Raw genomic sequence first — 45,768 nt, forward strand, 5'->3', positions numbered from 1 at the left:
GCCAATGGTGGAACGCACAGGAATCATGCTCGCTCGCGCTGTGGCCTCAATGTGCGCAACGCTTGATGTCACCACGGTCTTCCTCTCTGGCAACGTGATCGACGTACTCGGCGACCGGATGCTCGAAGCGTTCCACCGCGAACTGGCTGTCCGGTCCCGACTGAAGTCGTTGCAGGGCCTCAAGATTATTGAGCCGCACGAACGGATCTGGCCGCTGGTGGCGGCTGCCTCGCTCGCGCTGAATTGACCGTCGGGCTGATTTCAGCAGAACCGTTTGAGAACCGTTTGAGAACCGTTTGAGAACCGTTTGCAGCACAAATCAGCAAGGCGAGTTGTCGCCCGGCTACCGCGCGGTAACCGCCACCGATTAACATGGCCAACATGGACCCGACTTACACCGCAGACGCCGAGGCCTACCGAGAAAAGGTCCAGGCCTTCCTTGCCGAGAAGCTCCCCTCCAACTGGGAGGGCATCGGCCGCCTCGAAGGTGAGACGCTCGCAACATTCGTCGGCGAATGGCGTAACACGCTGTACGAGGCGAACTATCTCGCACCTGGCTGGCCGAAGGAGTTCGGTGGTGCCGGTCTGTCCTCGACAGAGCAGGTCATCCTGGCCGAAGAGTTTGCCAAGGCAGGCGTGCCGACCGGCGGTCCGAACGACGCGTTCAGCATCCAGATGCTCGGCAACACCATTCTCGTGTGGGGTACGGACGAACAGAAGGCGCACTACCTCCCGCGTCTCCTCAAGGGCGACGACACCTGGTGTCAGGGCTACTCCGAGCCGGACGCCGGTTCCGACCTTGGCAACGTCGGCCTTCGTGCCGAACTCGATGGTGACGAGTGGATCCTCAATGGTCAGAAAATCTGGACCTCCGCCGGTCATCTCGCTGACCACATCTTCACGCTCGCCCGGACCGACCCCGATTCGCCGAAGCACAAGGGCATCTCGTTCCTGCTCGTTCCGATGGACCAGCCGGGTATCGAAGTCCGTCCGATCAAAATGATCTCGGGCGACAGCGAGTTCAACGAGGTCTTCTACACCGACGCACGTGTCCCGAAGGACAACGTGATCGGCGGCGTCAACAACGGTTGGGCAGTGGCCATGTCACTGCTCGGCTACGAACGTGGCGAAGCAGCAGCAACCGGCCCGATCCGCTTCAAAGGCGAGTTCGCCCGCCTGCTCAAGATGGCCCAGGATCGCGGCGTCGCCAACGACCCGGTTATCCGTCAGAAGCTCGCATGGTGCTACTCGAAGGTGCAGATCATGGGCTTCCTCGGCCAGCGGGTACTCACGCAGTTCCTCGCCGGTCACCATCCTGGCCCTGACGCCGCAATCGGCAAGCTCCAGTGGAGCGAGTACCACAGGGTCGTCACCGAACTCGCCATGGACATCTTGGGCGCCGACGCCCTGCATTGGGAAGGCCGCAAGCCGCCGTCCTCGTTCGGCTCCGACGATTCCGGTGCGCTGAATGACCCGTCGTCGTGGATCGGCACATTCCTCAACGCCCGCGCCGGCACCATCTACGCCGGTTCGTCGCAGATTCAGCGCAACATCATCGGTGAAATGATCTTGGGTCTCCCCAAAGAGCCCAGGCCACCAGTCCCGGCGAAGTGATCCGCGCGGCGCTGTCGGTCGTCCGACATCCGGGACTCTGGCCGACAGCGCTTCGTCAGGCGCGAAGAACTGCGCCACCTGGCTGGTGGAGACGCAAGCCGTTCTTGCCCGTGCCATCCGGGGAGTACCTTGAATTCCGGCTGATCACCCAGTATGGCGATGCCACGCATCGACCTGAGCCGGGCGATGTGGTGAAATACCTGCAATGGTGTCGTCAATGGGATCGTCCGCAATGAACGCCAGAGCGTTCATCCAGCGAACAAATCCTGCGTTCACCGAAGGGCCCTTTCGTTAGGTTCCTCGGATGCACAGCGCTCTTGTTCTCAATGCCAGCTATGAGCCGCTGTCCGTCGTGTCGTCACGGCGCGCCACATGCCTCGTGCTTGCTGACAAGGCCGAAATGCTCGAAGACGATGGCATCGTCCTGCGCTCCGAGTCGTTCGAGATCGCTCAGCCGTCGGTCATCCGCTTGCGCTACATGGTGAAGGTGCCGTACGTCAGGCGATCGTCGATGTCACGCCGCGGAATTTTTGCCCGCGACGAGCACCGTTGCCAGTACTGCGGTGGCCACGCTGACTCGATCGACCACGTCTTTCCTCGCTCCAGAGGTGGCCCGCACACCTGGGAGAACGTCGCAGCGGCGTGCACCCCATGTAACCGCACCAAACGCGATCGTACACCGGAAGAGGCAGGGATGGCCCTCGTTCGACCCTGTCGGGTGCCCCGCTCGACGTCCTGGATCGTCGTGTCGGTGAGCTCAATGCCCGACACGTGGCGGCCGTACCTGTCGATGGCTTCCTGAGCGGCATACTCACTCCATGTTCGAGCGGCTCGACTTCCACGAGTCGGCAGCTTGCTTCCACGCCCGTTCCATTCCCGAGCACGCGACCGCCCAGATCTGGGTGAACCATGTCGCTGGCGCAGCACTGGTGCTCGGCTCGACTCAGCGTGACCTGTCGATAATCGACGCGCAGGAATGCAAACGGCGAGGCATCGACATCGTGCGACGACGGAGCGGCGGTGGTGCGGTCCTCCTGACGCCGTCCGAGGTCACCTGGTTTGACGTGATCATCCCCAGCGGCGCGCCTGGCTGGGCACAGGATGTCCACGCACCAATGGTCTGGTTGGGGGAGCGGTTTGCTGCAGCCTGCCGAGCGGCAGGCGTGGCGCAAGCACTGACCGTCAATGACAACTCGATGATTCGCACAGAATGGTCGACCTTGGTCTGCTTCGATGGCATCGGTCCTGGTGAAGTACTCCTCGACGGTCACAAGCTCCTCGGTATCAGCCAACGCCGTACTCGGGCCGCCCTGCGCCTGCAATGCTGCTGGTATCACGAGGTCGATTCGGCTGCTCTCGTGGGTTTGTTCCCGTCGCTCGACGGCATCGACCCGTCGGCGCTGTCACCGATTGCGTCGCTGCCGACGCGATTCTCGGCCGACATCTTGCAACATCTCTGTTCTTCCTGAGCGCGTCATTCGGGCTTGGCTTCGGGCTCGATCCTGCCAACTACCTCTCTGGAGCGCTCCAAGCAGGACTTCGTCCTGCGTCGCTGTCAGTTGCTGTGCTGCCAGCGCGTTGTTTGCTGGGGTCACCCGGCTGCGGTTCGAGTGCACGGCTGCACCAGGTCCGGGTGTCTGGGCGCGCGACTTTGGCTTGAGTGGTGAGCTCCGGGCCGGGTGAGCCGGCGGAAGTCTCATCGCCTGATCGAGCCGTGCACATGAGGGACTGACGGGTGACCCAGTCTCACCCATGAAAAGGAGGTAAATGGGGAGAGATAGTTGACTAAGGGGGCAATTGGGGTAAGAATGGGGATTGCTGGGGAAATCTCCCTCGTTCGCCAGCGTGAACAGGCCCATTCCGGGGGAGAGCAGCAGGAACGAGACGCAGCCGGTGTTTGTCGGGATGCAGGAGCGACAGCTCGACGAGCGGGGACGTGTGGCACTGCCACCGACCTTTCGGCATCTACTCGGCGATCTCTGCTACTTGTTCTCCGGCGAAGACGGCTGCGTCAGCATTCGCAGCGTCGAGGCCTTCAACGACGAAGCCACCGACCTGATAGCGCGCGTCAAGCGTGGTGAAGCCAGCCGTGACCGCCAGCGTGCATTCGCCGCATCGGCGAGTGAGGCATCGATCGACAAGCAGGGTCGCGTGACGATTTCGCCCGAATTGCGCAGCTATGCGGGCATCGCGCCGCAGTCGGCGGTCATCGTCCTCGGCAACCTCCACCACATTGAAATCTGGGAACCCGCCGCGTATGGCGTGCATTGCACCAACGGCACCGACGAACTGACCGGCGACACGGTCGCTACCGGAGCAAAGCAATGAGCGCAGCCGAAGTTTTCAACCATCAGCCGGTGATGCTTGCCGAGATCACGAAGCTGTTTGCCGACGTTCCGGCAGGCACCCTCGTCGACGCGACGCTCGGGGGCGGCGGCCACGCCGAAGCAATCCTGAACGCCCACCCGCACCTCGACATCCTTGGCATCGACCAGGACGCCGACGCCCTCACCGCAGCGATGGCTCGACTTGACGCACAGCGCCACCGCATTCGCACGAGCCACCGCCGGTTCAACGAATTTTCCGAAGCACTCGCAGACCACGAAATAGCTGGGATCAGTGGTGCGCTGTTCGACCTCGGCGTGTCGTCGCCGCAGCTCGATCGCGGCGATCGTGGCTTCTCGTACCGCCACGACGGCCCACTCGACATGCGGATGAATGCCGACCAGCAGTGGTCGGCATCAGACGTGGTCAACGGGTACGGCGAGTACGAACTCGGCACGGTCATCAAGAAATATGGCGACGAGCGATTCTTCAAGCGAATCTCGCGAGCGATCGTCGCCGCACGCCCGATTACCACCACCGCCGAACTGGCCGAAATAGTCACGAGCTCGATCCCGGCTCCGGCCCGTCGCACCGGTGGCCACCCAGCCAAGCGCACGTTCCAGGCGATCCGGATCGAAGTCAACGGCGAACTCGATGTACTTCCTGACGCACTCGACCAGGCTGTCGAACACACCGTGCCTGGCGGCCGCATCGCCGTGTTGTCCTACCATTCTGGCGAAGACCGCATCGTGAAGGAACGCTTCGCATTTGCTGCTGGTGCCTGCGACTGCCCACATGATCTGCCGTGTGTTTGCGGCGCAATTCAGACGGTCCGCCTCGTGCGCGGCGTGCCGAAGCGAGCGACGGACGAAGAGCGCTCGACAAACCGTCGAGCAGCATCGGCCCGCCTCCGCGTCGTTGAGCGCATTGAGGCCGTCCGCAAGTCGGATGGTCTTCCCGTCGGTTCAGACGCACCGAGCGGGCTTGGATACTGATGGCTGCTCCGCTCCGTAGGCAAACGGCAGTTACCCGGATTTCCGCCGGCGCCGCACAGTCGAAGAAGCCCGCCTTGACGCTGGCCGCAAGCCGTGGTCGACGCTGGCCTGCCGTCCTTGGTGGCTTCGTTCTCCTGGTCGTGCTCGCTGGCATGCTCGGTGCTGCGGTGTTTCATACGCAGCTCGCCGAACGTCAGCTGAAGATCGGCCAGCTCGAGCGATCCGTCAATGACGAACGCGAACGCTTCGACGAACTCCGGTACCGCCGCGCTGAACTGCGCTCGCCTGTGCGGCTGGCGGGCGCTGCGGGTGATCTCGGCATGGTCCGTGGCGACGCTGGCACGTTTGTCGAGCTCGACAGCTGGGCGACGGCGCGCCAACTCGCAGTAGCCGGGGTGATTGACATCACCTCACGGCAAGTCATCATCGATACCGATCCACTCGAACAGTTCAGTGACGTCAAACGCGTCTCCGCGGGCCAGCCCTAGGAGACCACGATGGCAACTCGTTCGCACTCACCTCGCACGTCCGACCGAAAGCCAGGCCGCAACACCGTCGCGGCTCCGCAACAGCGCACAGCGGGCCGTTCCGCACGCATGACTACCCAGCGTTCGACGCCCAGCAAGAGCTCGGTCGCCAGCAAGAGTTCGAGTCGAACAGCGAACTCGGCAAAGGCGCACCGCGCTGAACCGCAGCGGCGGTCCTCGTCGCAGACTCCGGTGCGCGGTACCGCGACGTCGAGCCGCGCCACTGCTGGCACAGATCGCCGTTTGCCCGTCGCCCCGGCAAAGCGCAGGGCGACCCAATCCAACCAGCGCTCCGCATCGCGTGACGTCGAACGGAACCGCCGCAAGGTCTCAGCCCCGTCGCCCGAGAAACGAGCAAGGCAGCGCGGAGTTGCCTCGCCCCTGCGCCGTCTGCGCATCACCCTCGTGGCCATCGCTGTGGTACTGCTCGCCATCGTCGGGCGCGTTGCCTACCTCCAGACCAAGGAAGCCGACTCACTCCAATCCGCTGGCGCCGACCAGTGGACGCGCTCGTACTCGCTTCCGGCACAGCGCGGCACGATGTTTGATCGGCACGGCAACGAACTGGCGATGTCGGTGCCCGCTGCATCCATCTCGATCAACCCGAAACTGCTCGTCGACGGTGCCGTCGTTGTTCAGGAACTCGACACGCTGCTTGATCTCAGCGATGAGAAGGTCGCATCGCTGCTGAGCGAAGTCGAGAGCAAGGATCGCGGCTTCGTCTACGTCGCACGCCAGGTTGACGCCAACGCCGGTGACTTCATCCGCGCACTTGGCCACGCTGGCGTCAACGTCGACGACGAATCACGCCGAGAGATGCCGGGTGGCGACACTGGGCGCAGCGTGCTCGGTCGGACCAACATTGACGGTATTGGGATTGCGGGTCTTGAGCAGCAGTACAACGATGTCATGACCGGCACAGGTGGCTCGATGACCCGCGAAGTTGATACGAAGCAACAGACAATCGCCGGTTCCGAATCGATCACACAGGCGCCAGTCGCCGGCAACGACCTCGTGTTGACCATCGATCGTTCAATCCAGTTTGCTACCGAGCAGGTGCTCCTGGAACAGCTCGAACGCATTGAGGCCAAGGGCGGCACCGTCATTGCCCTCGAAACGAAGACTGGCGAAATCCTCGGTCTCGCTTCGGTTCGTCGGGATGACCAAACCGGTGAGTACGGCGTGACCAATGGCAACTTTGCCGCCGTCGATGCCTACGAGCCGGGCTCTGTGGCCAAGGTCATCACGATTGCCGGCGCACTTGATGCCGGCGCCGTCACTCCGGAGACGGCCTTCACCGTGCCGTGGCGTAAGAAGTACGCCGACGACATTCTCAAGGATTCCCACGAGCACCCCGACGAGCTGCTGACCGTCTCGGACATTCTGACTGAGTCGTCGAACATTGGCACGATCATGGTGCAGCAGGAACTTGGTCGGTACGAGCACTACGACTACATGACCGCCTTCGGTCTTGGTTCCAAAACGGCACTTGATTTCCCCGGCGAATCACCCGGCCTCCTCAAGGACGTCGACGAACTGTGGGGTTCTGAACGAGTGACGGTTGCGTACGGCCAGGGCATGTCGAGCACCTCACTCCAGCTCGTCTCTGCGATCAACGTCATCGCCAACGGCGGCGTCTATGTTGCACCGAAGCTGGTCAAGGCGACTGTCGGCCCGGATGGTCAGCAGACGCCAATGCCTGCATCCGCAACGCACCGCGTCGTGTCCAAACAGGCAGCTGCAGAGACGACGGCAATGATGCAGCGCGTTGTCTGCGAAGGCACCGCCAAGATGGCCCAAGTCGACAACCTGCCCGTTGCCGGCAAGACCGGTACAGCGTTCAAGGCTGCTGATAATGGCACCTACTACAACGAAGACGGCGACCGGATCTATTACGCGAGCTTCGTTGGGTTCTTCCCGGCGGACGACCCACAGATCACCATTTTGGTCTCGGTGGACGAGCCGCCGGCCGGCACACGCGACCGCTTCGGTGGAACGGCCGCCGCGCCGGTGTTCGCAGCCCTCGTTCCGACACTGCTGCATGAGTGGAATATCCAGCCGTCACCCGGCAGCAAGGGATGCCCCGAGTGACAGTCCCGCACACGGTTGGCTCGCTCGCCGCGGTGCTTGTCGACATGTTTGGTGGTGCGATCGCAGAGGTCCATGGCGACGGCTCGACGCAGATCTCCACCGTCACGCACGACTCTCGTGCAGTTGACAGCGGATCGCTTTTCGCGTGCCTGCGCGGTGAACGCGTCGACGGACACGACTTCGCTGCAGCGGCAGTTGAGGCAGGCGCAGCAGCGCTACTCGTCGACCGCCGGCTTGAAGCGGCAATCGTTGGCGGGGTCGCACAACTGATCGTCGATGACACTCGCCTCCGGCTCGGACCGATCGCCGCATCGCTCATGGGTGACCCGAGTGGCCGAATGACGACCGTTGGTATCACCGGGACCAATGGCAAGACGACGACGAGCCTGATGCTCGAAGCGATCTTCCTGGCACACGGCCAACGAGTCGGCGTGATCGGCACGCTCAACGGCCCGCGCACCACCCCTGAGGCACCCGAACTCCAGCAGCGCCTCGCCGAGTTCCTTGCGGACGACTGTTCGGCAGCGGTGCTCGAAGTTTCGTCTCATGCGCTCACGCTGCATCGTGTCGACGGAACGCACTTTGATGCCGTCGTATTCACCAACTTCGGACATGACCACCTCGACCTCCACGGAACTCCCGAGGACTATTTCCGAGCCAAGGCATCGCTGTTCGACGTTCGCTTTGCACCGCTGGCAGTGATCAACATCGACGACACGCATGGCCGGCTGCTGACCGATGTGATCGTCGGTAATGACGGGCCGTCGATGCGAGTCGTCACCTACTCGGTTACTGAACTCGTCGACGTCGAGGTCACCCCGACGTCACTGAGCTACGAGTGGAGCGGACGTCGGATTCATGTCGGAATCGGCGGAGCGTTCAACGTCTCTAATTCGCTGGCCGCCGTTGTCACGGCAACTGAACTCGGTATTCCGCTTGACGCCATCGTCAGTGGACTCGCTCGTCTCAACGCCATCCCCGGGCGCTTCGAAACAGTCGCCTGGCCTGCTGGCGTCGACGGCGGATTCTCTGTCATCGTCGACTACGCCCACACCCCGGATGGGCTGACAGAAGTGATTGCTGCGGCCCGCGCAGTGGTCGACGGATCAGCATCCGTCATCGTCGTGTTCGGCTGCGGCGGCGACCGCGATCGCGGCAAGCGTGCGGAAATGGGCGCCGCCGCCGCCGCCGGCGCCGATCGGGTGATCGTCACCTCAGACAACCCGAGGTCTGAGCAGCCGATGCAGATTATCGATGACGTCGTGGCCGGGGTGCCGAGCAACTATCGTGATCGAGTCACGTTGAACCCCGACCGACACACGGCCATCGGAGATGCCTTGGACGTGGCGCAAAGTGGCGACATCGTCGTCATTGCAGGCAAGGGCCACGAAAAGACTCAGGACCTCGGCGACACGGTCGTCGAGTTCGACGACCGGGCAGTCGCTCTGTCGTTCATGGAAAGTAGTTCCCGATGATCGCTCTCATGATTGCCACGGCGGTCTCCACGTTGGTGTCGCTCTTCGGCACCCGTTACCTCATCGGTTTCTTCCGGACTCGTGGCCAGGGTCAGCCGATCCTCGGCAAGGAAGATCGTGGCCCCGAACACCACATGATCAAGCAGGGCACCCCGACGATGGGCGGCATCGCCATCATCGGTGCTGCATTCATTGGATGGGTCGCAGCCCACATCCGCGACCTCGCGTTCTCCAACCAGACCATGATCGTGTGGGTCGGCGTGCTGCTCCTCGCGGTGATGGGCTTCCTCGACGACTACATCAAGGTCCGCAAGGGTCACAACCGGGGCATCTTTTGGAAGCAAAAAAACTACATCACGATGCTCATGAGCTTCGCGATGGCTTGGGTCCTTGTGGTCGGCACGGGCATCTCTCAGACGATTTCGGTCACCCGTCCGGAAATCGGCATCGAGGTTCCCACCGTGGTGTGGGTGCTGTGGGCCGGCATTATTATCTGGGCGACAACGAACGCCGTCAACGTCACCGATGGCCTCGACGGGCTCGCTGCAGGCTCGGCCCTGATGGGCTTTGGCGCCTTCGCGCTGATCGGTTACTGGCTGTTCCGTAATCCTGACGTCTACGACATGGCCGTCAACCCGCTCGACATGGGCGTCTTCGCAGCTGCGTTCGCAGGCGGCTGCCTCGGCTTCCTCTGGTGGAATGCTGCACCAGCGAAGATCTTCATGGGCGACGTCGGTGCCTTGGCCATCGGTTCTGCACTCGCGTTCCTCGCCTTGACGACAAACACCCACCTCCTGATCATCTTGATCTGCGGCATCAATGTCATGGAGGCCGGTTCGGTTGCCATTCAGATGGGTGTCTTCAAGGCATCCGGACGGACCAAGCGCTTGTTCCGCATGTCGCCGATCCACCACCACTTCGAACTACTCGGCTGGCCTGAGACCACCGTGATCATCCGTTTCTGGTTGATTTCCGGCATCTCGATCGCTACCGCAGTCGCCATCTTTATCGCCGACTTCACCAAGGTGGCGGGCGGCTTGTGACAGCACTCGTCTATGGCCTCGCAGTCGCCGGTGAGTCGACCGTCCGCGCACTGCTGCGACACGGCGTCGCGGTCAAGGTCGCCGACGACACGATCACCGATGCCCGGCGAGCGCTGGCGGTCGAACTCGGTGTCGACCTCGCCGATGCCGCACAGACCTCTCCCGATCAACTGCTCGATGGGTGCACCCTGCTGTGCCCGGCACCGGGTGTCCCTGAACGCCACCCGATCATCACTGCGGCGCAACGCCTCGGCCTCGACATCGTGTCGGAAATTGAGCTGGCCTACCGGTGGGAACAAGAACGCCCCGGCGGCCCGCGTCCGATGCTCGCTGTCACTGGTACGGATGGCAAGACCTCGACCACCAAGCTCACCGTCGGGATGCTCGAAGCCGCAGGTGTGCGCTCGGTCGACGCTGGCAACACCGACACGCCGCTGGTTGACGCCATCGACGCACGCAACGATGACGGCACCGAGATGTACGACGCATTCGTGGTCGAATGCTCGAGCTTCCGGCTTGCTTTCACGCCAACGTTTCGCGCCGAGGCGGCCGTCTGGCTGAACGTGCATCCGGACCATCTCAATTGGCACACGTCGATGGCGTCCTATGAGGCAGCCAAGGCCCAGGTGTTCGCGAACCAGTATCCCGACGACGTCGTCATTGGTCTCGCGACAGACGCTGCCGTCATGGGCCACCTCGCGAGAGCGCCGGGCCGCACGTTGAGTTTTGGGCTGACGGCAGGGGAGTACCGGTCGGAAAACGGCCTCCTCATCGGGCCGTCGGGAACGATCGCTTCGATCGCGTCGCTGCGCCGAACACTGCCGCACGACATCACCAACGCACTCGCAGCATCGGCGCTCGTTCTCGAGACCGGGCTCGCGGACAGCGATGCAATCGAACGAGCGCTCGGGACTTTCGTCGGCCCACCGCATCGTCTCGAACGGCTCGGGAGCCACAACGGCGCCGACTGGTTCAACGATTCGAAGGCGACCACGCCGCACGCTGCATCGGCGGCAATCCGCTCGTTTGAGAACATCGTCCTGATCGCTGGCGGCGCCGACAAGGGTGTCGATCTGTCGTCGATGGCGGACGAAGCCTGGCGCTGCAACGGTGTGCTCGCCATTGGCGCGACGGCATCAACGATCGCCAACGATTTTTCCAGTGTCGGCAGAGTTGAATCGGTCGGCACGCTCGAGCGTGCTGTCGAAAAGGCTGCCGCGTGGGCGAGGCCGGGCGACACTGTTCTCCTGTCACCGGGGTGCGCCAGCCTTGATCAGTTCACCAATTTCGAAGCGCGCGGCGAGGCGTTCCGCACGCTCTTTACTCAACTCGCCGAACAGCAATTGCAGGGAGTCTCAGCATGACATCCACACTCACTGTCGCTGACCGTCGTCGTGCCACGCTCGACCGGCGTGCGGCCGATGCACCAGCCGGCCGGAGCGCACCGGCGAGCGGTCCGCCTCGACGCACGGCTCCGACTCGCACGCCTGCGGCGCGATCCACCCCGACACGCAAGCCTGCCGCTCGCGCTGCCACGAGCAAGTCGATGGGCGCTCGTGCCCACGGCGTCGTCGGTGAGCGGCCGAGATCGCTTCGTCCAGTTCGAGCCGCGGCTGAACCCAGCAAGGACCTCGGTCCGATCGCTCAGTTCGGTCTGTCGGTGCGCGCTGCTGCTGGCCCCAAGCGGAAACTCGGCCCGCCGCCGGGCACCTTCTACGTGATTGCCAGCGTGGTTCTCGTGTTCGTCGTTTTCGGCCTCGTCATGGTGCTCTCGGCCTCGGCAGTCACGCAGGCCAACGTCGGCAACTCACCGTACGCAGTGTTCTCGAAGCAGGCGATGTGGGCGGGTGTCGGCCTCGTCGGCATGATCTTTGCGACGCAGGTTCCGTACACGGTCTGGAAGCCGCTGACCATCCCGCTGCTCGGACTCGGTACTGCGGCTATGGCCGTGCCGTTCGTCCCGGGTCTTGGCACGCCGGTCAACGGAGCGCGCTCTTGGGTCCAGTTCGCCGGCTTTTCAGTCCAGCCGTCCGAGTTCCTCAAGCTGGTCGTCGTCATCGCTGCAGCAAGCCTGCTCACGGCTCGGGCCCGCGACCTCGGCGATCGCCGCAAGACCCTCTACCCCATCGCGGCGCTTGCTGGATCGGCCGCGTTGATGAGCCTCGCCCAGGGCGACCTCGGATCCGCCATCGTGCTCGGGGTGATCGTGTTGAGTGTGGCGTGGATCGCTGGCGTGCCGATGAAGCCGCTTGCTGGCCTCACGCTGACGGCCATCGTTGCAGCGATCGGATTCGTCGTGTCCGACTCTCGTCGGCTCAGCCGTTTCACCGCGTTCATGGACATCGAAGGGCACAAGGAATTCGAGTCGTACCAGGTGTACCAAGGGCTGGTCAGCATCGCCAACGGTGGCCTCACCGGCTCCGGCATCGGCGGCAGCCGGACCAAGCTCGGCTACCTCCCGTACGCCCACAGCGACTTCATCTTCTCGATCATTGCTGACGAGCTCGGAATGATCGGCACCGCCGCAGTCATCGGCGGCTTTATTGTTCTCGTGGCCTTCGGCATCCAAGCCGCCCTCGCTGCACCCGACCGATTCGGCATGCTGCTAGCTGGCGGTATCTCGGCGTGGTTCGGAGTGCAGGCGATCATCAACCTTGGCGGCGTGACGGGCGTGATGCCAGTGACCGGCCTCACCCTGCCGTTCTTTTCGGCTGGCGGCAGTTCGCTGTTCGTCAGCATGTTCGCGGCCGGGTTGCTGCTGAGCGTCGCTCGACGAGCGACCCGATCCTGACATGGGCCCGTTCGCCGTCGTCACCGGCGGAGGGACTGCTGGCCATGTGCTGCCGGCTCTCGCCGTCGCTGAAGCGCTGGTCGATCGCGGGCGGAGCGCCGACGAAATCCTGTACGTCGGATGTGAACGAGGGATGGAGACCCGGCTGCTGCCGAACACACCGTTCCCCGCTGTTTTCTACGACGTCGTCGGCTTTCAACGCAGCCTGACTCGTCGAAACATCGCGTTCATTCCGAAGATGATCACGGCAACACGGCAGGCGATCAAGAAGTTCCGCCAGGATCGACCCGCCGTGGTCGTCTCGGTTGGCGGCTACGCCAGCATGCCGTCTGTATTTGCCGCGCGACGGTTGAAGATTCCTGTTGTTGTCGTGTCCTACGACCGTACGCCCGGGCGGGCCAGCCAACTGTCTGCCAAACGGGCCGTGGCGTGCGCTGTGGCGTTCGAGAACTCCCCGCTGCCGCGCGCTGAAGTGACGGGCGCACCTATCCGCCAGGCGATCTTCGATGTTGATCGCACGGCGGGACGTGCAGCGGCACGTGAACGACTCGGCGTGAGACCCAGTCGGTTCCTCGTCGCTGTCATGGGGGGCTCGCAAGGATCGGGCGTCCTCAACGGGGTCATCGCGAAGTACCTCGCCGACCACGCAGACGACAGCGGGTTAGCTGTCCGGCAGGTCGCCGGAGAACGATTCATTGACACAATCGATCAGACTGGATCTGGCGATGCTGATGCAACCGGTGTTCAGCACCAGTTGATCGGGTACGAGCAAGACATGCCATCCGTCTACGAGGCAGCCGATCTGCTGATCGGCCGCGGAGGAGCGAGCACCGTGCACGAGGTGGCCGTCACCGGCACGCCGGCGATTCTCATCCCGTGGCCGAACGCAGCCGACGACCACCAGACCGACAATGTGGGTTGGCTGACCGACGCGGGCGCCGCAGTACTCATGCCCGAATCGGATCTCGGCCGCCTCGGCGACGAGATTGAGCGCCTTCGCATCGACGGCGCCGCACGGAAAGAATTGAGTGATGCGGCTTCGGCCCGTGGTGACGTTCATCGATCTGGCGCATTGGCAGCGTTGATCGAGCGCGTGGCTCTAACATCTCCTGCATCGTGAACTCGACCGACAATCCGTTCGACCAGACTCCATCGTCGGCCGCTCCGGCGATGCGGGCACCGGTTGCGCCGCTCGATCTGTCGATCCCGCATCGGCTGCACGTCGTCGGTATCGGTGGACCCGGCATGAGCGCAATCGGCATTGCCCTGGCCGAAATGGGTCACGACGTTTCGGGCAGCGACCTCCGCGAACATCCGGTTCTCGAGCGCGTCCGTGCGGCACGTGCGGCCGTGTATGTCGGTCACGACCGCGCGTACGTCCATGGCGTCGACGCCGTCACAGCGTCGACCGCGATTCCGTTCCACAACATCGAACTCGACGAAGCCAGGAAAACTGGTGTCACAGTGCTTCGTCGCGCCGGGATGCTTGCGTCGATCTGCGCTCGTGCAAAGTCGTTGGCTGTGGCAGGTACACACGGCAAGACCACGACGACCTCAATGCTGATGCTGATTTTGGCGCAGGCGAGACTCCGACCGAGCTTCATCGTCGGCGGCGATGTCACAGACGTCGGGACCGGTGCGCATTGGTCGGGCGGTGAATGGCTCGTCGTCGAAGCCGACGAGAGCGACGGGACCCATCTCGAACTGCCTCTGCACGGTTCAATCATCACCAACATCGAGGTCGACCACCTCGACCACTACGGCACCTTTGAGGCCATCGTCGACAGCTTCGATACGTACCTCGGTCAGATCGTTGGGCCCAAGGTCCTGAGTGCTGACGATCCAGTCACCCGCCGACTCTCAGCCGTGCACGGTGGCGTCACGTTCGGACTCAGCGACGATGCCGACGTGCGTGCAGTTGATGTGCTTGCAACCAATGGATCGTTCACGTTTGGTGTCGAGCGGCGCCAAGTCGGCAACATGGTCCGGCTCGGTGAGGTCAGCCTGCCGATGCGCGGCGTGTATAACGTCAGGAACGCACTTGCAGCCACGGCGATGGCGCTCGAAATTGGCGTGGGCTTCGCAGACATTGCCGAGGCTTTGGCCAAATTCGGCGGGGTCGCTCGGCGATTCGATGTTCGCGGTGTCGATGGTGGAGCGACTTTTGTCGATGACTACGCCCACCTGCCGACCGAGATCGACTCGGTGCTGACTGGGGCACGCGACAGCGGCGACGGGTGGGATCGCATTATCGCGGTGTTTCAACCAAATCGGTTCAACCGCATCTCTGAGATCTGGCGTGACTACGCCGATGCATTTGGCCAGGCCGACATCGTGGTGCTTACCGACATCTACGCATCTGGTACGACACCGATTCCGGGCGTCACCGGCAAGCTCATTGTCAACGCCGTGACCGAGGCCAACCCCGGCAAACGTGTCGTTTGGCTTCCAAACCGGAGCGATCTAGTCGACTACGTTGCACGAGAAGCCAGAAGCGGCGATGTCGTGATTTCGATGGGCTGCGGCGACATCGCGTCGTTCCCGTCTGAGGTACTCGATGTCCGCCGCAGTTGAACGGGCGCTCAGCGAACTTGGAGACCTCGCCGAGCGGGATGTCGCGATCGGTCCATTGACCACCTACCGCGTCGGTGGTGCGGCAGACATCTTCGTCAGGCTCCGATCGCGGGCTGACCTGGTTCCGCTGGCCAGGGCCGTAGCGGCGTCAGGCCTCCCGGTGCTCGTTATTGGGCGCGGTTCGAACCTGCTCGTTGCCGACTCCGGATTCCATGGAATTGCCGTGTCGGCATCCGCCATGACGGATTCGATCCACATTGATGAGTCGTCGGCCACAGTCACGGCTGGAAGCAACGTCTTGCTCCCGGTGTTGGCTCGGCGCACAGCGGCCGCCGGACTCATGGGGTTCGAGTGGGCAGTTGGCGTACCCGGCTCAGTCGGTGGCGCTGTGCGGATGAATGCTGGCGGTCACGGCTCTGACATGGCGGCGGCGCTTGTCTCTGTGACGATTGCCGACATCTCGAATATCCAGCGCGACCTGACCGACGATGGAGAAGCTGGCATCGTTCGGTCTGTGAGTGCAGACGCCTTGGGGCTCCGATTCCGAGGGAGCAGCCTGGTTTCCACCGAACTTGTTCTCGACGCGACGCTGCAGTTGGCGCACGGCGACCGGGCAACGGCTGAGGCCGAACTGAGCGAGATCGTGCAATGGCGTCGGGCCAACCAGCCCGGCGGACAGAACGCAGGGTCGGTCTTCGTCAACCCGGTTCCGGGCGAAGTCACCTGTGGTGCACTGATCGAGAGCGCAGGCCTGCGCGGGCTGCGTCGGGGCACTGCAACGGTGTCCGAAAAGCACGCCAACTTCATCCAGGCAGACGAAAACGGCACGGCGGGCGATGTCCGCGACCTGATGCGCCACGTTCGTACCGAGGTCGAACGGTCCACCGGCTATCGGCTGCGGAGCGAGATCCGTCTGATCGGTTTTGATGATGATTTCTGAGTCGGGCACCCGCACCTGATGTTGAGACGGAAGAAACATGCCGGCGAGCCACAGCGGGCCCGCGGTCGCGTCAGGCCCGATGATTCGGTGCTCGACGAACTCTCGCGAGCATTCGACGTCGATTCAGACGATGATAACGCCGAACTGATTGACGACGATGACACGGCCGGGTCGGATGCGGCGCAGTCATCTCCGGTGACCCCGGCCTCGGAGGTACTCCGGGCCCTGTCTGACTCGCCCAGTCGCGACATCAGCAACGATGTCACTACCTCCGCTGAGGTCGATCCGCTCGACGCAGCAATCGAATTGTCGATCGTTACCTCGGAAGGCCCGCTGCCCTTGGCTGATGCGGGACCGACGAGGCCGCCACCAGAGCGTCGAACGATCAAGATTGGCGACGGCTTCGATGGCACAGAGCTCGACTCCTTGTCGGTCCACGAAGCTCGCGGTCGCCCGGTCAACCTCGATCCCGACCCGTTGAGCTCATCAATGTCGGCACCGACTCCGGCAAGAGCATCGGGAACTCACTCCGGATCGGCCACTGCCGCTCGCTCAACCATCGCGATCGGTGGGGCCGATTTCCTCCCCGACGCCGTCTATCTCGACGGTGGCGACCTCGGCAACGCATCCGAAGGGACTGTCTTCATCGACGACGACGGCATCGGCGACGCAATCGCACCCAAGGACGCCACCATGCCGGGAATAGAACAGCGTCTCAGACAGCGTCGGATCACCGTCCATCGTGCGATGGGGTTGCGTCGGCTGAAGTGGGTTGTCGCTGGAATTGTCGCAGCGCTCGTCGCGCTCGCCGCGTTGACAGTTCTCGGATCAGGCCTGTTTGCTATCGACGACGTGTCGGTTGGCGGCAACGTCTACACCGACAAGAATCGCCTCGATGCAGTGATCGACGAGCTCAAAGGTACACCCGTCCTCCTTGCCGACACCGAGGCCGCCGAACGCGCGCTCGAGGCCATCCCCTGGGTGGAAACTGCCCGAGTCAGGGCGAAATGGCCGAGCTCTGCCACGATTGAGATCCGTGAACGTACGCCGGTGGCCACGATGCGCGGCGCCGACGGTCGATTCCGAGTACTCGACGATGAAGGCCGTGTGCTTGACGTGATCGAGGGCCAACCGGTGGCGTTTATTTTGCTCGGTACACCGAATACTCGCGACCTTGCAGCCGGCGAGTTCGCGCCGATCGGACCGGCGTCTGCAGCCTCACTCGTCACCAAGCTCACACCGACGATTCGGCCCCGGGTCCAGGCAATCGACGTGACCGACGACGGCGCCGATCTGGTCATCTTCCTCGCGCCGGACGAGGAGGCCCTCCAGACCACGCCCATTCGGGTACGATTCGGCTCGGCCCTCGGCGACAGCGATCAGATCGAAAAGCTCGTTCGGCTCGAAAGTCAACTCGACGACCTGCCGGCTGGGGTGGTGACGGAGATCAATGTGGCGACCAACGAGGTCACCGTACTGTGACCGTCCCCGCTCGAACAGCGAGAATCTGGCAGAATAAATCCCGACGACGCCTGGGCACTCGATCAGCACGGTCAGTACCGAGCCGGACACATGGAAATGACACAATGATGAACGACATGATTCTCCTGACGAAGCAACTTAAAGGGATCCGCTGATGGCTGGTGCTCCACAGAACTATCTCGCCGTGATCAAGGTGATCGGTGTCGGTGGCGGCGGTGTTAATGCTGTCAACCGCATGATCGATGCCGGGCTGAAGGGCGTTGAGTTCATCGCCGTCAACACCGACGCTCAGGCGCTCTTGATGAGTGACGCTGATGTCAAGCTTGACATCGGTCGGGATCTGACTCGTGGGCTCGGAGCCGGCAGCGACCCCGAAGTGGGCCGCGAGGCCGCTGAAGCGCACAAGGAAGAAATCCAAGAAATGGTGAAGGGCGCCGACATAGTGTTCATCACCGCCGGCGAAGGTGGCGGCACGGGTACGGGTGCAGCACCCGTCATTGCCGAGCTTGCCCGCGAAGCAGGTGCACTCACCATTGGTGTCGTCACCCGTCCGTTCTCGTTTGAGGGGCGCAAGCGTGCGGTGCAAGCTGACAACGGTGTGGGTCGCCTGAAAGAGAAGGTTGACACGCTGATCGTTATCCCGAACGATCGCCTGCTCACCGTTGCCAACGACAAGACCAGCGTGCTCAACGCATTCAAAATGGCCGACGAAGTGCTTCTGCAGGGTGTGTCGGGGATCACCAGCCTGATCACGACGCCAGGCTTGATCAACACTGACTTTGCGGACGTCAAGATGATCCTGTCCAACGCCGGGTCCGCCCTCATGGGCATCGGCACGGCCAGCGGTGACGAGCGTGCCGTATCGGCAGCCAAGGCTGCGATTTCGAGCCCGCTGCTGGAATCCGCAATCGATGGCGCACGTGGAGTGTTGCTCAACATCACTGGCCCGTCGAGCATGGGTCTGTTCGAGATGAATGCGGCCGCCGAGATCATCCACGGCGTTGCGCACCAAGACGCCAACATCATCTTCGGTACGGTTATCGACGACGAGATGGGCGATGAAGTTCGCGTCACCGTTATTGCTGCGGGCTTTGATCGTGTCGAGAATTTCTCGTCGGGTTCGGTGGCCACGCCGTCGAACAGCGCGAGCGGCGATCTCGGGTTGCGCGCCTCGCCGACTCGAATCACCGAACTCTTTGCTGAGAGCACAGCGGATGATCCGCTCGACGACGACGACTTCGACGTCCCCTCATTCCTGAAGTAGCCCGTAGCCGCCATGGCGGTTGATCTGCTTGATCGCGTCGAAGGTTTGTTCCGGCTTCCCGCCCATTGCGGCCACCGTGATTGGTGGCTGCACAGCCTGCACGCAGTGGTGGCCTGGGTCGAATCCCATGACAGAGTGACGTCGTGAGTTCCTTCACCGCCGCTGACGTCGAGAACCGCCTCGCAGGAGTGCGTGCGCGAATCGACGCAGTCGAGCGGACATGGAGGCACTCCGTCGAGGTGATGGCGGTGACCAAAGGGTTCTCCGATGCAGCAGTCACCGCGGCTGCGGGAGCAGGTTGCCGCTCGATCGGCGAGAACTATGCCCAAGATCTGCTGTCCAAGCAAGATGTCATCGAAGCCACCGGTGTCGACGTGCACTTCATCGGTCGCTTACAGTCCAACAAAGTTCGTCAGCTTGCCCACCTCGTCACGGTGTGGGCCACGATCGATCGAGCATCGCTCATCGACGAGGTGGCTCAGCGAATTCCGGGCGGAAAGATCCTGCTGCAGGTGAATGCAGCGGGGGAGGAGCGCAAAGGTGGATGTCTGCCAGCCGACGTGCCGATACTGCTCGAGCATGCCCGTGCAAAAGGCCTCGACGTTCGAGGGTTGATGACCGTCGGGCCGACCGGAGGCTCGCCGGAGGAAACTCGCTCGACATTCCTGACGGTTCGTGGGCTCGTCGATGTCCACGGCCTGGAAGTGTGTTCGATGGGGATGTCGGGCGACCTCGACATTGCGATCGAATGCGGTTCGACCGAGATCCGAGTCGGGAGCGCACTCTTTGGAGAGCGCCCTGCGCGATGATCTCGAAATCCATCTCACGGTGTCCGCGTTTCAACGGGGTGTGTGAGCTACAGTCCCAGCGAGCAGGAGGATTGCATGCCCATCTGGAAACGGACCATGGACTACCTGGGTCTCGGTCCCGACGACACATACGACGATTACGACGATTACGACGAGCCGGAGGCGCCGCCGCGACAACGCGGTGCGCGTGAACCCGACCCACGTGGTCAGCGCCAGCGCGGCTCGGACGCCGAGCCGTTCGTCGATGCTGCGGCGTCACGCCCGAGCTTCCCATCACGTGATTTTGACGCATCAGCAGCGGCTCGTCGCCCGCGTGTCGAGAGAGCCGCTTCTCGCGATCATTCTGGCGTTCAGATCCGCCCGAATAGCCAACCGCAACCGCCCCAGCAGCCAGCGCTGCGCAGTGTTCCTGGAGGGTCCATGGAACCACATACGGTCCGCCCGCGTCGTTTTGACCAAGCTCAAGAAGTCGCCGACAAGTTTAAAGATGGCCAACCGGTCATCATGAACCTCGAGGGGACGGATCGTGGCGTCGCTCGCCGCCTGATCGACTTCGCCAGTGGCATCTGTTACGCCATGGACGGATCGATGGAAAAGGTGGCCACGGGCGTCTACTTACTTAAGCCGCCCCAGCAGCGGTACGACGAATACGACGATTGAGTGCTGTCGCCCTCATGGGGCGCAGCGTCTGAGGAGGACGTTTCATGGACATGAATCCGCAACGCGTCAGAACCGCACAGTTCACAACTGTCAAACGCGGGCTTGACCCCGACCAGGTGCAGGCATTCCTTGCCGCAGTCGCTGACGAACTCGAACGGGCGCAAAACCAGTCGACCGCGATGGAAGCGAGGGCGCGTGCCGCCGTGGCCCGCTTGCAAGAGATCTCCAGCGATGCTGCGTCGCAGTCCGATGCCAGTGCCGAGATTGCACGGCCGACAATCAGTGAAGGATCTACCGCGACTTCCGCCGCGACTTCCGCGGCTGAGCCATCGATCGACGTCACTGTTGACCAGTCCGAGATGATCAGCCGCACCTTGCTGCTCGCGCAGCGCACTGCTGACACTGCTGTTGCCGAGGCACGCGTTGAAGCACAGCGCCTCCGTGACGAAGCCGAAGCCGAAGTTGCCGGCGCTGTTGAGTCCAGTCGTGCCGAGGCGCAGGAGTTGCTGGCTGGGGCTCGCGCTGAAGCTCGTAAGGCTGGCGAACACGAAAAGAGTGAACTTGCTGGCGAGGTCAACTCGCTGATGGCGCGTCGTGACTTCCTTGAGTCCGACGTCGATCACATGGAACAGTTCCTGGTGGCTCAGCGCAGCCGCCTACGCGACGCTGCGAATGAGATCATGGACCTCACCGAGCGAGTTCCCAGTGGCCTCGGCGAGTCACGCCGTCCGCTGCTCTCGGCGGCGACCGAGGGCATCCTCGAAGCAGGGGCGGGAGCCGCTGACGACGACTCGGCCGCAGCAATGGCTTCCGAGCAGCAGGTGAGCGCGACCGACGATCCAACGATGGCGCTCGGCAACCAGGGCGACGCAGGCTCCGGCCCGATCATGAAGTTTGGCTTCGACAACGGCTTCGACAACGACCGCGACAACGACCGCGACGACGACCACGAGAACGACTGAGCCTTCCGGCGGCCCCGAAACAGGCAGCGGCCAGGGCGGAGCGGGTCGATAGAGTCTCGGGGTGTCCTACCCAGAAGTCGACCCCCAACCGAACTTCCCGCAGCTTGAGGAAAAGATTCTTCAAGGCTGGGAGGTCGACAACACGTTTCAGGCGTCAATTGATCAGCGTGATGCTGGAACGAACGGCGACAACGAGTTCGTCTTCTACGACGGCCCGCCCTTCGCGAACGGTACGCCGCACTACGGCCACCTCCTGACGGGATACGTCAAGGACGCCATCCCGCGCTACCAGACGATGCGCGGTCAGCGTGTCGAGCGACGCTTCGGCTGGGACTGTCACGGACTGCCCGCTGAGGTCAAGGCCGAACAAGAACTCGGTATCTCCGGTCACCCCGAAATCGCAGCGTTCGGCATCGACAAGTTCAACGAGGCGTGCCGCTCGAGTGTCCTGCAGTACACCGATCAGTGGCGCAGTTACGTCGGTCGCCAGGCCCGCTGGGTTGACTTCGAGAACGACTACAAGACTCTCGACCTCTCGTACATGGAGAGCGTCATGTGGGCGTTCAAGACGCTCCACGACAAGGGCTTGATCTACGAGGGCTTCCGAGTGCTGGCCTACTGCTGGCGATGCGAGACACCGCTGTCCAACACCGAAACGCGCATGGACGACACGTACAAGGACCGCCAGGACCCCTCTGTCACTGTTGCCTTCACGCTCGATAGCGGCGAGAAATTGGTCGCTTGGACCACCACACCGTGGACGCTGCCGTCGAACCTGGCGCTTGCCGTCGGCCCCGACATTGACTACGCGGTGCTCGAACAAGACGGCCAGCGATACATCATCGCCGACGCACTGGTCGCCAACCACGAGGCCGAATTTGGTGCAGCCGAGCGCGTCGACACGCTCAAGGGCAGCGACCTCATCGGCCGCCGCTACACACCAATCTTCGACTACTTCACCGATACCGAAGTGCACGGCACGCAGAACGCCTGGCAGGTGCTGGGGGCCGACTTCGTCTCGACCGAAGATGGTACCGGCATCGTGCACATGGCGCCGGGCTTCGGCGAGGACGACCAGATTGCCTGCATCGAGGCAGGCATCCCCACGCTGTGTCCAATGGATGAGCACGGCTGCTACACGGCCGAGATCACCGACCATGTAGGCACGCATGTGTTCGACGCCAACAAGCAGATCATCGTTGACCTGAAGGCTCGCGGGTCGCTCGCCGACGGCGGTGTCCTTGTGCGCCACGCCACATACGACCACTCGTACCCGCACTGCTGGCGCTGTGCAGAGCCGCTCGTTTACCGCGCCATCTCGTCGTGGTTCGTTGAGGTCACTGCAGTCCGTGACCGCATGGTCGAACTGAACCAGGACATCACCTGGCAGCCGGCCCACATTAAGGAAGGCAGCTTCGGCAAGTGGATCGAGAACGCTCGTGACTGGGCGATCAGCCGTAACCGATTCTGGGGTTCGCCGATCCCGGTGTGGAAGTCCGACAACCCAGATTTCCCACGACTCGACGTGTACGGGTCGCTGGCTCAACTGGAAGCTGACTTTGCTGATTGTCTTGAGGGAGGGGCCGTGACCGACCTCCACCGACCACAGGTCGACGACCTCGTGCGCCCAAATCCCGACGACCCGTCGGGCAAATCGATGATGCGCCGGGTGCCTGAGGTGCTCGACTGCTGGTTTGAGTCGGGGTCGATGCCGTTTGCTCAGGTGCACTACCCCTTTGAGAACCAGGATTGGTTCGAGAACCACTATCCAGGTGACTTCATCGTTGAGTACATCGGCCAGACTCGCGGCTGGTTCTACACACTGCACGTGCTGGCAACGGCTCTGTTCGACCGGCCCGCATTCTCGAACTGTGTCAGTCACGGGATCGTGCTCGGTGACGACGGCGCGAAGATGTCGAAGTCACTGAACAACTATCCCGACCCCATGGAGATGTTTGATACGCACGGCGCCGACGCCATGCGCTGGCACTTGCTCAGCTCGGCAATCCTGCGCGGTGGCGATGGCATGGTCACGGAGAACGGGATGCGCGAAACGGTGCGTCACGTGCTCCTGCCGCTCTGGAACTCCTGGTACTTCCTGACCCTGTACGCCAACGCCGCCGACTACCAGGGCCACATCAGGACCGACTCGACCAACGTGCTCGACCAGTATGTGTTGGCCAAGACGCGCGACCTGGTTGTCGACACCACGGCGTCGCTCGATGCCTACGACCTGTTCGCTGCGTGTCAGCACGTGCGGGACTATCTCGACGTCCTGACCAATTGGTATATCCGCCGCAGCCGGAGCCGCTTTTGGGAGGGCGACCACGACGCAATCGACACGATGCACACGGTGTTGTCGATCCTCGTCCGTGTGACGGCCCCAATGCTGCCATTCATCTCGGAGGCCATCCACGCTGGCATGAGCGACGGATCAGGCGACGCAGCCCGCTCGGTTCACCTGCACGACTGGCCGTCTGCCGACGAACTCCCGGCCAATGACGAGTTGGTTGCCTCGATGGACCTCGTACGCGACGTCTGCTCGTCAACGCTTTCGGTTCGCAAGGCAAACAAGCGTCGCGTTCGTCTTCCGCTTAATTCTTTGACCGTGGCGACTCCTGATGCTGCCCGACTCGCCGACTTCACCGCACTCATCTCCGACGAGGTGAACGTGCGCAACGTCGTGTTGACCGACGACGTCGCATCCGTTGCTACCGAGCAGTAGCAGCTTGTCCCCAAGGCGCTCGGACCGCGACTCGGCAAAAACGTCCAAAATGTCATCAGGGCTCATAAATCGGGTGACTGGTCGAGCACGGACGGGCCAGAGGGTCTGCTCGTAGTGGTCGGTGGCGTTGAGTTGATGGAGGGGGAGTACACCCTCGCCCTTGTCGCAAGTGACGATCTCGGTGAAGGGCAGGCGAGCACTGGCTTGAGTAAGTCGGCCGGAGTGATCGCCCTCGACATCGAGGTGACCGACGAACTCGAAATTGAAGGCCGGGCCCGTGACCTCGTGCGCCTGGTGCAGCAGGCTCGCCGCGACGCAGACCTCAAGGTGTCGGACAGGATCGACCTCACAATCGTCGCACCGCAGATGTGGCTCGACGCCGTATCACAACACGAAACACTGATCAGCCGTGAGACGCTTGCTACATCGGTGACCACACACCTGAGCGTCGACGAAAAGAGTGACCCCTCGATCACGGTGACGCGCGCAACTGAACGCTGAGAGTTAGTGATCTCGCGACGTCGTGATGATCGTCGCAATCGCACGCCTGATCAGGTATATTCGGCGCTCAATAACGCCACAAGGAGCGCTCATGGCCGCACCGAAATCGTCGAAATCCGCCAAGAAGTCTGTTGCCACCAAGTCGGCAGCGAAAAAGGCAGTGGAAAAGCCCACTGCCGCAAAGACGGCTGCCAAAAAGGCAGTGGCGAAGAAGACGGTCGTCAAGAAGGCGGTCGTCAAAAAAGCAGTGGCGAAGAAGGCGGTCGTCAAGAAGGCGGTCGTCAAAAAGGCGGTCGTCAAAAAGGCGGTCGTGAAGGAGACAGTGGCGAAGAAGACAGTGGCCAAGAAGACAGTGGCCAAGGAGACAGTGGCGAAGAAGACAGTGGCGAAGAAGACAGTGGCGAAGCAGGCAGCAGTGGAGAAGACCGCAGTGAAGAAGGCAGCAGTGAAGAAAACCGCATCGAAGAAGTCGGCGGCAAAGAAGATTGTCGACCCCGCGAACCCGAGGCCAATCCAGGTTGTGCCCCCGAAGCTCGCTCCGAGGATCAAAGAGAAGAAGGCGTCGTTCTCGTCGCTGCTCTCGAACGATGTCCCTGATGTCGTTGAGGTACCGAAGCCGCGTGGCACAAGCAAAGACGGCATTGCGTACACGAAGGATTTCGATGTCAAGTTCCTCAAAACGCAGAAGGGCGAGCTACTTGCCCGGCGTGCTGGCGAGCTGACTCGGGCGACCCGCCTCGAAGAAGAAGCGATCTCGCTGATCGAAGACGGCGAAATGGGCGATGTCCAGTTCGACGACGAAGGTGGCGAAGGCGACACGATGGTCGTCCAGCGCGATCTCGATCGTCTGCTGTCAGGGCAGGCTCGCCAGACCATCGGCGACATCGACGAGGCGTTGGCCCGTATCGAAGTTGGCACCTACGGCTACTCGGTCGTGTCAGGCAAGCCGATCCCACGTGAGCGGCTTGAGGCGATCCCCGAAACCACCGTGCTCGCGGTCGAGAAGGTCAGCGGCGCTGGCTTCCGCTAGGTCCGGCTGCTGAACTCTTCCATGTCCAATGCCCGTGCCGCCGTGTGGCGGGCTCCGGTGCTGCTGGCGCTTTGTGTTGTCGTTTTCGACCAGCTCGCCAAGCACTGGGCCGTCACCGGTCTCGGTCCGGATCGCGTCATCGACGTCGTCTGGACACTCCGCTGGAACCTTGCCTTCAACAGTGGCATGGCCTTCAGTCGCGGGCAGGGCTTCGGCCCGCTCATTGCTGTCGTGGCCACGGTGGTCATTGTCTGGCTGCTCGTCACGTTGCGTACCGAGTCGAGCAGGTTGTCGACCTTTGGAATGGGTCTCCTCATCGGTGGTGCAGCCGGCAACCTGGTTGACCGAGCCTTTCGGGGCGAAGCCTGGCTGCGTGGTGCCGTCGTCGACTTCATCGACTTCCAATGGTTCCCGATTTTCAATATCGCTGACACCTGCATCAATGTCGGCGCCGGCGTACTGATCTTGAATAGCGTGCTCAGTGCGCGTCGAGCGAACCGGCTCGGAGCGGCTGAGTTCGAAGAAGCCCGTACCGGCGCAGCAGCCGCTGACGCCAGTAATGCCATCGAATCCGTCACTGTCGAGGAGATCCCCGAACCATGATCAATGAGGACGTCCCCGCAGCGCTTGACGGCCAACGTCTCGACCGAATTGTTGCGCTCCTTGGCGACATCAGTCGATCCGATGCCGCTGCTGCAATCGCCAATGGTGGCGTTTCCGTCGACGGCCAGCCAGCCTCGAGCGGCAAGATCCGCCTTGTCGAAGGTCAGTCCGTCGGCCTTGATCCGACGTCGTTCCCACGGATTCAGCTGCCGCAGCCTGACCCCGATGTCGAGTTCTCAGTCATCTACGAAGATGAGAGCATCATCGTTGTCGACAAGCCGGCCGGTCTTGTCGTGCATCCCGGTGCCGGCAACATGGACGGCACGCTCGCCAACGGTCTGCTTGCTCGCTTCCCTGAAATCGTCGACGTGGGTGAGTCGAACCGACCAGGAATCGTGCATCGCCTTGACTCTGGTAGCTCGGGCTTGCTGGTTGTGGCCCGTACGCAGCACGCTGCTGACTTCCTCATCGCACAGTTCGCCGATCACTCATGCACGCGTCGCTACGAAGCGCTCGTGTGGGGTGTTCCCGACGCACCGCACGGGATCATCGATGCGCCGTTAGGCCGCAATCGTTCTGACCCATTGAAGATGGCGGTCGTGGCGCATGGCAAGTACGCGCGAACCGACTATCGGGTGATCGGCACCTACCGCGAGCCCGCGGTTGTCTCTCGTGTCGACTGTCGCCTGGAAACCGGTCGCACACACCAGATTCGTGTGCACCTGTCGTCGATCAACCATCCGCTCGTCGGCGATCCGACCTACGGTCAGCGCCGACCGAACCTCGGTGTACAGCGCCCGTTTCTACATGCCGCAGAACTGGCCTTCAACCACCCGGCCACTGGCGAACGCGTGACGTTCTTCAGCCCGCTTGCACCAGACTTGCAAGCCTGGCTCGACGCCGCCTCCACGTAACGCTGAGAGGCACGCTGGAACGCCGATTTCCTACGTTGCGGGAACTCCTCATTGAGCAAGCTCAACTACGTCGTCTCGCGCCTTGCACTCGACGCTCCATCGCACCTCTCAGGATGCTGAGATGAAGAGTTGTCGAAATCATTGCCGAGTAGCTCGGCCCGACCATCAGTGTTCGTGGAGGACTGGCCAGGGGGATTCTCCGTTGGCGATGCTGGTGATACTGGCGAGCGAGTAGCCATTGAGGTGCTCGCGCATGTGGGCGCCCGCCTGGTTCCAGATCTCCAGGAGCACGCACTGGCCTTCGTGGTCACATGATCCGTCCTGGTGGGGCGCCCCGAAGTCGCCGACCGTGATCGGGCCGTCGACGGCCGAGATGATGTCACTGAGCATGATCGCCGCGGGCTCGCGGGCAAGCACGTAGCCGCCGCCGACGCCCCGCTTGGAGCGAACGATTCCAGCACCCTTCAGAGCGAGCAAGATCTGCTCAAGATAGGGCTGGGGGAGCGCGGTGCGTTCGGCGATGTCACGTACTGATGTGGGACCGCCCTCGTCGATGTGGAGAGCGAGACTCAGGAGTGCCCGGCAGGCATAGTCCCCTCTGGTTGAGATGCGCACAGCTTCACCATAACGATTTTGAGCGGTTTCTGAGCGATCCGGCAGAGAACGAGCGGCTCGCGCGAACGCTTCGGGAGAACAATCCTGACTTTGACCTTGTGGTTGGACCCTCGAACATGGTGGACTGGCCCGCAGTGACTTCCTCAGGCGTCGGGCCCATCATTCCGGACTATGCGGGGGCCAATGTGCGTGGGATCATTCCAGCGCTCCTCGGTCCGAGGGCCTGGTCAACGTCGACGCTGCCCGCGTGGATGCCGGCGCCGATCGCTGACTCCGAGCAATGCGTCATGCTTGTGCTCGACGGCCTTGGCTGGGACCAACTCAACGATCACCGAGCGATCATGCCCACGATCGACTCGCTCGTCGGTCGATCGATCCACACTGTCGCTCCGACGACGACCGCAACGGCGCTGACATCGATTACCACGGGGTTGACGCCGGGAGAACACGGGCTCATCGGCTACCGCATGATGCTCAATGGCGACGTCTTGAACGTCCTCCGGTGGAGTGTCGACGACAAGATTGTGCGCCGCCAGAAGCCGCCGATGGAAGTACAGCCGTTCGATCCCTTCATGGGCTACGAGGTGCCTGTTGTGTCGATGGCCGAACTCGAGAACTCGGCATTCAGCGAAGCGCACCTTCGAGGCTGTCAGCGAGCTGGCTGGCGGGCAGCGTCGTCGATTCCGGTGGCTGCTGCCGAGCTCGTCGAGGCCGGGGAACAGTTCGTGTACTGCTACTACGGTGGCATCGACAAGATTGCCCACGAACGTGGCTTTGGCCCGTACTACGAGGCCGAGTTACGCGCCGCAGACCGCCTGGTCGCCGATCTACTTGCGGCCCTGCCGAGTGGCACGTCGCTCCTCATCACTGCCGATCATGGTCAGGTTGACGTTGGCGACAACATCATCCGGCCATCAGATGCGATGTTGCGCGGCGTCACGATGCAGTCTGGCGAAGGACGATTTCGCTGGCTACACACCACCGCCGGTGCGCTGGTCGATGTCGCGCAGATTGCCGAGGCCGAAGTTGGCGCGGTTGCCTGGGTCGTTACACGCGAGCAGGTCATCGACGAAGGTTGGTTCGGCGCGACCGTCTCGCCACCCGTGAGAGCACGGCTCGGCGACGTCGCGCTAGTGGCCCGCGAGGCAGTGACGTTCCACGAAGATTCCGACTCCGGTAGCTATCAGCTGATCTGTCGTCACGGTTCTCTGACATCTGCTGAAGTGAACGTCCCGCTCCTCGCTGGCATCGCCTGACAACTGGGTGCTGCAGGATCCCGGTAGAAAGATCGCCATGTCTGACACGTCATCGACCACCGACGCAACATCTGCTGAGACCGAGGCCGAGGCCGAGCCAGAAAGCGAGGTCGAGCGTCCTGATGTCGTGCCGACGAGCGATGAGAAGCTGGCAGAGAGTGTTGAGGCTGGTGAACCGGCTGTACTTCGTGAGGCGGTCACGCAGCCTGCCAAGGTGATGCGCATCGGCTCGATGATCAAGCAGATGCTTGAAGAGGTCCGCATGACTTCCCTCGATGAGGCGTCACGCGAACGGCTCGCCGAGGTCTATGAACGTTCGATCATCGAGCTGTCCGAAGCAATGTCTGAGGATTTACAAGAGGAGCTGCGGTCGCTGGCGCTGCCGTTCGATCATGACGAAGTGCCGAGCGAAGCCGAACTCCGTGTTGCCAAGGCGCAACTTGTTGGCTGGCTCGAAGGTCTCTTCCACGGCATTCAGGCGAGCCTCATGGCGCAGCAAGCAGTTGCTCAACAGCAGCTTGCTCAGATGCGCCAGCTCCCCAACGGCCAAGTCGTCCAAGGTGGAGCGCAACATGCGCCGGGCCAGCCCGGCCCCGCCGCCCCTGCCGCCAACGGCGACGGCGACCGCGACCGCCCAGGCACCTACCTGTAGATGCCAGAGAGACCGCCGGCGAGGAACGAGGGGTGTGGGTGGCGCCGTGGGTCGAGGAGGGAACGTCGGCGAGGAACGAGCCGTCGCAGCCCGATCGATCGATGGTGACAGGCCCCGCGCTCCGGGTCGCGCAGCTATTGGAAAAGCAACGAAAATCACTGCTACGTTCAGAATCCCAACGTTGTAAGTACCTGACTCAGTAACTCGCTCAGAAAAGCCAGATGGCCGACTCCTTCACCCACCTCCACGTTCATACCGAGTTCTCGATGCTCGATGGCGCCGCACGCCTCGACGAGATGGTGGCAAAAGCAGTCGAAGACGGTCAGCCGGCGATTGGCATGACCGATCACGGCAACATGTATGGGACGCTCGACTTCTACAAAGAGTGCAACAAGCAGGGAATCAAGCCGATCATCGGAACTGAGGCCTACATGGCCCACGATCATCGATCGGAGCGCCCGACACGTCGTGGTCGCGTCGATGACTCGGGTGGCGAGACCGAAGGTGGCAGGAAGCTCTATTACCACTTGATCCTGCTGGCAGAGAACAACGAGGGTTACAAGAACCTCATCCAGTTGTCGTCGCTGGCGTTTATGGAGGGCTATTACTACAAGCCTCGCATGGACTGGGAGCTGCTGGAGAAGTACTCCAACGGCCTGATCGCGACGAGCGGCTGTCTTGGCGGCCACGTGTTGCAGTCGCTGCTCAACGGCGACGAGAAGGGCGCATTGGAGAAAGCGGGCCGGCTCCAAGACATCTTTGGTCGCGACAACTTCTTCATCGAGATCCAAGATCACGGCCTCCCCGAGCAGCACCAGACCAACCCGAAATTGCTCGAGATCGCCAAGAAGATCAAGGCGCCCCTCCTGGCGACGAACGACAGCCACTACACGCACCAAGAAGATCACGAGAGCCACGACGCGCTGCTCTGTGTGCAGACGGGTGCGCTGCTGTCTGACCCGAAGCGGTTCAAGTTCACTGGAACCGAGCACTACTTGAAGACGGCTGCCGAAATGCGCTACCTCTTCAAAGAGATCCCGACGGCGTGCGACAACAGTCTGTGGATCGCTGAGCGTGCGAACATCGAGATCGAGTTCGGAAAGCCGTTGCTCCCGGACTTCCCGCTGCCAGACGGCTTCGTGGACGACGAGGCGTACCTGCGGCACCTCACGATGGAGGGTGCCAAGAAGCGGTGGGGCCAGGACATCCCCGCCGACGCACTCGAGCGGCTGGCGTTCGAGCTCAAGGTCATCTGCGACATGGGGTTCGCGTCCTACTTCTTGATCACCTGGGACCTCATCAAGTACGCGCGTGACAACAACATTCGTGTCGGCCCAGGTCGTGGTTCTGCCGCCGGCTGCGCTGTGGCCTACTCGCTGTGGATCACCGACCTCGATCCAATCAAGTACGACCTCCTGTTCGAACGCTTCCTCAACCCGAGCCGTGTGTCGATGCCTGACATTGACATGGACTTCGAGACTCGATATCGGGAAGACATGATCAAGTACGCGGCTGAGCGCTACGGCCGCGACCACGTCGCCCAAATCATCACGTTCGGTTCGATCAAGGCGCGCAACGCCGCCAAGGACGCGGCCCGTGTGCTCGGCTATCCGTACGGCGTCGGCGACAAGATCGCCAAGGCGATGCCGCCGATGGTGATGGGCCGCGACACCCCACTCAAGTACTGCTTCGAAGACATCCCGAAGTACCACGACGGGTACAAGGCCGCGGCTGACCTGCGCGCGATGTACGACACTGACCCGGACGTGAAGAAAATCATCGACGTTGCGCGTGGCCTTGAGGGCTTGAAACGTTCCGACGGCATTCACGCCGCCGCTGTGGTGATCACGAAGAACCCCGTCACCGACTACGTGCCGATCCAGCGCAAACCGGCGGCGGGAATGGACCCCGCTGACGCTCCGGTCGTCACCCAGTATGAGATGCACGGGGTGGAAGACCTCGGGCTCCTCAAGATGGACTTTCTCGGGCTGCGCAACCTTGATGTGATCTCCGACGCCGAAGCAATGATTCGCGAGCGGGGCAACCCTGACCTGGTCGTCGAGCAGTTGCCGCTCGACGACAAGAAGACGTACGAGCTGCTCTCGCGGGGCGACACGATTGGCATCTTCCAGCTCGAATCTCCACCGATGCGTCAGCTCCTCAAGGCAATGGAGCCAACTGTCTTCGAAGACATCGCCGCCGTGCTGGCGCTGTATCGACCTGGCCCCATGTCGGTCAATATGCACTACGACTTTGCTGACCGTAAGAACGGCCGTCAGGAAGTGTCGTACTTCCACGAGGACGCCAAGGAGGTGCTCGGTGACACCTACGGCCTGATGATCTATCAGGAGAGCGTGATGCGTGTGGCGCAGAAGTTCGCCGGGTACTCACTCGCCGAAGCCGACAACCTCCGCAAAGCAATGGGCAAGAAGGTCCGCGAGGTCATGGCGGCAGCCCGCGACGGCTTTGAAGAAGGTGTGGTCCGGACCGGCTACGACCGGCAAATGGGTGTCGAACTCTTCGACATCATCGAGAAGTTTGCCGACTATGCCTTCAACAAGAGCCACACGTTCGGCTACGGCCTTATCACGTACCAGACGGCGTACCTGAAAGCGCATTACCCGGTCGAGTACATCGCATCGCTGCTGACCAGCGTCAAAAACAACCTCGAAAAGGCCGCCACGTACCTCGCCGACTGTCGATCGATGGGTATCAAGGTGCTCACGCCGGACGTCAATCGTTCGCTGATTAACTTCGGTGCGCTGTCGCCTGCCGAGGTGCCCGAGGGCATGTCGCTGAACGTTGGGAGCCCGGGCGCCATCACGTTCGGTCTGTCGGCTGTGCGTAACGTCGGAGAGGCGCTCGTCGAGGAGCTCCTTGCCGAGCGCGCGGAGAATGGCCAGTTTTGCGACTTCTACGACTTCGTCGAACGGGTCCCCGAATCGGTGCTGAACAAGCGCACGATCGAATCGCTGATCAAGGGCGGTGGGTTCGACTCGCTTGGTCATCCGCGACGCGGTCTCCTCAGCGTCTTCGAGCACATCATCGACACCACGGTGAAGCGCCGACGTGAGCGTGAGAAAGGCGTCATGTCGCTCTTCGGCGACTGGGACGACGACTCTGGCGAAGGTGGCACCGGGAGCGAGAGTGGCAGCGACGGTTTCAACGAACGCACGCCGATCCCCGAACTTGAGTTCGACAAGACCGAGAAGCTTCGTTTCGAGAAAGAGATGCTCGGTCTCTACGTGTCTGACCACCCGCTGTTTGGTGTCGAGAATGCACTCAAACGCAAGGTCGAGCACGCACTCATCGACCTGCCAAACATGGAAGACGGCACACCGGTCACCGTGGGTGGAGTGATCACGAACCTTGCCCGCAAGTTCACGAAGAAGGGTGACCAGATGGCCGTCTTTCTCCTTGAGGACCTCGACGCCTCGATCGAAGTGACGATCTTTCCACGAACGCTGGCAGAGCAAGGTCACAAGCTTGAAGATGACCTCATCGTGTCGGTCAAGGGCCGCCTCGACAAGCGTGACGAGTCACGCTTCGGTCTGATTGGTCAGACGATCAACGTGCTGCAGGGCCTCGCCGACGGACCCGCCGTGCCGCTCAGGCTGCGGCTGCCGGCAACAGCTCTCGACGAGCTCAAGATCCAGCGGTTGAAGCGGCTCCTCAAGGAACATCCCGGTGAGTCCATCGTCATGATCGACATCGGAATGGGCAAGGTCGTAAAGCTTGCCGACGAGTTCCGGGTTGATCTCGACCGGGTCGTTGGTGAACTTCGGATGGCATTCGGCCACGACGCCGTGCTGCTCTAAGCAAGGGTCGAAGAGGAGTCTGAGAGTGCCCGATGGGAACCATTCTCCCTGGTCAGGGCTGTTGTTGGGTCGGTCCACCCAGGTGAACCGAACTCGACGAACTGGCTCGTAATTGATTTGAATCGTGAAACCGGTGGCAGAATGGTGGAGATGGCACTTGAAGTTTCGACCAATGACGCGTCCGCACTGACCGACACCGACCTCGACGAATTGGCGTCGATGGAGGATGCGTTCAATGCGGGTGCCTTGTCCAAGGCAAAAGAAGACTGGGTGCTCATCACCACTGCACGCTTCGGTGATGCGCTGCACGGGTTCAACTTCGCCACGCTTGAGCGCATCGGTGGCACGCCGTGCGTGCTGTTTGGCTTGATGAGCGTCAAGCGCACGTCCAAGCGTGATCAGGTACTCCGAGGCCTGATGAGCGAGGCGTATCACCGTGCGCTGATGGCGTTCCCCGATGAAGACGTGGTCGTCGGCTGCCGCTTCGTCAATGCCGATTCGGTTGTTGCACTCAAGGACCTCGACGATCTCACACCCAGGCCTGGCAACGATGCCGTCGGCGAAGAGCGTGCATGGGGCCGTCGCCTCGCGAAGCGCTACGGCATCGACTCCAAATACGACGCCAAAACGTTCATCGCTAAGTCCGGTGCGCAAGATGGCTACATGGACTTCGAGTCGGCGAAGCCCGAGACGCTTGACCCCGAGGTCGTTGCAATGTTCGAAGACGTTCCGGTCGCCAAGGGCGGCGCGATGATCGTGTACGGATGGACTATGGCTGAAGACCTCGTCAAGCTCGGCAAGCGCTGAGCGAACATCTGAGCTTCGGTCGATGACCGAGTTTTCAGAAGTCGTTCGCAACCGGCGGATGACGCGGGCGTTCCGGCACGATCCCGTCGACCCTGCAATTATCGACGATCTCGTCGACCTTGCGTCGCGCTCGCCGAGTGCGGGTAAGACGCAGGGATGGCACCTCGTTGTGCTCGAAGGCGTTGCCACAGCTCGTTTCTGGGATCTGTCGTTGCCTGTCGAGAAACGTGCAGCATTCCGGTGGAAGCATCTGCTCGACGCTCCGGTCATCGCCCTCCCGCTCGCCGATGCGAGCGCCTATGTCGACCGTTACGCCGAGCCAGACAAGGCGCGGACCGGTTTGGGCGAAAATGAAGAGGCCTGGCCAGTCCCGTACTGGACGATCGATACGTCGATGTCGGTGATGACGTTGCTGCTTGGCGCGCAAGACGTTGGCCTCGGAGCGCTGTTCTTCGGCGTGTTCAATAACGAAGCAGCTATCCGAACCGAACTCGGTATCCCTGAGCATTTGGAGTTACTCGGCGCGCTCGCGCTGGGTTACCCGCTTACTGATCAAGGCGACGATGCCCAGCAGGGAGAGGGTGCAGGACGCAGTTCCAATCGCCCGCGTCGTTCACCCGATCAGATCATCCACCGGAACGGCTGGACACACCCGTCGTCGCACTGAGACCTGTCACGCTCGGGTCAGACCAAAACGTGACACTCCCAGACTCGGGTCGGGATCAGATGTCAGGTTCGGGTGACGTTTCAACGGTGGCTTCGGCTGGGTTGGGGGGCAGCGAGATGCGTTTACCGGTGAGGAGCTCACTGAAGCCTTCGACGGTGTCTTGTGGGGCCTGGCAGGCGTGATCTCGACAGACGTAGACGTAGCCATCTTCGCGGCCCTCCCATAGTGGCGAGTCGTATGGCTCACCCCAGGCCAGCACGGTGTCAGGCCGCCAAACCGACTGGGCCATGCGCAGGAGGTCGGGTCGGTCGCCGACGATGACGACTTCGGTCGTGCCCCGACGGCGCAGGTCGGCGGCGATGAGTGCGTTCGAGAACATGCCGATGCCCTGGTCGACCTGGGTGCCGAGCAGCTGCAGGATGCGATCGGCCTGGTTGGAGTAGCGCATCTCTCCGGTGAGGCCGGCGAGTCGGTAGAGCGCCAAGGCTGCGGTTGAGTTGGCCGACGGCAGCGCTGTGTCGGTCAGATCCTTCTGGCGAGCGATCAGTGCTTCTGCGTCTTCGGCGATGGTGAAGACTCCGCCTTCTACCGGATCCCAGAACCAGTCGAGCATCGTGTCGGCGGTCTCGATGGCCGCTTCGATCCAGCGCGCCTCGCCGGTGGCTTCAGCAAGCCGGGTGAACGCGTCGACGAGATGGGCGTGGTCGCCTGCGAGTGCTTCGTGGCGAGCCTGCGGTGCCCCATCTGCATGCCAGGTGCGGTTCCAGCGGCCGTCGGGCCGACGGAGCTCGCGAAGTAGGAACTCGCCGTTCTTCTTTGCAGCTTCGAGCCAGGTCGGGTTGTTGAACACCGACGCGGCCTCGGCGAGGGTGGCGAGGAACATGGCGTTCCATTCACTGATGATCTTGTCGTCGAGACCAGGCCTCATGCGCTCGTTGCGAGCCTGCGCCATCCGGAAGGTGCCGTAGTCGAGCTCGCGGGGTCGTTTGAGTACACCTCGGGCCTGCAAACGATTGGGAATTGAGCGGCGGACGGGTGTGTCGGTCTTCTTCTTCTTGTTGCCGGCTTTGTTGCCGACGCCGGTCTTGGCGCCGTGATTGATAATTTCGTAGTTGCCCTCGTCAGTGATGTCGTACCAGTCGATGGTTGCCTCGACGATTTCTTTCTTGACGTCGTGCATCGCCGCGCGGGCCTCAGCGGGAGTCCACGTGTGGAACAGGCCCTCGACGCCCTTTCCGTCTGCATCGGGGGAGTCAGCATCTTCAGCCGAGTACCAGCCGCCGTCGGGGTGTTGCAGCGTTGTGAGCACGTAACCAATGGTCTCGATCAGGACCTGACGCCACTGCGGCTGGCCGAGGACGACGAAGGCGTGGAGGTAGGTCCGCACAAGTAGGGCCTGATCCGGCAGCATCTTCTCGAAATGCGGCGTGAGCCATTCGCGGTCGGTCGAGTAACGGGCGAACCCGCCACCGATGTGGTCGTACATGCCGCCCGAGCACATGGCGTCGAGGGTGGTGACGATGATGTCCTTGGCGGCGTCGGCGCCGTTGGACATGTAGGCGCGGAGCATGAGTTCGAGGTTGAACGTCGACGGAAACTTTGGTGCCTGACCGAACCCGCCCCACTCGGGGTCAAATGCCTTTCCGAGGCCCTGTACCGCGTTGTTCAGTTGTTCGACGTCAGGGATTTCGGTGCCGGCCGAGAGTCTCGCGGTGCGATTGACGGCCGTCATCAATTGGCAGATGTTCTTGCGAACGTCGTCGGGCCGCTCGTTATAGACCTCGGTGATTGAGGTCAGCAGTTGGAGGAACTGTTCCTTCGGGAAGTACGTGCCGCCGTAGAAAGGTTCGCCGTCGGGCGTCATGAACACGGTCATCGGCCAGCCACCGCGACCGGTCATGGCCTGCACGGCATCCATGTAGAGCTGGTCGATGTCAGGACGTTCTTCGCGGTCGACCTTGACATTGACGAACAACTCGTTCATCTTCGCTGCCACCTCGGCGTCTTCGAAGCATTCGTGGGCCATAACGTGGCACCAGTGGCACGACGAGTAGCCGACCGACAGCAGCACGGGAACGTTGCGGGCCTTTGCCTCGGCAAACGCCTCGGCTCCCCACGGGAACCAGTCGACTGGATTGTCTCGGTGTTGCCGCAGGTAGGGAGACGTCTCGTCGGCAAGCCGGTTCATGATCGGGAGGGTAACGCCACACGAACCAGCGATGACTGCGCGCTGGTTCTTCGGGTGAGCCCAGGCGCAGATGGCTAGCGTCACGGTCATGAGCATCGTTGGCTGGATCGTCGTCGGATTGATTTCCGGTGGCCTCGCCCGGTGGATCGTTCAGGATGACCGCAGCGGTTGCGTGTACACGATGATCGTCGGCGTGCTCGGAGCGCTCATTGGCGGCTGGCTGATGTCAACGATCGACAGTGAGGGTGTGAACGAGTTCTCGATTCGGAGCATTGGAGTAGCGGCAATTGGTGCGGTGCTCTTACTCCTGGTGCTCCAGGCCATTGCGGGGCGCGGAGCGACTCGTCGGCGCTGACCGATCTCGACGGCTGAGCCCGCCTACACACCAGTTGCGTGAAAGCCGCCGTCGCAGTGGACGATCTCGCCGGTTGTTTTCGGGAACCAGTCGGACAACATGGCGCAGACAGTGCGCGCCACGGGCTCGGAGTCGTTGACGTCCCAGCCCAGGGGAGCGCGGTCGTCCCAGATGTCTTCGAACTTGGCGAAGCCAGGGATTGACTTGGCTGCCATCGTGCGGATCGGGCCAGCGGCAACGAGGTTGCAGCGGATGCCCTGTGGCCCAAGCTCCTTGGCCAGGTAGCGCGACAGGCTCTGCAACGCCGACTTAGCGACGCCCATCCAGTTGTAGGCAGGCCAGGCAACTGAGTTGTCAAAGTCGAGACCGACGATCGAACCGCCCGGCTGCATCAGCGGCACGAACGCGTCGGCGAGGGCCTTCAGCGAATAGGTCGACACATGCATCGCGACGGCGACGTCGTCCCATGGGGCGTCCATGAAATCATCACCGAGGCACGACGCCGGTGCGAAACCAACAGCGTGCAGCACTCCATCGACCCGTCCCCACTTTGTGGCCAGCGCATCACGGACCGCCACGCCGTGCTCGGGCACAGTGACGTCGAGTTCGAACACTTCGATTTCGGAACCGTCCGGGTTTGTGCCGAGCTTGCGGGCGGTGCGCTGCGTTAAACGCAGTGCGCGACCAGCGCCGGTGAGGACGATGTTCGCACCCTGTTCCTGTGCGATCTTCGCCACGCCGAATGCGAGTGATGCATCCGTGAGGACGCCGGTGATCACAATGTTTTTTCCGTCGAGCAGACCCATGAGCCGAAACGTAGCCGCTGGAGCACCCTGATTTTGTGTGAGCGATAGCAGCCTCGGTTGCCGGAATCGCTCACACAAAACGGAGCCGAGGCGTTTGTGCGAGCTGAAGCGGCGTCGGTTGCTGCTATCGCTCACACAAAACGGAGTGAGCTGTGACTCGCGCCCGACACTCAAGGGGGTGTTGCAGCGATGTGGCACGCTGGCCCTGTGACATCAATGGGAATGAAACAGGGCACTGCGAGCGTTGAGCGATGACGATGCAACTTTTTGACACAGCACGCCGCGAGATCGTCCCCTTCGAACCCGGCGAGAACGTCTTGATGTACACGTGCGGCATCACGCCGTACGACGCGACCCATCTCGGCCACGCCGCCACATTTATCGCGTATGACATGCTGCAGCGCAGGCTGATCGACATGGGCCACACTGTCAGATGCGTCCGTAACGTCACTGACGTCGACGATCCGTTGTTCGCCAAAGCCCGCGAACTCGGCGTGCATTACCTCGACCTTGCCGCATCCGAAGAAGCTCGCTTCGAGCGCGACATGGAGGCGCTCAATGCGTTGCCCGTCGCATCGAGCCCGCGAGCATCGTCTGCCATTCCTGACATCCGCGGTTTCATCGGCATGGTGCTCGACCGGGGTTTTGCCTACGAAGCTGGTGGCTCGGTGTACTTCGACGTGTCGAAGGTTGACTCGTTCGGTTCGATGAGTGGCTACTCCGAAGAGCAGATGCTCGCCTACGCGAAAGACCGCGGCGGCAACATCAACGACCCGAACAAGAAATCACCGCTCGACTTCGTTCTGTGGCATCCCTCCGCATCTGACGAGCCGGCGTGGGACACGATGTGGGGCGCAGGCCGCCCGGGCTGGCACATCGAGTGTTCTGCCCTTGCGTTACGTGAGCTCGGCACGACGATCGATCTGCACGGCGGCGGTGCCGACCTGATCTTTCCGCATCACGAGTGCGAGAAGGCGCAGTCCGAAGCGGCGACCGGCGAGCAATTCGTCAAGCACTGGATGCATACGGCACTCATCTCGATGGACGGCCAGAAAATGTCGAAGAGCCTTGGCAACCTCGTGTTCGTTGATGCGCTGCGTGCTGAGTACGACCCGCGCTCGATTCGCCTGGCGATCATCGAACACAATTACCGGGTCGAATGGGAATGGGACGACGAGTTGATGCCGCGCAATAAGGCGCGCCTTGAATCGTGGCTCGCCAACGACGCGTCCAACCTCGGCCTGCTGGACGCGGTGCGCGATTGCCTCGACGACGACCTCGACACACCGGGTGCACTTGCCGCGATCGATGCCGCTGCAGCCGCGGGCCAAGGCGTTCGCGAGGCAGCAGAACTGCTCGGCGTCAACTTCGAGTGATTCTCGCGCAGGGTTGCGGCGCGCCGCACCACCTGCAACGCACGCAAGACAGGACAAGACGTGATGGGTCGTGATGTGAGCGTCGCTTTACCGTAAGTTCATTCAGGCGCCTCACCTGCGCAACTGCAGTGTCCTAGTGTTTGGTTTCATGAGTGACGGCCCAGGAGCGGGCAATCTGCAACGCCGGGTGCGCAAGATCGGCGCTCCCGTTGTGTCGATATTGTGGGATATTCAGCTCAGTGGCTACGAGCGCCTCCCGGCCGACGGCCCGGCAATCCTGTGCCCGAATCACATTTCATTTCTCGACTCGGCGTTCTTGGCGTTTACGGTGCCGCGCAACATCTCGTTCGTGGGTAAGGCCGAATACATGGACTCTTGGAAGACCAAATTTCTGTTCCCGGCGTTGGGCATGATCCCCATCGACCGTTCGGGCGGATCAGCGAGCAACGCTGCGCTCGACGCCGCAGAAGAAGTACTTAACCGCGGCGAGTTGTTCGGGATCTATCCCGAAGGCACCCGGAGCCGCGACGGCACCCTCGGCAAGGGCCGCACCGGTGCAGCGCGGTTGGCCATGAAGGTCGGCTGCCCGATCTATCCGGTTGGCATCGTTGGAACCGACGAAATCCAACCGCCGGATGCCAAGGTCCCCAAGCTGCGCAAGACCGCCGAAATTAGGATCGGTCGCCCGATCAAACCCGAGCGGTACATGAACCGCGGCGCAGAGCACATGGCATGGCGCTCGATGATCGATGAGGTTATGTTCGAGGTCCGCGAGCTGTCAGGTCAGACGTACGTCAACCAGTATCACGGCCAGACTGCTGAGACGGAGCCGACCGTTGCTGCCCGTGTGGGCAATGTCACCGACGCTGCGAACCGGTTTGAACAGCAGCAGGTCGACGAAGCGCGAATCGCGCTCGCCGCAAAGGGCTGAGCGCTGGTTCCCGAGCAGGGGCCAATCCGAAACGGTTCGCCGGACAACGAGCCGTCGCTTCTATCCTGGGCTGTTCATGTCGAACATCACGATCTCGCTTCCTGACGGAACGACGCGCGAATTGCCCGAAGGCTCAACTGCCCTCGATCTCGCTGCGTCGATTGGTTCAGGCCTCCGCAAGGCCGCTGTGGCCGCAACGATTGCCGGGCACGAGACCGACCTCACCACCACGCTGACCGAGGGCGATGTGGTGTCGATCATCACGAACGACACCGACGAGGGCCGTCACGTCCTGCGCCACTCGACGGCCCACGTCCTCGCTCAGGCGGTGACGCAGCTCTACCCGGACGCGAAGTTCACGATTGGCCCAGCCATCGAGAACGGCTTCTACTACGACTTCGATCTGCCCAACGGCAAGACGTTTAACGACGACGATCTCGTGCTCATCGAGAAGCAGATGAAGGAAATCGTCAAGCAAAATCAGCCGTTCACGCGCTCTGAGCACACGATGGCACAAGCAAAGGAACTCTTCGCAGACCAGCCGTACAAGGTCGAAATCATCGAGCGTGTGGAGTCAATTCAGCAAGATGGCGGCGCAGCCGACTCCGAAGATGCTGGCGAAGTCAGTGGCGGAGGCGTGATCAGCGCATACCGCAACACTGACGAGTTCGTCGACATGTGCGTCGGGCCGCACGTGCCCAGCACCGGCAAGCTTCCCTTCTTTAAGTTGCAGCGGGTCTCCGGCTCGTACTGGCGTGGCAACGAGAAGGGTCCGCAGCTCCAACGCGTCTACGGCACGGCCTGGGAGTCAAAGCAGGCGCTGGCCGATCATCTCCATCAGCTCGAAGAGGCACTCAAACGCGATCACCGCAAGATCGCTGTCGAACAAGACCTACTCAGCTTCCCGAGCAAACTCGGCGGCGGCCTCGCCGTGTGGCATCCGAAGGGCGCCATCATCCGCAAGCTGATGGAGGACTACAGCCGTCAGCGCCACGAGAACGGCGGTTACGACTTCGTCTACTCACCGCACCTCGCAAACGCGAACCTCTTCGAGACGTCTGGCCACCTCGACTTCTATGCCGACGGTATGTACCCGCCGATGGAGATGGACAACGGCACGTATTACCCGAAGCCGATGAACTGCCCGATGCACTGTTTGATCTTCGACAGCCGTCAGCGCAGCTACCGCGAACTGCCGCTTCGCCTCTTCGAGCTTGGCACCGTCTACCGCTACGAGCGTGCCGGCACGCTGCACGGCCTCATGCGGATCCGTGGCTTCACACAGGACGACAGCCACATCTACTGCACCGAAGAGCAGCTCGCAGGCGAAGTCGCTGGCCTCCTCGACTTTGTGCTGTCGGTTCTCCGTGCGTTTGGTTTCGAAGAATTCACGTTCAACCTGTCGACGCGTGACCCTGACAAGTCGGTTGGCACCGATGAGATCTGGGAGACCGCAACGACGGCGCTGCGCGAGGCGCTCGACTCCCACGGCCTCGAATATGCGGTCAAAAAGGGCGATGCAGCGTTCTACGGTCCCAAGATCGACATCGACGTTCGAGATGCCATTGGCCGTTCCTGGCAGCTGTCCACCATTCAGGCCGACTTCAACCTGCCCGAGCGGTTCGACCTCGAATACGTGGGCGCCGATAACAACAGGCATCGGCCGATCATGTTGCACCGCGCCCTCATGGGGTCGATCGAACGGTTCTTCGGGGTACTCATCGAGCACTACGCCGGCAACTTCCCGACCTGGCTCGCGCCCGTGCAGGTTCGTGTGCTCCCTGTGTCGTCACCTCACGAGGAGTACGCTGCAGAAGTCGTTGCAGCCCTCAAGGCCGCAGGCGCACGCGTCGACATGGTTGCAGCGGACGATGGCTTAGGCAAACGAATCCGCAACGGAAAAATCGATAAAATCCCGTACGTGCTCGTCGTGGGTGACGACGATGTCGCGGCCCGCACAATCGGCGTGAACATCCGTACCGACATGCAGGCCGAAGGCGCGCCTGATGTCGAGCGCGACGTGCCACTCGATGGTTTTGTTGCCCGTTTCCAGGCTGAAGTCGCTGACGCCGAGACTGCTGCACTGCAGGCCTGATGCTCGAACGGATCTGGTCGGGGTGGCGCTCAAGCTACGTGGTTGGCGTCGGAGCGAACCCGGCAACGGGCAGCGAAGCGGACGATCCGAGCGTCTTCACACAGTTACTCGAGTCCGGATTGCCAGACGAGGAGACGCACATCGTGCATCGTGCGGAGCACGTCTTTTCGATCGTCAACATCCATCCGTACACGTCCGGTCATGTGCTCGTCTTGCCGTATCGCGAGGTGGCGGAGATCGAGCTGCTCACAGCCGAGGAGAGCGCGGAACTCTGGGCAGTCACGACGCAGGCGGCTGCGGTGGTGCGCGAGGAGTATCGGCCGCACGGCATGAACATTGGGCTCAATTTGGGCCGTCCAGCTGGTGGCTCGATCCCCACACATCTCCACATGCACGTTGTGCCGCGTTGGAACGGCGACTCGAACTTCATGTCGACAATCGCCAACGTGCAGACGCTGCCTGAGGCACTCGTCGTCACTGCCAGCCGCATTCGTACAGCCTGGAACGCGCCGACCGCCTGAACGCGCAGATCGCCTGGTCCGCAGATCGCCTGGCCCTGCGATCGCCTGGCCCTGCGAGACAAGGTTCCGGGCGTCACAGGTGGCCCGACCTCCATGTGGCGCTCGTAGGCTGATGGCGATGACCGACGATCAAATCGACGTGCTGCCTGACGACTTGAACCCGGCGGGGTTCGTTGGCGCCTATCTGTTTCCAGACAACAGCCGTCGGCGCTGGCCCGGAGCGATGTACTTGGTGCTTGCAGCAGTTGCTGCGCTCGTCTACTTCGTTGCGACCGACGCCGCCGTGGTGAACACCGGCTGGCTCGTTGGGGCCGGGGTGCTGGGCGCTGTCGGAATTTTCTCGATGACGAGTGGCTGGCGGATGAGTATTGACGAAAAGCAAGCACTCGTTGCAGCCCAGGGTGCGGTCGGTTTTGCCGTCGGACATGCTTCGGCCCAGCAGGTCTGGCGGGGCTTTCGGAGCCGCCCGACATGGCGCGTGCTGTGCTACTCGGCCGAAGAACCACCCGTCCAGCGCGGTCTGGTTCTCGTCGATGCTGTCGACGGAAAAATCCTGGAGCACCTCATCGAGGAGAACGACGAGACCGAGTAAGGTCGTTGCAGCATGTTTGACGGCACTTTCAGAAAGCCGGTCGACAGAGCGGTGAAGCCGATCGGCGCACTTCTGCGCAAGACCCGCCTCACCCCCGACCATCTCACCATCGTTGGCCTGCTGGTCGGCATTGCAGCGGCAGTGGCCATTGGTTTCGGCCGTCTCTGGGTCGGACTCGCCCTCGTCATTCTAGCTGCGCTCCCCGACCTCCTCGACGGGGCACTGGCCAAAGCCTCAGGAACGTCCAGCCAACGGGGTGCCTTCTTTGACTCGACGGTCGACCGCGTCACCGACTCACTGCTCCTCGGCGGTATCGGCTGGCATTTCGCCCTCACCGAAGATCCTCGCATCGTGTTGCTTCCGTTTGCTGTGGCGTCGGTTTCTTCGGTGATCAGCTACCAGCGGGCCAAGGCAGAGTCGCTTGGAATCGAAGCCAAGGGTGGTCTGATGGAGCGCGCCGAACGAATCATTGCGCTCCTCATCGGCCTCGCCTTCAACGTTCTCCTCATTCCGATTCTCTGGATCATGTTGGTACTCACCTCGATCACGGCGGTTCAGCGATTTTGGAAGGTCTGGACGGCAGCCGACGTTGCACCAGTGACGGCTGCCCGGATCGAGATGCGTCGATCACGTCGCCAGAGCCGCCGAGTTGCTCGAACCGCGCTTCGCCGCACCAGCATCCCGCGCCGCAAGCCGTGAGCGGCCCAGCAGCGGCGCCAGAGTCACTGCGCAACGCTGCGTGAGCGACGAACGGGACTCGAAGGCTTCGGACACTCCGAGTTGGGGCAACCTCGCCGATCCGCGCTGGCACGCCGACCAACTCGCGAATCGCATCACCACGAACTCCTACAAGGCAGGTGCGCTCGCAGCACGACTCCTGCCTCGGGCGCTAGCCGCTGGGCTGGCCACGCCTGCCGGTTTGGGTGCCAACTTCGCGAGCCCGGAACGCCGGGCAATGATCGAGCGGCATCTCCAACGCGTTGACCCCACGTTGCGCGGCCTACGGCTGCGTCGAGCTGTCCAGGAGTCGTTCGATTCCTATGCCCGCTACTGGATCGAGAGCTTTCGGCTGCCGACCATGTCAAAACGCGCGGTGGCCCGATCCTTCCGAGAAGATGGCTACCACCACCTCCTCACAGCGCTCGATGCTGGAAAAGGAGCGATCATCGCGCTGCCGCATCTTGGCGGTTGGGAATGGGCCGGCCGCTGGATTGCCGACCGCGGGCACCCGATCACCGTGATCGTGGAGCGACTTGAGCCTCCTGAGTTGTTCGACTGGTTCGTCGATCTGCGATCCAAGCTCGGCATGACCGTCGTCCCGGTCGGCCCTGAGGCGGGCAAGGCGGTCATCCGGGCGCTCAACAGCAACCACGTCGTGTGTCTGCTGTCTGATCGTGACATTCAAGGCGGTGGCCCCGAAGTGGAGTTTTTCGGTGAGCGCACCACGTTGCCCGGCGGTGCAGCAACTGTCGCCTTGCGGACCGGAGCGCCAATTCTCCCGACCGGCATCTACTTCACGGACCGATTCGATGGTCACCTGGGGTACGTCCGTCCGCCGATTCCTGTCGAACGGCAGGAAAAACGACTTCGTGATGACGTTCAGCGGATCACTCAGCTCATTGCTCAGGAACTGGAAGTCCTGATCCGGCGCGCCCCGTCGCAATGGCACCTGTTCCAACCCAACTGGCCCAGCGACCCCGGCTACGAACATCACCCCAGATAGAGCGCCGCTCGGAGCGTGGGCCATCAGGCCTCGCCGTACCC

General features: G+C 62.2%; 40 protein-coding genes and 1 pseudogene. 37 read left to right on the forward strand and 4 right to left on the reverse strand.

The features are described from left to right. The 17 genes from ACH2EI_RS05170 to ftsZ all read left to right on the forward strand — a co-directional run. On the forward strand, positions 1 to 247 hold a 247-nt coding region (locus ACH2EI_RS05170), incomplete at its 5' end, for a hypothetical protein (protein WP_395159337.1). Between the two features lie 134 nt (positions 248 to 381). After that, entirely contained in the window at positions 382 to 1,614 is a 1,233-nt protein-coding gene (locus ACH2EI_RS05175; protein ID WP_395151861.1) for an acyl-CoA dehydrogenase family protein, read from the forward strand. Positions 1,615 to 1,918: 304 nt separating this feature from the next. Next, a complete protein-coding gene (locus tag ACH2EI_RS05180; protein ID WP_395151859.1) occupies positions 1,919 to 2,416 on the forward strand; it encodes an HNH endonuclease in 498 nt (165 codons plus the stop codon). Between the two features lie 16 nt (positions 2,417 to 2,432). Next, entirely contained in the window at positions 2,433 to 3,083 is a 651-nt protein-coding gene (locus ACH2EI_RS05185) for a hypothetical protein (RefSeq protein WP_395151857.1), read from the forward strand. A 436-nt stretch (positions 3,084 to 3,519) separates the two neighbouring features. Next, positions 3,520 to 3,942 carry a division/cell wall cluster transcriptional repressor MraZ gene (locus ACH2EI_RS05190; protein ID WP_395159339.1) on the forward strand — a complete coding sequence of 141 codons (423 nt, stop codon included), beginning with the start codon at positions 3,520 to 3,522 and terminating at the stop codon, positions 3,940 to 3,942. After that, positions 3,939 to 4,934, forward strand: a complete 996-nt coding sequence (rsmH, locus tag ACH2EI_RS05195; protein WP_395151853.1) for a 16S rRNA (cytosine(1402)-N(4))-methyltransferase RsmH — start codon at positions 3,939 to 3,941, stop codon at positions 4,932 to 4,934. Before ACH2EI_RS05190 ends, rsmH begins: the two co-directional genes overlap by 4 nt. A 74-nt stretch (positions 4,935 to 5,008) precedes the next feature. Next, positions 5,009 to 5,422, forward strand: coding sequence for a hypothetical protein (locus tag ACH2EI_RS05200; protein ID WP_395151851.1), 414 nt, complete (start codon positions 5,009 to 5,011; stop codon positions 5,420 to 5,422). 444 nt (positions 5,423 to 5,866) lie between these two features. After that, positions 5,867 to 7,552, forward strand: coding sequence for a peptidoglycan D,D-transpeptidase FtsI family protein (locus tag ACH2EI_RS05205; RefSeq protein WP_395159341.1), 1,686 nt, complete (start codon positions 5,867 to 5,869; stop codon positions 7,550 to 7,552). Then, positions 7,549 to 9,027 carry a UDP-N-acetylmuramoyl-L-alanyl-D-glutamate--2,6-diaminopimelate ligase gene (locus tag ACH2EI_RS05210; protein WP_395151847.1) on the forward strand — a complete coding sequence of 493 codons (1,479 nt, stop codon included), beginning with the start codon at positions 7,549 to 7,551 and terminating at the stop codon, positions 9,025 to 9,027. The genes ACH2EI_RS05205 and ACH2EI_RS05210 overlap by 4 nt, the downstream gene beginning before the upstream one ends. Beyond that, complete coding sequence (gene mraY / locus ACH2EI_RS05215) at positions 9,024 to 10,070, forward strand: phospho-N-acetylmuramoyl-pentapeptide-transferase (protein WP_395151845.1); 1,047 nt, start codon at positions 9,024 to 9,026, stop codon at positions 10,068 to 10,070. Before ACH2EI_RS05210 ends, mraY begins: the two co-directional genes overlap by 4 nt. Further along, on the forward strand, positions 10,067 to 11,434 hold the full coding sequence (gene murD, locus ACH2EI_RS05220) for a UDP-N-acetylmuramoyl-L-alanine--D-glutamate ligase (protein WP_395151843.1): 1,368 nt from the start codon (positions 10,067 to 10,069) through the stop codon (positions 11,432 to 11,434). The genes mraY and murD overlap by 4 nt, the downstream gene beginning before the upstream one ends. Then, complete coding sequence (locus tag ACH2EI_RS05225; protein ID WP_395151841.1) at positions 11,431 to 12,861, forward strand: FtsW/RodA/SpoVE family cell cycle protein; 1,431 nt, start codon at positions 11,431 to 11,433, stop codon at positions 12,859 to 12,861. Before murD ends, ACH2EI_RS05225 begins: the two co-directional genes overlap by 4 nt. A 1-nt stretch (position 12,862) precedes the next feature. Continuing rightward, positions 12,863 to 13,981, forward strand: a complete 1,119-nt coding sequence (locus tag ACH2EI_RS05230) for a UDP-N-acetylglucosamine--N-acetylmuramyl-(pentapeptide) pyrophosphoryl-undecaprenol N-acetylglucosamine transferase (RefSeq protein ID WP_395151839.1) — start codon at positions 12,863 to 12,865, stop codon at positions 13,979 to 13,981. After that, the gene (gene murC / locus ACH2EI_RS05235; protein ID WP_395151837.1) at positions 13,978 to 15,435 is read left to right on the forward strand and encodes a UDP-N-acetylmuramate--L-alanine ligase; all 1,458 of its coding nucleotides are present in this window, start codon (positions 13,978 to 13,980) and stop codon (positions 15,433 to 15,435) included. The genes ACH2EI_RS05230 and murC overlap by 4 nt, the downstream gene beginning before the upstream one ends. Next, positions 15,419 to 16,375: a UDP-N-acetylmuramate dehydrogenase gene (gene murB, locus ACH2EI_RS05240; RefSeq protein ID WP_395159343.1), complete on the forward strand. Its 957-nt coding sequence runs from the start codon at positions 15,419 to 15,421 to the stop codon at positions 16,373 to 16,375. Before murC ends, murB begins: the two co-directional genes overlap by 17 nt. An 18-nt stretch (positions 16,376 to 16,393) precedes the next feature. Then, a complete protein-coding gene (locus ACH2EI_RS05245; RefSeq protein WP_395151833.1) occupies positions 16,394 to 17,857 on the forward strand; it encodes a cell division protein FtsQ/DivIB in 1,464 nt (487 codons plus the stop codon). Between the two features lie 154 nt (positions 17,858 to 18,011). Continuing rightward, on the forward strand, positions 18,012 to 19,121 hold the full coding sequence (gene ftsZ, locus ACH2EI_RS05250; protein ID WP_395159345.1) for a cell division protein FtsZ: 1,110 nt from the start codon (positions 18,012 to 18,014) through the stop codon (positions 19,119 to 19,121). Here the strand turns inward: ftsZ and ACH2EI_RS05255 are convergent. After that, a complete protein-coding gene (locus tag ACH2EI_RS05255) occupies positions 19,107 to 19,250 on the reverse strand; it encodes a hypothetical protein (RefSeq protein ID WP_395159347.1) in 144 nt (47 codons plus the stop codon). The genes ftsZ and ACH2EI_RS05255 overlap by 15 nt on opposite strands. Before the next feature lie 14 nt (positions 19,251 to 19,264). Here ACH2EI_RS05255 and ACH2EI_RS05260 point away from each other — a divergent pair, with 14 nt between their 5' ends. The 7 genes and pseudogenes from ACH2EI_RS05260 to ACH2EI_RS05290 all read left to right on the forward strand — a co-directional run bounded on the left by ACH2EI_RS05260 (position 19,265) and on the right by ACH2EI_RS05290 (position 27,325). Beyond that, positions 19,265 to 19,930: a YggS family pyridoxal phosphate-dependent enzyme gene (locus tag ACH2EI_RS05260; RefSeq protein WP_395154150.1), complete on the forward strand. Its 666-nt coding sequence runs from the start codon at positions 19,265 to 19,267 to the stop codon at positions 19,928 to 19,930. Between the two features lie 75 nt (positions 19,931 to 20,005). Continuing rightward, complete coding sequence (locus ACH2EI_RS05265; protein WP_395159349.1) at positions 20,006 to 20,590, forward strand: cell division protein SepF; 585 nt, start codon at positions 20,006 to 20,008, stop codon at positions 20,588 to 20,590. 44 nt (positions 20,591 to 20,634) lie between these two features. Further along, a complete protein-coding gene (locus ACH2EI_RS05270; protein WP_395154148.1) occupies positions 20,635 to 21,552 on the forward strand; it encodes a DivIVA domain-containing protein in 918 nt (305 codons plus the stop codon). Between the two features lie 61 nt (positions 21,553 to 21,613). Next, positions 21,614 to 24,778: pseudogene (ileS, locus tag ACH2EI_RS05275) on the forward strand (isoleucine--tRNA ligase). A 91-nt stretch (positions 24,779 to 24,869) separates the two neighbouring features. Continuing rightward, positions 24,870 to 25,808: a histone H1-like repetitive region-containing protein gene (locus ACH2EI_RS05280; protein ID WP_395159351.1), complete on the forward strand. Its 939-nt coding sequence runs from the start codon at positions 24,870 to 24,872 to the stop codon at positions 25,806 to 25,808. 21 nt (positions 25,809 to 25,829) lie between these two features. Further along, on the forward strand, positions 25,830 to 26,411 hold the full coding sequence (lspA, locus tag ACH2EI_RS05285; RefSeq protein ID WP_395152440.1) for a signal peptidase II: 582 nt from the start codon (positions 25,830 to 25,832) through the stop codon (positions 26,409 to 26,411). Further along, positions 26,408 to 27,325 (forward strand): RluA family pseudouridine synthase, encoded by a 918-nt coding sequence (locus ACH2EI_RS05290; RefSeq protein ID WP_395152439.1) that lies wholly within the window; start codon positions 26,408 to 26,410, stop codon positions 27,323 to 27,325. Before lspA ends, ACH2EI_RS05290 begins: the two co-directional genes overlap by 4 nt. 165 nt (positions 27,326 to 27,490) lie before the next feature. Here the strand turns inward: ACH2EI_RS05290 and ACH2EI_RS05295 are convergent, their stop codons facing one another. Then, on the reverse strand, positions 27,491 to 27,940 hold the full coding sequence (locus tag ACH2EI_RS05295) for an RrF2 family transcriptional regulator (RefSeq protein WP_395152438.1): 450 nt from the start codon (positions 27,938 to 27,940) through the stop codon (positions 27,491 to 27,493). Positions 27,941 to 28,074: 134 nt separating this feature from the next. On the opposite strand from ACH2EI_RS05295, the gene ACH2EI_RS05300 reads away from it, so the two are divergent. The 5 genes from ACH2EI_RS05300 (at position 28,075) to ACH2EI_RS05320 (ending at position 35,140) form a co-directional block, all read left to right on the forward strand. Continuing rightward, positions 28,075 to 29,196 (forward strand): alkaline phosphatase family protein, encoded by a 1,122-nt coding sequence (locus ACH2EI_RS05300; RefSeq protein WP_395159353.1) that lies wholly within the window; start codon positions 28,075 to 28,077, stop codon positions 29,194 to 29,196. Positions 29,197 to 29,233: 37 nt separating this feature from the next. Beyond that, positions 29,234 to 29,848, forward strand: coding sequence for a proteasome activator (locus ACH2EI_RS05305; RefSeq protein WP_395151815.1), 615 nt, complete (start codon positions 29,234 to 29,236; stop codon positions 29,846 to 29,848). A 221-nt stretch (positions 29,849 to 30,069) separates the two neighbouring features. Further along, complete coding sequence (gene dnaE, locus ACH2EI_RS05310) at positions 30,070 to 33,666, forward strand: DNA polymerase III subunit alpha (protein ID WP_395151813.1); 3,597 nt, start codon at positions 30,070 to 30,072, stop codon at positions 33,664 to 33,666. A gap of 150 nt (positions 33,667 to 33,816) precedes the next feature. Further along, positions 33,817 to 34,473, forward strand: coding sequence for a hypothetical protein (locus ACH2EI_RS05315; protein WP_395151811.1), 657 nt, complete (start codon positions 33,817 to 33,819; stop codon positions 34,471 to 34,473). Between the two features lie 22 nt (positions 34,474 to 34,495). After that, complete coding sequence (locus ACH2EI_RS05320; RefSeq protein WP_395151809.1) at positions 34,496 to 35,140, forward strand: nitroreductase family protein; 645 nt, start codon at positions 34,496 to 34,498, stop codon at positions 35,138 to 35,140. A gap of 55 nt (positions 35,141 to 35,195) precedes the next feature. On the opposite strand, the gene ACH2EI_RS05325 is transcribed toward ACH2EI_RS05320, so the two are convergent. Next, complete coding sequence (locus ACH2EI_RS05325; protein WP_395159355.1) at positions 35,196 to 37,328, reverse strand: thioredoxin domain-containing protein; 2,133 nt, start codon at positions 37,326 to 37,328, stop codon at positions 35,196 to 35,198. Between the two features lie 88 nt (positions 37,329 to 37,416). Between ACH2EI_RS05325 and ACH2EI_RS05330 the strand changes: the two genes are divergently transcribed. After that, entirely contained in the window at positions 37,417 to 37,683 is a 267-nt protein-coding gene (locus ACH2EI_RS05330) for a GlsB/YeaQ/YmgE family stress response membrane protein (RefSeq protein WP_395151805.1), read from the forward strand. A gap of 23 nt (positions 37,684 to 37,706) precedes the next feature. Here ACH2EI_RS05330 and fabI read toward each other — a convergent pair whose 3' ends face one another. After that, a complete protein-coding gene (gene fabI, locus ACH2EI_RS05335) occupies positions 37,707 to 38,489 on the reverse strand; it encodes an enoyl-ACP reductase FabI (protein ID WP_395151803.1) in 783 nt (260 codons plus the stop codon). Between the two features lie 251 nt (positions 38,490 to 38,740). Here fabI and cysS point away from each other — a divergent pair, with 251 nt between their 5' ends. The 7 genes from cysS (at position 38,741) to ACH2EI_RS05370 (ending at position 45,727) form a co-directional block, all read left to right on the forward strand. Beyond that, complete coding sequence (gene cysS, locus ACH2EI_RS05340) at positions 38,741 to 39,865, forward strand: cysteine--tRNA ligase (protein ID WP_395159357.1); 1,125 nt, start codon at positions 38,741 to 38,743, stop codon at positions 39,863 to 39,865. A gap of 148 nt (positions 39,866 to 40,013) precedes the next feature. Next, on the forward strand, positions 40,014 to 40,796 hold the full coding sequence (locus tag ACH2EI_RS05345) for a lysophospholipid acyltransferase family protein (protein ID WP_395151799.1): 783 nt from the start codon (positions 40,014 to 40,016) through the stop codon (positions 40,794 to 40,796). A 76-nt stretch (positions 40,797 to 40,872) separates the two neighbouring features. Next, complete coding sequence (gene thrS, locus ACH2EI_RS05350) at positions 40,873 to 42,891, forward strand: threonine--tRNA ligase (RefSeq protein ID WP_395159359.1); 2,019 nt, start codon at positions 40,873 to 40,875, stop codon at positions 42,889 to 42,891. Further along, complete coding sequence (locus tag ACH2EI_RS05355) at positions 42,891 to 43,412, forward strand: HIT family protein (RefSeq protein WP_395151795.1); 522 nt, start codon at positions 42,891 to 42,893, stop codon at positions 43,410 to 43,412. Before thrS ends, ACH2EI_RS05355 begins: the two co-directional genes overlap by 1 nt. Positions 43,413 to 43,530: 118 nt before the next feature. Further along, positions 43,531 to 44,004: a hypothetical protein gene (locus ACH2EI_RS05360; RefSeq protein ID WP_395151793.1), complete on the forward strand. Its 474-nt coding sequence runs from the start codon at positions 43,531 to 43,533 to the stop codon at positions 44,002 to 44,004. A gap of 12 nt (positions 44,005 to 44,016) precedes the next feature. Continuing rightward, on the forward strand, positions 44,017 to 44,703 hold the full coding sequence (locus ACH2EI_RS05365) for a CDP-alcohol phosphatidyltransferase family protein (RefSeq protein WP_395151791.1): 687 nt from the start codon (positions 44,017 to 44,019) through the stop codon (positions 44,701 to 44,703). Between the two features lie 40 nt (positions 44,704 to 44,743). Continuing rightward, the gene (locus ACH2EI_RS05370) at positions 44,744 to 45,727 is read left to right on the forward strand and encodes a phosphatidylinositol mannoside acyltransferase (RefSeq protein WP_395151789.1); all 984 of its coding nucleotides are present in this window, start codon (positions 44,744 to 44,746) and stop codon (positions 45,725 to 45,727) included. Positions 45,728 to 45,768 lie beyond the last annotated feature (41 nt).

Source organism: Ilumatobacter sp., assembly GCF_041688325.1.
GTDB lineage: Bacteria > Actinomycetota > Acidimicrobiia > Acidimicrobiales > Ilumatobacteraceae > Ilumatobacter_A.

Bases quoted from the DNA above. Each gene is read 5' to 3' on its own strand.
- ACH2EI_RS05175 (WP_395151861.1), top strand. From the start codon at position 382: ATGGACCCGACTTACACCGCAGACGCCGAGGCCTACCGAGAAAAGGTC.
- ACH2EI_RS05180 (WP_395151859.1), top strand. From the start codon at position 1,919: ATGCACAGCGCTCTTGTTCTCAATGCCAGCTATGAGCCGCTGTCCGTC.
- ACH2EI_RS05185 (WP_395151857.1), top strand. From the start codon at position 2,433: ATGTTCGAGCGGCTCGACTTCCACGAGTCGGCAGCTTGCTTCCACGCC.
- ACH2EI_RS05190 (WP_395159339.1), top strand. From the start codon at position 3,520: ATGCAGGAGCGACAGCTCGACGAGCGGGGACGTGTGGCACTGCCACCG.
- rsmH (WP_395151853.1), top strand. From the start codon at position 3,939: ATGAGCGCAGCCGAAGTTTTCAACCATCAGCCGGTGATGCTTGCCGAG.
- mraY (WP_395151845.1), top strand. From the start codon at position 9,024: ATGATCGCTCTCATGATTGCCACGGCGGTCTCCACGTTGGTGTCGCTC.
- ACH2EI_RS05225 (WP_395151841.1), top strand. From the start codon at position 11,431: ATGACATCCACACTCACTGTCGCTGACCGTCGTCGTGCCACGCTCGAC.
- ACH2EI_RS05230 (WP_395151839.1), top strand. From the start codon at position 12,863: ATGGGCCCGTTCGCCGTCGTCACCGGCGGAGGGACTGCTGGCCATGTG.
- murB (WP_395159343.1), top strand. From the start codon at position 15,419: ATGTCCGCCGCAGTTGAACGGGCGCTCAGCGAACTTGGAGACCTCGCC.
- ACH2EI_RS05245 (WP_395151833.1), top strand. From the start codon at position 16,394: ATGTTGAGACGGAAGAAACATGCCGGCGAGCCACAGCGGGCCCGCGGT.
- ftsZ (WP_395159345.1), top strand. From the start codon at position 18,012: ATGGCTGGTGCTCCACAGAACTATCTCGCCGTGATCAAGGTGATCGGT.
- ACH2EI_RS05255 (WP_395159347.1), bottom strand. From the start codon at position 19,250: ATGGGATTCGACCCAGGCCACCACTGCGTGCAGGCTGTGCAGCCACCA.
- ACH2EI_RS05265 (WP_395159349.1), top strand. From the start codon at position 20,006: ATGCCCATCTGGAAACGGACCATGGACTACCTGGGTCTCGGTCCCGAC.
- ACH2EI_RS05270 (WP_395154148.1), top strand. From the start codon at position 20,635: ATGGACATGAATCCGCAACGCGTCAGAACCGCACAGTTCACAACTGTC.
- ACH2EI_RS05280 (WP_395159351.1), top strand. From the start codon at position 24,870: ATGGCCGCACCGAAATCGTCGAAATCCGCCAAGAAGTCTGTTGCCACC.
- lspA (WP_395152440.1), top strand. From the start codon at position 25,830: ATGTCCAATGCCCGTGCCGCCGTGTGGCGGGCTCCGGTGCTGCTGGCG.
- ACH2EI_RS05290 (WP_395152439.1), top strand. From the start codon at position 26,408: ATGATCAATGAGGACGTCCCCGCAGCGCTTGACGGCCAACGTCTCGAC.
- ACH2EI_RS05305 (WP_395151815.1), top strand. From the start codon at position 29,234: ATGTCTGACACGTCATCGACCACCGACGCAACATCTGCTGAGACCGAG.
- dnaE (WP_395151813.1), top strand. From the start codon at position 30,070: ATGGCCGACTCCTTCACCCACCTCCACGTTCATACCGAGTTCTCGATG.
- ACH2EI_RS05315 (WP_395151811.1), top strand. From the start codon at position 33,817: ATGGCACTTGAAGTTTCGACCAATGACGCGTCCGCACTGACCGACACC.
- ACH2EI_RS05320 (WP_395151809.1), top strand. From the start codon at position 34,496: ATGACCGAGTTTTCAGAAGTCGTTCGCAACCGGCGGATGACGCGGGCG.
- ACH2EI_RS05325 (WP_395159355.1), bottom strand. From the start codon at position 37,328: ATGAACCGGCTTGCCGACGAGACGTCTCCCTACCTGCGGCAACACCGA.
- ACH2EI_RS05330 (WP_395151805.1), top strand. From the start codon at position 37,417: ATGAGCATCGTTGGCTGGATCGTCGTCGGATTGATTTCCGGTGGCCTC.
- fabI (WP_395151803.1), bottom strand. From the start codon at position 38,489: ATGGGTCTGCTCGACGGAAAAAACATTGTGATCACCGGCGTCCTCACG.
- cysS (WP_395159357.1), top strand. From the start codon at position 38,741: ATGACGATGCAACTTTTTGACACAGCACGCCGCGAGATCGTCCCCTTC.
- ACH2EI_RS05345 (WP_395151799.1), top strand. From the start codon at position 40,014: ATGAGTGACGGCCCAGGAGCGGGCAATCTGCAACGCCGGGTGCGCAAG.
- thrS (WP_395159359.1), top strand. From the start codon at position 40,873: ATGTCGAACATCACGATCTCGCTTCCTGACGGAACGACGCGCGAATTG.
- ACH2EI_RS05355 (WP_395151795.1), top strand. From the start codon at position 42,891: ATGCTCGAACGGATCTGGTCGGGGTGGCGCTCAAGCTACGTGGTTGGC.
- ACH2EI_RS05360 (WP_395151793.1), top strand. From the start codon at position 43,531: ATGACCGACGATCAAATCGACGTGCTGCCTGACGACTTGAACCCGGCG.
- ACH2EI_RS05365 (WP_395151791.1), top strand. From the start codon at position 44,017: ATGTTTGACGGCACTTTCAGAAAGCCGGTCGACAGAGCGGTGAAGCCG.